54 protein-coding genes and 1 tRNA gene (2 of these 55 running past the window's edge) are annotated in these 57,671 nt (G+C 66.6%); 15 read left to right on the top strand and 40 right to left on the bottom strand.

Going from position 1 to position 57,671, the window contains the following annotated elements; genetic code table 11:
* From ON32_RS04000 to ON32_RS28680, 3 genes are all read left to right on the top strand, one after another.
* Positions 1 to 564, top strand: the 3' portion of a protein-coding gene (locus ON32_RS04000) for an alpha/beta fold hydrolase (protein WP_040788704.1). The gene continues 276 nt to the left of window position 1, outside the view; 564 of the gene's 840 nt are visible here — the last part of the coding sequence; its start codon lies off the left edge, out of view; it ends in the stop codon at positions 562 to 564.
* A 166-nt stretch (positions 565 to 730) separates the two neighbouring features.
* Positions 731 to 1,441: an LLM class flavin-dependent oxidoreductase gene (locus ON32_RS26835; RefSeq protein ID WP_051132819.1), complete on the top strand. Its 711-nt coding sequence runs from the start codon at positions 731 to 733 to the stop codon at positions 1,439 to 1,441.
* Positions 1,442 to 1,747: 306 nt separating this feature from the next.
* Complete coding sequence (locus tag ON32_RS28680) at positions 1,748 to 1,912, top strand: hypothetical protein (protein ID WP_157224066.1); 165 nt, start codon at positions 1,748 to 1,750, stop codon at positions 1,910 to 1,912.
* On the opposite strand, the gene ON32_RS03990 is transcribed toward ON32_RS28680, so the two are convergent.
* Positions 1,874 to 2,149, bottom strand: coding sequence for a helix-turn-helix domain-containing protein (locus ON32_RS03990; protein WP_157224065.1), 276 nt, complete (start codon positions 2,147 to 2,149; stop codon positions 1,874 to 1,876). The two genes, ON32_RS28680 and ON32_RS03990, sit on opposite strands and share 39 nt — an antisense overlap.
* A gap of 272 nt (positions 2,150 to 2,421) precedes the next feature.
* Here ON32_RS03990 and ON32_RS03985 point away from each other — a divergent pair, with 272 nt between their 5' ends.
* From ON32_RS03985 to ON32_RS03975, 3 genes are all read left to right on the top strand, one after another.
* Positions 2,422 to 3,222, top strand: coding sequence for a peptidoglycan recognition protein family protein (locus tag ON32_RS03985; RefSeq protein ID WP_083874015.1), 801 nt, complete (start codon positions 2,422 to 2,424; stop codon positions 3,220 to 3,222).
* Between the two features lie 377 nt (positions 3,223 to 3,599).
* Positions 3,600 to 4,133, top strand: coding sequence for a VOC family protein (locus ON32_RS03980; protein ID WP_040788702.1), 534 nt, complete (start codon positions 3,600 to 3,602; stop codon positions 4,131 to 4,133).
* On the top strand, positions 4,126 to 4,932 hold the full coding sequence (locus ON32_RS03975; protein WP_085995112.1) for a MerR family transcriptional regulator: 807 nt from the start codon (positions 4,126 to 4,128) through the stop codon (positions 4,930 to 4,932). The genes ON32_RS03980 and ON32_RS03975 overlap by 8 nt, the downstream gene beginning before the upstream one ends.
* A 45-nt stretch (positions 4,933 to 4,977) precedes the next feature.
* Here the strand turns inward: ON32_RS03975 and ON32_RS03970 are convergent.
* The 13 genes from ON32_RS03970 to ON32_RS03910 all read right to left on the bottom strand — a co-directional run bounded on the left by ON32_RS03970 (position 4,978) and on the right by ON32_RS03910 (position 19,528).
* Positions 4,978 to 5,051, bottom strand: a tRNA-Leu gene (locus ON32_RS03970).
* A 56-nt stretch (positions 5,052 to 5,107) separates the two neighbouring features.
* Positions 5,108 to 5,662, bottom strand: coding sequence for a hypothetical protein (locus tag ON32_RS03965; protein WP_157224064.1), 555 nt, complete (start codon positions 5,660 to 5,662; stop codon positions 5,108 to 5,110).
* Between the two features lie 5 nt (positions 5,663 to 5,667).
* Complete coding sequence (locus ON32_RS03960) at positions 5,668 to 7,143, bottom strand: amino acid permease (RefSeq protein ID WP_040788699.1); 1,476 nt, start codon at positions 7,141 to 7,143, stop codon at positions 5,668 to 5,670.
* Positions 7,144 to 7,165: 22 nt separating this feature from the next.
* A complete protein-coding gene (locus ON32_RS03955; RefSeq protein WP_040788698.1) occupies positions 7,166 to 8,632 on the bottom strand; it encodes a peptide MFS transporter in 1,467 nt (488 codons plus the stop codon).
* A gap of 138 nt (positions 8,633 to 8,770) precedes the next feature.
* Complete coding sequence (locus ON32_RS03950; protein WP_040788697.1) at positions 8,771 to 9,727, bottom strand: Ppx/GppA phosphatase family protein; 957 nt, start codon at positions 9,725 to 9,727, stop codon at positions 8,771 to 8,773.
* Complete coding sequence (locus tag ON32_RS03945) at positions 9,724 to 10,245, bottom strand: DUF501 domain-containing protein (RefSeq protein WP_040788696.1); 522 nt, start codon at positions 10,243 to 10,245, stop codon at positions 9,724 to 9,726. The genes ON32_RS03950 and ON32_RS03945 overlap by 4 nt, the downstream gene beginning before the upstream one ends.
* Complete coding sequence (locus tag ON32_RS03940; protein ID WP_040788695.1) at positions 10,242 to 10,826, bottom strand: FtsB family cell division protein; 585 nt, start codon at positions 10,824 to 10,826, stop codon at positions 10,242 to 10,244. Before ON32_RS03940 ends, ON32_RS03945 begins: the two co-directional genes overlap by 4 nt.
* Before the next feature lie 31 nt (positions 10,827 to 10,857).
* Positions 10,858 to 12,144, bottom strand: a complete 1,287-nt coding sequence (eno, locus tag ON32_RS03935; protein ID WP_040788694.1) for a phosphopyruvate hydratase — start codon at positions 12,142 to 12,144, stop codon at positions 10,858 to 10,860.
* 189 nt (positions 12,145 to 12,333) lie between these two features.
* Positions 12,334 to 13,023: a lytic transglycosylase domain-containing protein gene (locus ON32_RS03930; protein WP_245550794.1), complete on the bottom strand. Its 690-nt coding sequence runs from the start codon at positions 13,021 to 13,023 to the stop codon at positions 12,334 to 12,336.
* A gap of 243 nt (positions 13,024 to 13,266) precedes the next feature.
* A complete protein-coding gene (locus ON32_RS03925; RefSeq protein WP_040788862.1) occupies positions 13,267 to 13,548 on the bottom strand; it encodes a WXG100 family type VII secretion target in 282 nt (93 codons plus the stop codon).
* Between the two features lie 45 nt (positions 13,549 to 13,593).
* Positions 13,594 to 13,926, bottom strand: a complete 333-nt coding sequence (locus ON32_RS03920) for a WXG100 family type VII secretion target (RefSeq protein ID WP_040788693.1) — start codon at positions 13,924 to 13,926, stop codon at positions 13,594 to 13,596.
* A gap of 125 nt (positions 13,927 to 14,051) precedes the next feature.
* Positions 14,052 to 15,497: a type VII secretion-associated protein gene (locus tag ON32_RS03915; RefSeq protein WP_040788692.1), complete on the bottom strand. Its 1,446-nt coding sequence runs from the start codon at positions 15,495 to 15,497 to the stop codon at positions 14,052 to 14,054.
* Positions 15,494 to 19,528 carry a type VII secretion protein EccC gene (locus ON32_RS03910; RefSeq protein ID WP_040788861.1) on the bottom strand — a complete coding sequence of 1,345 codons (4,035 nt, stop codon included), beginning with the start codon at positions 19,526 to 19,528 and terminating at the stop codon, positions 15,494 to 15,496. Before ON32_RS03910 ends, ON32_RS03915 begins: the two co-directional genes overlap by 4 nt.
* Before the next feature lie 169 nt (positions 19,529 to 19,697).
* Here ON32_RS03910 and eccD (ON32_RS03905) point away from each other — a divergent pair, with 169 nt between their 5' ends.
* Together eccD (ON32_RS03905) and mycP (ON32_RS03900) are read left to right on the top strand one after the other, a co-directional pair.
* A complete protein-coding gene (eccD, locus tag ON32_RS03905) occupies positions 19,698 to 21,164 on the top strand; it encodes a type VII secretion integral membrane protein EccD (RefSeq protein ID WP_040788691.1) in 1,467 nt (488 codons plus the stop codon).
* A 29-nt stretch (positions 21,165 to 21,193) separates the two neighbouring features.
* On the top strand, positions 21,194 to 22,573 hold the full coding sequence (gene mycP, locus ON32_RS03900; RefSeq protein WP_083874013.1) for a type VII secretion-associated serine protease mycosin: 1,380 nt from the start codon (positions 21,194 to 21,196) through the stop codon (positions 22,571 to 22,573).
* A 59-nt stretch (positions 22,574 to 22,632) separates the two neighbouring features.
* Here mycP (ON32_RS03900) and ON32_RS03895 read toward each other — a convergent pair whose 3' ends face one another.
* The 3 genes from ON32_RS03895 to eccB (ON32_RS03885) all read right to left on the bottom strand — a co-directional run bounded on the left by ON32_RS03895 (position 22,633) and on the right by eccB (ON32_RS03885) (position 26,291).
* Positions 22,633 to 24,324, bottom strand: a complete 1,692-nt coding sequence (locus ON32_RS03895) for a hypothetical protein (RefSeq protein ID WP_040788690.1) — start codon at positions 24,322 to 24,324, stop codon at positions 22,633 to 22,635.
* A complete protein-coding gene (locus ON32_RS03890) occupies positions 24,321 to 24,632 on the bottom strand; it encodes a hypothetical protein (protein WP_157224063.1) in 312 nt (103 codons plus the stop codon). The genes ON32_RS03895 and ON32_RS03890 overlap by 4 nt, the downstream gene beginning before the upstream one ends.
* 189 nt (positions 24,633 to 24,821) lie before the next feature.
* The gene (eccB, locus tag ON32_RS03885; protein WP_083873979.1) at positions 24,822 to 26,291 is read right to left on the bottom strand and encodes a type VII secretion protein EccB; all 1,470 of its coding nucleotides are present in this window, start codon (positions 26,289 to 26,291) and stop codon (positions 24,822 to 24,824) included.
* A gap of 108 nt (positions 26,292 to 26,399) precedes the next feature.
* On the opposite strand from eccB (ON32_RS03885), the gene eccE (ON32_RS03880) reads away from it, so the two are divergent.
* Positions 26,400 to 28,040, top strand: a complete 1,641-nt coding sequence (gene eccE, locus ON32_RS03880) for a type VII secretion protein EccE (protein WP_040788687.1) — start codon at positions 26,400 to 26,402, stop codon at positions 28,038 to 28,040.
* Between the two features lie 26 nt (positions 28,041 to 28,066).
* On the opposite strand, the gene ON32_RS03875 is transcribed toward eccE (ON32_RS03880), so the two are convergent.
* Together ON32_RS03875 and ON32_RS03870 are read right to left on the bottom strand one after the other, a co-directional pair.
* Entirely contained in the window at positions 28,067 to 28,627 is a 561-nt protein-coding gene (locus ON32_RS03875; protein WP_040788686.1) for an NADPH-dependent FMN reductase, read from the bottom strand.
* A 24-nt stretch (positions 28,628 to 28,651) separates the two neighbouring features.
* Positions 28,652 to 29,461, bottom strand: coding sequence for an S-methyl-5'-thioadenosine phosphorylase (locus ON32_RS03870; protein WP_040788685.1), 810 nt, complete (start codon positions 29,459 to 29,461; stop codon positions 28,652 to 28,654).
* A gap of 258 nt (positions 29,462 to 29,719) precedes the next feature.
* Here ON32_RS03870 and ON32_RS03865 point away from each other — a divergent pair, with 258 nt between their 5' ends.
* On the top strand, positions 29,720 to 29,989 hold the full coding sequence (locus tag ON32_RS03865; RefSeq protein ID WP_051132851.1) for a metal-sensitive transcriptional regulator: 270 nt from the start codon (positions 29,720 to 29,722) through the stop codon (positions 29,987 to 29,989).
* A gap of 33 nt (positions 29,990 to 30,022) precedes the next feature.
* Here ON32_RS03865 and ON32_RS03860 read toward each other — a convergent pair whose 3' ends face one another.
* The 9 genes from ON32_RS03860 to infA all read right to left on the bottom strand — a co-directional run bounded on the left by ON32_RS03860 (position 30,023) and on the right by infA (position 35,960).
* On the bottom strand, positions 30,023 to 30,850 hold the full coding sequence (locus tag ON32_RS03860; RefSeq protein ID WP_040788683.1) for an LLM class F420-dependent oxidoreductase: 828 nt from the start codon (positions 30,848 to 30,850) through the stop codon (positions 30,023 to 30,025).
* Positions 30,851 to 30,938: 88 nt separating this feature from the next.
* Complete coding sequence (truA, locus tag ON32_RS03855; protein WP_083874012.1) at positions 30,939 to 31,766, bottom strand: tRNA pseudouridine(38-40) synthase TruA; 828 nt, start codon at positions 31,764 to 31,766, stop codon at positions 30,939 to 30,941.
* 378 nt (positions 31,767 to 32,144) lie between these two features.
* Positions 32,145 to 32,690: a 50S ribosomal protein L17 gene (gene rplQ, locus ON32_RS03850; protein ID WP_040788682.1), complete on the bottom strand. Its 546-nt coding sequence runs from the start codon at positions 32,688 to 32,690 to the stop codon at positions 32,145 to 32,147.
* A 52-nt stretch (positions 32,691 to 32,742) separates the two neighbouring features.
* Positions 32,743 to 33,801, bottom strand: coding sequence for a DNA-directed RNA polymerase subunit alpha (locus tag ON32_RS03845; protein WP_040788858.1), 1,059 nt, complete (start codon positions 33,799 to 33,801; stop codon positions 32,743 to 32,745).
* 101 nt (positions 33,802 to 33,902) lie between these two features.
* Positions 33,903 to 34,508, bottom strand: coding sequence for a 30S ribosomal protein S4 (rpsD, locus tag ON32_RS03840; RefSeq protein WP_040788681.1), 606 nt, complete (start codon positions 34,506 to 34,508; stop codon positions 33,903 to 33,905).
* A gap of 21 nt (positions 34,509 to 34,529) precedes the next feature.
* The gene (rpsK, locus tag ON32_RS03835; RefSeq protein WP_014349147.1) at positions 34,530 to 34,943 is read right to left on the bottom strand and encodes a 30S ribosomal protein S11; all 414 of its coding nucleotides are present in this window, start codon (positions 34,941 to 34,943) and stop codon (positions 34,530 to 34,532) included.
* Between the two features lie 10 nt (positions 34,944 to 34,953).
* The gene (gene rpsM / locus ON32_RS03830) at positions 34,954 to 35,325 is read right to left on the bottom strand and encodes a 30S ribosomal protein S13 (RefSeq protein WP_040788680.1); all 372 of its coding nucleotides are present in this window, start codon (positions 35,323 to 35,325) and stop codon (positions 34,954 to 34,956) included.
* A 193-nt stretch (positions 35,326 to 35,518) separates the two neighbouring features.
* Complete coding sequence (gene rpmJ / locus ON32_RS03825) at positions 35,519 to 35,632, bottom strand: 50S ribosomal protein L36 (RefSeq protein WP_040686659.1); 114 nt, start codon at positions 35,630 to 35,632, stop codon at positions 35,519 to 35,521.
* 106 nt (positions 35,633 to 35,738) lie between these two features.
* On the bottom strand, positions 35,739 to 35,960 hold the full coding sequence (infA, locus tag ON32_RS03820; RefSeq protein WP_003418601.1) for a translation initiation factor IF-1: 222 nt from the start codon (positions 35,958 to 35,960) through the stop codon (positions 35,739 to 35,741).
* Between the two features lie 1,089 nt (positions 35,961 to 37,049).
* Between infA and ON32_RS03815 the strand changes: the two genes are divergently transcribed.
* Positions 37,050 to 38,726 (top strand): MinD/ParA family ATP-binding protein, encoded by a 1,677-nt coding sequence (locus tag ON32_RS03815; protein WP_051132849.1) that lies wholly within the window; start codon positions 37,050 to 37,052, stop codon positions 38,724 to 38,726.
* Between the two features lie 33 nt (positions 38,727 to 38,759).
* Here ON32_RS03815 and ON32_RS03810 read toward each other — a convergent pair whose 3' ends face one another.
* Positions 38,760 to 39,224, bottom strand: a complete 465-nt coding sequence (locus tag ON32_RS03810; protein ID WP_245550783.1) for a DUF4254 domain-containing protein — start codon at positions 39,222 to 39,224, stop codon at positions 38,760 to 38,762.
* 207 nt (positions 39,225 to 39,431) lie between these two features.
* Here ON32_RS03810 and ON32_RS03805 point away from each other — a divergent pair, with 207 nt between their 5' ends.
* Both ON32_RS03805 and ON32_RS03800 read left to right on the top strand, forming a co-directional pair.
* The gene (locus ON32_RS03805) at positions 39,432 to 40,256 is read left to right on the top strand and encodes a GntR family transcriptional regulator (protein ID WP_040788678.1); all 825 of its coding nucleotides are present in this window, start codon (positions 39,432 to 39,434) and stop codon (positions 40,254 to 40,256) included.
* Positions 40,253 to 40,897, top strand: a complete 645-nt coding sequence (locus ON32_RS03800; protein WP_083873978.1) for a GNAT family N-acetyltransferase — start codon at positions 40,253 to 40,255, stop codon at positions 40,895 to 40,897. The genes ON32_RS03805 and ON32_RS03800 overlap by 4 nt, the downstream gene beginning before the upstream one ends.
* Here ON32_RS03800 and ON32_RS03795 read toward each other — a convergent pair.
* The 3 genes from ON32_RS03795 to eccD (ON32_RS03785) are packed head-to-tail and all read right to left on the bottom strand — an operon-like array spanning position 40,879 to position 47,869.
* Complete coding sequence (locus tag ON32_RS03795) at positions 40,879 to 44,967, bottom strand: type VII secretion protein EccC (protein ID WP_040788677.1); 4,089 nt, start codon at positions 44,965 to 44,967, stop codon at positions 40,879 to 40,881. The two genes, ON32_RS03800 and ON32_RS03795, sit on opposite strands and share 19 nt — an antisense overlap.
* A gap of 3 nt (positions 44,968 to 44,970) precedes the next feature.
* Complete coding sequence (gene mycP, locus ON32_RS03790) at positions 44,971 to 46,383, bottom strand: type VII secretion-associated serine protease mycosin (RefSeq protein ID WP_040788676.1); 1,413 nt, start codon at positions 46,381 to 46,383, stop codon at positions 44,971 to 44,973.
* Between the two features lie 13 nt (positions 46,384 to 46,396).
* Positions 46,397 to 47,869: a type VII secretion integral membrane protein EccD gene (gene eccD / locus ON32_RS03785; protein ID WP_040788675.1), complete on the bottom strand. Its 1,473-nt coding sequence runs from the start codon at positions 47,867 to 47,869 to the stop codon at positions 46,397 to 46,399.
* Between the two features lie 122 nt (positions 47,870 to 47,991).
* Here eccD (ON32_RS03785) and eccA point away from each other — a divergent pair, with 122 nt between their 5' ends.
* Complete coding sequence (gene eccA / locus ON32_RS03780) at positions 47,992 to 49,809, top strand: type VII secretion AAA-ATPase EccA (protein WP_040788674.1); 1,818 nt, start codon at positions 47,992 to 47,994, stop codon at positions 49,807 to 49,809.
* Positions 49,810 to 49,860: 51 nt separating this feature from the next.
* Here the strand turns inward: eccA and eccB (ON32_RS03775) are convergent, their stop codons facing one another.
* Positions 49,861 to 51,300: a type VII secretion protein EccB gene (eccB, locus tag ON32_RS03775; RefSeq protein WP_306307645.1), complete on the bottom strand. Its 1,440-nt coding sequence runs from the start codon at positions 51,298 to 51,300 to the stop codon at positions 49,861 to 49,863.
* A gap of 139 nt (positions 51,301 to 51,439) precedes the next feature.
* On the opposite strand from eccB (ON32_RS03775), the gene eccE (ON32_RS03770) reads away from it, so the two are divergent.
* Positions 51,440 to 53,167 (top strand): type VII secretion protein EccE, encoded by a 1,728-nt coding sequence (gene eccE, locus ON32_RS03770; RefSeq protein ID WP_083873976.1) that lies wholly within the window; start codon positions 51,440 to 51,442, stop codon positions 53,165 to 53,167.
* 63 nt (positions 53,168 to 53,230) lie between these two features.
* On the opposite strand, the gene ON32_RS03765 is transcribed toward eccE (ON32_RS03770), so the two are convergent.
* From ON32_RS03765 to ON32_RS03735, 7 genes are all read right to left on the bottom strand, one after another.
* Positions 53,231 to 53,530, bottom strand: a complete 300-nt coding sequence (locus ON32_RS03765; protein WP_040788672.1) for a hypothetical protein — start codon at positions 53,528 to 53,530, stop codon at positions 53,231 to 53,233.
* A 38-nt stretch (positions 53,531 to 53,568) separates the two neighbouring features.
* Positions 53,569 to 53,868, bottom strand: a complete 300-nt coding sequence (locus tag ON32_RS03760; RefSeq protein WP_040788671.1) for a WXG100 family type VII secretion target — start codon at positions 53,866 to 53,868, stop codon at positions 53,569 to 53,571.
* 126 nt (positions 53,869 to 53,994) lie between these two features.
* Positions 53,995 to 54,783 carry an ESX secretion-associated protein EspG gene (locus ON32_RS03755; RefSeq protein WP_040788670.1) on the bottom strand — a complete coding sequence of 263 codons (789 nt, stop codon included), beginning with the start codon at positions 54,781 to 54,783 and terminating at the stop codon, positions 53,995 to 53,997.
* A 25-nt stretch (positions 54,784 to 54,808) separates the two neighbouring features.
* Positions 54,809 to 55,789, bottom strand: a complete 981-nt coding sequence (locus ON32_RS03750) for a PPE domain-containing protein (protein ID WP_083873965.1) — start codon at positions 55,787 to 55,789, stop codon at positions 54,809 to 54,811.
* A 15-nt stretch (positions 55,790 to 55,804) separates the two neighbouring features.
* Positions 55,805 to 56,101: a PE domain-containing protein gene (locus ON32_RS03745; RefSeq protein WP_040788669.1), complete on the bottom strand. Its 297-nt coding sequence runs from the start codon at positions 56,099 to 56,101 to the stop codon at positions 55,805 to 55,807.
* 11 nt (positions 56,102 to 56,112) lie between these two features.
* Positions 56,113 to 57,447 (bottom strand): hypothetical protein, encoded by a 1,335-nt coding sequence (locus ON32_RS03740; protein ID WP_040788668.1) that lies wholly within the window; start codon positions 57,445 to 57,447, stop codon positions 56,113 to 56,115.
* A protein-coding gene (locus ON32_RS03735) for a hypothetical protein (protein WP_040788667.1) crosses the window boundary here: on the bottom strand, positions 57,444 to 57,671 show its 3' portion. It continues 87 nt past the right edge of the window; only the last 228 of its 315 coding nucleotides appear in the window; its start codon lies beyond the right edge, outside the window; the stop codon is at positions 57,444 to 57,446. Before ON32_RS03735 ends, ON32_RS03740 begins: the two co-directional genes overlap by 4 nt.

Below are 57,671 nucleotides of genomic sequence, written 5' to 3'. Positions count from 1 at the left end.
GTCTTCGGCACCAGCGCCGGGGCCGTCGTCTGTCTGGAGCTATTGGCCCGACACCCCGACCGGGTACGCAGAATGGTCGTCCACGAACCACCGTGCCTGGCGGCACTTCCCGACGCCGCCGAGCATCTCGCCATGATCGAGGAGGTCCACGAGCTGTTCCGCACGGCGGGAATCGGTCCCGCCATGGCCCGCTTCCTGACCGGGATGGGAGAGAAGACGACCCCGCCACCGAACACACCCGACCTCCCACCGCGCATCGTCGAACTCCGCGCCCGATTGGCCGCGAACACCCCCGCGATGCTGGAACACGAATTGCGGGAAATCACCTCGTATCAACCGGACTACGCGGCACTGGCCACGGTGGCCGATCGACTGATACCGGCGGTGGGCCGCGTCGGAGACGACACACTGCCGCACCGCTCCACCGTGGAGATCGCCACTCGGCTCGGCCGTACGGTCACCGAGTTCCCGGGCGGACACAACGGAATCCGCACCGACGCGGCGGAGTTCGCCCACCGACTCGTCGAAGTGCTCGCACCGGAAGTCGAGAGCGATTCCGTGTGATACGTTGTCGGACAACCCATTGCGCTCTTCGAAGTGCACCGCAGATGAGAGCACAGTCCGATACATCGGACCGGGCGGGGCGGTACGCCGTACACATAATCCCTCCCGAAGGAGAATCACCGACGACCGTGGGTATCGGCCTACCTGTTCCGATCCCGCCATACCGGTGGAATGGGCCCGACGAGCCGAGCGCGGCCCCTTCGACACCATCGCCATCCTCGATCGCTTGGTCTACGACAATCCCGAACCCATGATCGCGCCGGCCGCCATCGCGGCCGTGACCACGCGAATCCGCCTGCAAACCGAGGTCGTACCGGCTCCGCTGCGGGACACCGCCCTATTGGCAAAACAATCCGCAACGCTCGACCGGATCTCCAATGGTCGCTTCACCCTCGGTGTCGGCGTCGGCGGCCGCGTCGACGACTATCACGCAGCCGGCATCGATATCCGTACCCGGGGCAAACGGCTCGACACCCAGCTCGACCGCATGCGCTTGCTCTGGGCCGGTGAACCGTTCTCCGACGAGGCCGGACCGATCGGGCCCCGACCGGCTCGCCGAGGTCGTCGACGCGACGGCTCGCGGCTGAACCGAACCGGCACACCGTTACCACAGTCTGGGCCGAGGCTGCGGGTTACCGACGGCCGGGCGCACTCGATACGGTTGCGTCCCAGGAGGAATACGGTTTGTCACCGAGAATCTCGGCCGCGCAACGGTATTCACCGCGCTCCGAGCGGATCGGACTCCCGCTCGGCCGCCGAGGCATTCGGCGGCCCGGTAACGCTTGGGCCCCTGCGGATTTACCGGCGCCCCGTTCCGCCGCTTCGGAGCCCTCGACTCTCGTTCGTTCTCGGGCCTAGGCGGAAAGCCGCAGGATAACTACACTCGGCATCAGGCTCCGGTGATGGGTTCGGGAGCAGGGGTCGGGTAGCTGGAAGGTGTCGACATGGGTATCGAGCTTGTTCCAGAAGGGGAAGGTCCGCACCACTGTCTCGGGTGTGGCGGACGGTCCGACGCTACCGAGCCGGCGTCTCTCGAAAGACGGATCGGATAGCCCGGACGGCGAATCGAATCGGTATTACCGCACCAACCCTCGTTCGAGGGTGTCGAGTTGGAACAGTCGGGCTCGGCGGGGGAGGCAGGATCACACCTCGCGAGCGTGGATCGGTAGAACTGGAGACGCCCATGGGCAACGAAGCTCCGGACCGTCCCGCCGTCGAGATGGCGGACTATCTGACCGAGGATCGCACCACCACGACGGTGTCCTCGTTCATCCTCGAGGCACGTCGACGCGGCCTGGACCCCTCGCCGTTACTGGATGCCGACTTCTTTCTCCGCGGCGCCGACTAGCTCACTCGGTCGAATACCGAAGACCTTGCAGATCTTGTACATCTGCGCCATCGTCATGGCCCGCTCCCCGCGCTCGAGCCGGGTGATGGTCTTCTTGTTGTAGCCGGTCTTCTCGGCCAGCACCTCCTGGCTCCACCCGCGCCGGGCCCGCATGGCACGCACCTCCGCACCGAGGGCCACGTCCAGCCTCGCTTCCTCGGCCGTCACTTCTTCCGACTCGGCGGGCGTCGCATCCATGACGACCATTCTGGGTACCGATCCTGTTCTGAATCAAGTGTCCGACAACTTCGGTGCGGCATTCGAACAATACCGAAGTAAGGACCAAAAGAGGACTAATCCAGACCAATAAAGGTTGAAAAGGGACCAAAATAGGTCTACCTTGGAGTTGTGGCAGCGCACCGCAGCAGTCCACATCCCGGAAGCACCGCCACAACTCTGCCGACCGGGCACACCCGGACACCGTGGGTGCGCTGCCACCCCGGCAGCGGCGCGAGAACCAGGAGTGGCCGATGAGCTGGAGCGGAGACCCCATTTGGCTGGCCGATGTGCTTCGCGCAGCCGGCCTGTCCGTACTGGAACACGACGGCTGGCGACAGCGCGGTCACGGCGACTTTCGCGATATCCGGGGAGTGCTGTGCCACCACACCGGCGGTGGTGGTCCGAACGACTGGATCATCGTCCAGAACGGACGCCCGGATCTTCCCGGACCGCTGGCCCAACTGGTCCTCGAAAAGGACGGCACCTACCGGGTGATCGCCGTCGGCGTCTGCTGGCACGCCGGCCGCGGTAGCTGGCCCGGCTGGCCCACCGACAACGCCAACTACCACACCATCGGCATCGAAGCCGTTTCCCGCGGCACTCCCCCATGGGACTGGACCCCGGCCCAACTCGACGCCTACAAACGCGGCTGTGCGGCCATCCTGCGCCGTATCGGCCGCGGCGCGGGCGACTGCGTCGGGCACCGCGAGTACTCCAGCGAAGGAAAGATCGACCCGGCGGGCATAGATATGAATGCCTTCCGCCGGGAGGTACAGGCACTGATCGATAGAGGTGACGACATGGCATTCCTGGACGAGAAACTCACCAACTACCACGGCGAACAGGTGACCGTGCGAACCCTGCTGCACTATCTCGACAAACATGCCGGACTGACCCTCGACCAGCTCTCCGGCGCGGGCACCGCCCGCGGCGCCGATTTTCCCGGCTGGGAATTCCTCGGTGGTCGCACCACAGCCGAAGCCCTCGGCGCCATTGGCGCGGCCCTGAAAATCCCCGGCTTCCGCGACCCCACCACCGACCAACGCGCCTGAAGACGGTGTGCGACGTCCCACCGCACGGACCGGGGTGCGGCCGCACCCGGCTCAGGTGAAAGCGAAACGACCGATCACCAACGCGAGCAGCAGATGGGCGGCCGCATCATTCGGCGCCCGCCGCGCGACCTCGTCCTACCCCGCACCGATTTCCACCCCGGAACGCGCCAAGGCCAATTCCACCGAATCCGTCCCCCCACTCATTGCTTCGACCTGGTCCCGACCACCATGTGCCGCAACCCGGCCCCACCGAGCCGCGGCACCGACGCCACACCGGCTCCCACGGCAATCAATCTCGTAGGGCCACCACAAAACATCGATCCGATGGGCGAATTCGACTTGACCCTCACGTTACGTAAGACCGGAAAGTGGGGTCCATGAGCGATTTCTTCAATGCGTTCGAGATGAGCCCGGTACCCGCCCCCACTCCGAATGCGGTTGCACCGGAATTGTTCCGGGGCATCTACGGCATGCCGGCGTTCGTGACGATCCCCACGAACGATTTGGCGACATCGACAGACTTCTGGGTTCGTGGCCTGAGGTTCTTCGAGCTGTTCGCCATTCCCGGCCAGGTTGTCCACCTGCGCCGGTGGGCGTTCCAGGACGTACTCCTGGTCCCGGCGGATGACATCCCGGAGCAGGCTCCGGCGGTAAGGGTCAATTTCGCATGTGTGCTCGGCCAGATCAATCCTCTTGTCGAGGCCTGTCGCGCATTGCGCCCCGATTCCGTCGACGGTCCGCGCGACACCCCCTGGAACTCTCGTGAGGTGGAGGTGATCACCCCCGAGAACGCTCGGGTCGTGTTCACCGCGGCAAAACCGCTCGATCCGAACAGCCAAGAGGCGCGCAACCTCGCGGCCGTCGGAATCACCCCACCGGACAGCAGTAGCGACAATGGGGACCATGCCTGATATTTCCGGCACCGACGGTCTGACCGTCGGCCAGGTAGCGACGCGGTTGGGCGTAACGGTCCGCGCCCTGCACCACTGGGACGAAATCGGTCTGGCGCGGCCGTCCCTGCGCACGGCCGCCGGATACCGGCTCTACACCGCCGGTGACCTGGAACGCCTGAACCGCGTCATCATCTACCGAGAGAGCGGTCTCGGCCTGGACCGGATCAAGGCCGTCCTGGACGATTCGAGTACCGACGCGCTCACCGCGCTTCGTGCACAGCGTGCGCAGGTCACCGAACGGATCGCCCGCCTCCAACAGCTCGGCGCCGGACTGGATCGCATGATCGATGCCCACGAGCGCGGTCTGCTGCTGACCGTCGAGCAGCAGACCGCGCTCTTCGGCCCCCGATGGAACCCGGACTGGTCCACCCAGGCCCGGCAGCGTTGGGGGGACACCACACAGTGGCAGCAGTACGCCGAACGCTCGGCCACTCGCGGCCCGAAGGAATGGCAGGCCGTCGCCGACACCATTACCGACCTCGACCGTGCCTTCGCCGCCGCAATGGACGCCGGCGTCACACCTGGCAGCCCGGAGGCGAACCACCTCGTCGAGCGGCATCGGGAAGTGTTCGGTTGGGCGTACTTTCCGCTCACCCGGCAGATGCAGGTCTGCCTCGGCCGCATGTACGAGGACGACCCGGGCTTCGCCGCCCATTACGACGGCATCCGCGCCGGTCTGGCCACCTGGCTGCGGAAAAGTATCGATGCCGCCGCACGCGCCCACGGCATCGATCCCTATACCGCCGCCTGGCACTAGAGCACGGCCCGGAACCGGACGCGCGCCATACCGACACAAACGCAGTGCCCCCAGTGGGACTCGAACCCACACTGGACGGATTTTAAGTCCGCTGCCTCTGCCAATTGGGCTATAGGGGCGTGCGGATCACACACTACCGACTCGTACGTTTGTACCGAAATACTCGCGGGAAGAGTCACACTGTGGGATCTGTGCGCACCGCCTCACACGCCTCGACCAAGACATCGGCGGCGAGCAACCCGGACTCCTCCGCGCTCTCCCGGATGTCCTCGGGCAATCCTCGGTCGGTGGTCACGGCGCACAAGGCCAGTTGTAATGCCTCACCCAGTAGGCCCAGGTGGTATACGACGAGCGATTCATCCAGTTCCTCGTCCTCGTGCTCCCATCCGACGGGTTGAGCGGTGTGCACCCGATGGCAGCGAAGGGTGTCCTCGCCGAGAACCTTCATGAACTCGACCGCCGCTGCCATACACCGGTTGTGGGCGACCCGATACTCGTTGCGGTCGGCACCCTTCTCGATCAATACCGCGGTAACGCTGGCCGCGGTGAACATACCGTCGCAAATCCTGGCGGGGATCACCTCGACCGGACCGGGCCGGGCGGTGGCGAGCGCGGTGGTCACCGCATCGATCCACCGCACCACCAGTTCGGTACCGGTGATCGTGACCGATGCCGACCGCTCCGGTTGCCGTGCTCGCTGCCGCCGGAACCACCGCCAAGGTTTGCCCATCGCGTTCACCCCTGTTCGGACGATGTCTTACCGACCAGCGAATGCCGGCGGCTGTATCCGAAGTAGATCACCAAACCGACCGCCATCCAGACAACGAAACGCAGCCACGTCTCAACCGAAAGATTCACCATCAACCACAGGCAGGCCAGCACCGCCAGGATCGGCAGTACCGGCACGAACGGGACCCGGAAACCACGCTTCAGATCCGGGCGGGTGCGACGCAGGATCAGCACTCCGATGGCGACCAGAACGAAGGCGAACAAGGTGCCGATGTTCACCATCTCCGCCAGCGTCCCGAACTCGACGAGACCGCCCAGGATCGCGCACACCACACCGATCAGCACGGTGACCCGCACCGGGGTGCCGCGCTGTCCGGTGTGGGCGAGCACCCGTGGCATCAACCCGTCCCGGGACATGGCGAACAGCACACGGGCCTGCCCGAGCAGCAGCACCATGACCACGGTGGTGAGACCGGCCAGCGCGCCGATGGAGATGGTGTTCTTGGCCCAGGTCACGCCGTGCAGGGCGAAGGCGGTGGCGAGGGTGGAGTTCTCCCCGGCGAGGTCGCTGTAGGGCACCATCGCGACGAGCACCAGCGAGACCACCACATACAGCACGGTGACGATGACCAGCGAGCCGATGATGCCGCGCGGCATATCGCGCTGCGGGTTCTTGGTTTCCTCCGCAGCGGTGGCCACCACGTCGAAGCCGATGAAGGAGAAGAACAGCAGGCTGGCGGCCGCGAGCAGACCGTACCAGCCGAAAGTGCTGTTACCGGCGCCGGTGACGAAGGAGAACAGCGACTGCCGCAGCCCCTCCCCGGTCTCACCCGCCTGCGATTCGGGGATGAACGGGGTCAGGTTCTCGGCGTCGAAGTAGCGCAGGCCCGCGACGATCACCAGCAAGATCACCGCGAGCTTGATGGCGACCACCACCGCCGACACCCGCGACGACAACTTGGTTCCGGTGGCCAGCACCACGGTGAGCACGCTGATCAGCAGCACCGAGCCCCAGTCGAAGGTGACCGACCCTAGGTGCCAGACCGGGGGCGAACCGATCAGCTCGCCCAGGTACTGCGACCAGCCCTTGGCCACCACCGAGGCGGCGAGCGCGAATTCCAGGATGAGGTCCCAGCCGATGATCCAGGCCGCCAGCTCGCCGAAGGTGGCGTAGGAGAAGGTGTAGGCGCTGCCCGCCACCGGGACGGTGGAGGCGAACTCGGCGTAGCACAGGGCGGTCAGCCCACAGGCGACGGCCGCGAAGACGAACGCCAGCGATACCGCCGGACCCGCGACATTACCGGCCGTGCGCGCCGTGAGGGTGAAGATACCGGCGCCTATGACAACCGCGACCCCGAAAACGGTGAGATCCCAGGCGGTGAGGTCTTTGCGCAGTTTCGCTTCCGGGTCGTCGGTGTCCCGGATCGACTGCTCGATCGACTTGGTTCGGAACAGCGAACCGCGGTGGTTCTGGATCGCCACGGCGTTCTCCTTTCGACGGGCCTCAACGCACGCCCGCCATCTGTCGGGTTATCCATGGTGACAGGACGACGACCACCAGGCCCATGGAAATGGCAACCGCACCGGTGATGCCGAAATAGGCGAACTCGTGGTCGGCGCCGTAATAGCGGGCCACCATTCCCGATAGGGAGGTGCCCAAGGCCACCGAGAGGAAATACAGAGCCATCATCTGGGCGCGGAACAGCTCCGGAGCCAGCTGGGTGGTGACCGCGAGTCCGATGGGCGACAGCAGCAATTCCGACATCGAGAACACGGCCATGATCACCAGCACCCACAGGGCGGGCACAGCGCGGCCCTCGGTTCCGGCCAGGGGCACGAACAGCCAGAAGGCGACCCCCATCCCCAGCACCCCGAGCGCGAACTTGTGCGGGGTACTCGGCGCCCGATCGCCGAGCCTGGCCCACAGCAGGGCGAACAGCGGGGAAAGCGCCACGACCCACACCGGCTCCACCGAGCCGATCCAGCTCGCCGGCGCCGTCCACCCGAACAGGGACCAGTTGATCCGCTCGTCGGAGTACACCGCGAGCACGGTGAAAATCTGCTGGAACAGTGTCCAGAACATCACATTGGCAACGAACAACGGCAGAAACGCCCGGATCCGGCTGCGTTCGAGGGGCGTCACCCGATGATGGGTGAGCAGCACGACGAAATAGACCCCGGCGGCGCCGACAATGAGCCCGGTGGTGACGGTGGGCAGATTGTCCAGGGTGACCAGTCCGGTGCCCGATGCCAGGGCGACGACCACCACGAAACCCACCACCACCGCGAGCAGCCGGCCGGCCGACGCCCGCGACAGTGGGTTCGGCACCTGTCGGCCGGCGGTACCCAGATTGCGACGGAACACCGCGTACTGCCCCAGCCCCAGGGCCATCCCGACGGCCGCCGCGGAGAACCCGGCATGGAATCCCCAGTTCCGCTGCAACAGCCCGGTCAGCAGCGGACCGATCAGGGCGCCGAGATTGATGCCCAGGTAGAACAGCGTGAAACCACTGTCGACCCGCGGATCGCCGTGCCGGTAGAGCGTGCCGAGCAGGGACGAGGCATTCGCCTTCAACGCGCCGCTGCCGAGGGCCACCAGCACCAGCCCCACCCCGACACCGGCCAATCCCGGCAGAACGGCCAAGGCGATATGCCCGGCCATCACCACCACACCGCCGTAGAAGACGGTGCGCTCCATCCCGAGCAGCCGGTCGGCCACCCAGCCCCCGAGGACGGTGCACAGGTAGACCAGACCGCCGTAGGCGCCGACCAGGCCCAACGCGGTGTCCTGCGCCAGTTCCAGACCGCCCCGGGTGGTCGAGTAGTACAGGTAGTAGCCGAGGATGGTGAGCATCCCGTAGAAGGAGAAACGCTCCCACAGTTCGACACCGAACAGATTCGCCAAGCCGAGAGGATGGCCGAAGAAGGTCCGCCGTGAAGGGGGCGAAGCGGTCGTCACTGCGTCGGGCATGATCCGACCTTCGCACGTCCTAGGGGAGTGATGTAGCACGCACACCGAAAATCGGCCGAAATGCGCGATCGTGCACACCGGCCGTGATGACCGAGCGAGCGGAACCGGCGCCCGGTCGGGGACATCACTGCCGCACGCTCAGCGGGGCTCGGCGATGGACAATGCGATCCCGTCCAGGATGTCGTGCTCGCTCACCACCAACTCCCGGATCCCGGCCCGACGGGCCAGCTCGTCGGCCAGTACCTCGGTGATGACCGCGCCGCCGCCGATCACATCCACCCGCCCGGGATGGATGGTGCGGATCGCCGCGCGCTGATCATGATTCAGGCCGACGATCCGGTCACATACCCGATGCACCTCGTCCAAGGGGAAACGACTCAAATGGGTTTTGCTCGAGTCGTACTCGGGCAGACCGAGCGCGACCGCGGCCAACGTGGTCATGGTGCCCGCGACGCCGACCCAGGTATGGGCCCGATCGACCGGGACATGGGTGAATGCCTCCGCCAGCCGCTCGGTCGCGAAAGTCCGGGCGGCGGCGATCTGCTCGGCATCCGGCGGATTACCGGGCAGGCACCGCTCGGTGATCCGGACACATCCGATATCGGCCGAGAACGCCGCCGTCACCCCGGACGCGTCCCCGACGACGAGTTCGGTGGAGCCGCCGCCGAGATCCACCACCAGAAACGGCCCCGATTCGGCGGGTAACTCCCCCACCGCACCCGCGAACGACAGCCGCGCCTCCTCGTCGCCGGTGATGACCTCCGCTTCCGCACCCGGCACCACCGTGCCCAACTCGGCGCGGGCCATGGCGAAGAAATCGTCCCGGTTCGCGGCGTCACGAGTGGCCGAGGTCGCCACCATACGCACCCGTTTCACTTCATGGGAGCGCATGAGCGCGGCATAGTCGGCCAATGCCACTCGGGTGCGTTCGAGCGCCTCCGGGGCCAGCCGACCGGTCGCGTCGACCCCCTGCCCCAACCGGACGATACGCATCTCCCGATGCACATCGCGCAGTCGGCCGTCCGCGCCGATATCGGCGATGAGCAGACGGATCGAATTCGTTCCGCAGTCGACCGCGGCCACCCGATCGTTCACGATTCCCCTTCCACACGCTCGAACACCGGCCAGTCCGCGGGAATGGCGGAACCGCGCAGGCCGTGTTCGGCGGCCAATGCCACCGCCTCGTCACCGAGCGGATTCACCCCCGGTCCCTTGGCCAGCGCGTGCGCCATCAGCACATGCAGGCATTTCACCCGGTCCGGCATCCCACCACCGGAGAAGTCGGTACCGAGCGGTTCGATGGCGTCTCGTTCGGCCAGATAGCTCTCGTGCGCGGCACGGTAGGCGGCGGCCAGATCCGTGTCCCGGGCCAGTCGGGCGGTCATCTCCTTCATCACACCCGCCGACTCCATCCGACTGGCCTCGGCGGTCAGTCGGGGATCGGTGAGGTAGTAGAGCGTCGGGAACGGGGTGCCATCCGGGAGTCGCGGGGCGGTCTTCACCACGGCCGGTACGCCGTCGGGGGTGCGGTAGGCAATGGCGAGCACCCCGCGCGGGGTGCGGCCCAATTGTTCGGCGACGATCTGCAGATCCCGGTCGTCGGGTTCGGTCACCTGGGTCCTTCCGAATGCGGGGCGGGGTCGTCGGCCTGCGGTTCGGTATCGGGCGGCGGCTCGGCGATACTGCGCCACAGGTCCGTGTACCAGGGGTCCGGTACACGAGGGCGGGTGGACGGGTCCGGCGGAGCCGGAGCCTCGATACCCGGGACCTGCACGATATAGGGCGTCTCGCCGGGCATCACCAGCCGCAGCCGGTCCCGGGCCTCGGACCGGATATAGGCGGGGTCCCGCTGCTGATCGCGGCGGGCCCGCAGGCTGTTCAGGTCATCCTCCAGCTCGCGCCGCTCCTGCGCCAACTGGGCGGCTTCGGCGCGCTGGGTGAGGTAGGTACGCATCGGCACGGCCAAGGTCATGGCCAGTGCGCACACCACCATCGCCAGGATCACCGCCCTACCGGTGGACAGTCCCAGAACAGTGCGTTCCGAGGTCTGTTTCTTCTCGGTACGGCGGCGGACCCGGGTCGCCGCGTCCGCCCGGCCGTGTACATCCGCGGCCGGGCGGGACCGTGCGGCGCGCGACGTACGGCGGTCCCCGCGGCCGGCGGGGCTGTTACCACGCGTACGTCGCTCGGTCATCTCGATCCTCGAGAGCTCGATCCGTGAGAGCTCAGCCCTCGAAGGCGAACCGCGGGAATGCGACATCGCCCGCGTACCGGGCCGAATCGCCGAGCGCGTCCTCGATACGCAGCAGCTGGTTGTACTTGGCGACGCGCTCGCTGCGGGCCGGGGCGCCGGTCTTGATCTGGCCGCTGCCGACCGCCACCGCCAGATCGGCGATGGTGGTGTCCTCGGTTTCCCCGGACCGGTGGCTCATCATGGTCTTGTAGCCGTTACGGTGGGCCAACTCGACCGCATCCAGGGTCTCGGTGAGAGTGCCGATCTGATTCACCTTCACCAGCAGCGCGTTGGCGGCGCCCTTGGCGATGCCTTCCTCCAGCCGTTCCGGGTTGGTGACGAACAGGTCGTCGCCGACCAGCTGGATCTTCTGGCCGATCTGGTCGGTGAGCGCCACCCAGCCGTCCCAGTCGTCCTCCGACAGCGGGTCTTCGATGGAAACCAGCGGGTAGGCGGCGAGCAGTTCGGTGTAGAACTGCGTCATCTCGGCGGCGGTGCGTACGGTGCCCTCGAACTTGTAGCCGCTCTCCGGGGTGTAGAACTCGGTGGCGGCGACATCGAGAGCGAGCGCGACGTCACGGCCCAACTTCAGGCCGGTTTTCTCGATCGCCTCGCCGATCAGGTCCAGCGCCTCTCGGGTACCGGCCACGTCGGGGGCGAAACCGCCCTCGTCACCGAGCCCGGTGGACAGGCCCTTGCTCTTGAGCACCGCCTTCAGCGAGTGGTACACCTCCGCGCCCCAACGCAGCGACTCCTTGAAGGTGGGGGCGCCGATCGGGGCGACCATGAACTCCTGCACATCCACCCCGGTATCGGCGTGCGCGCCACCGTTGAGGATGTTCATCATGGGGACGGGCAGCACATGCGCGTTCGGGCCGCCCAGGTAGCGGAACAGTTCCAGCCCGGACGATTCGGCGGCGGCCCGGGCCACGGCCAACGACACACCGAGCAGCGCGTTCGCACCCAGTCGGGACTTGTCCGGGGTGCCGTCCAGATCCAGCAGCGCCTGGTCGACAGTGCGCTGTTCGACGGCGTCCAGACCGATCACGGCCGGCGCGATCTCGTCGAGCACACCCTCGACGGCCTTCTGCACGCCCTTGCCCAGATAGCGGTCGCCGCCGTCCCGCAGTTCGACGGCCTCGTGCTCACCGGTGGACGCGCCCGACGGCACCGCGGCGCGGGTCAGGGTGCCGTCATCGAGGGCGACCTCGACCTCGACGGTGGGGTTTCCACGCGAATCCAGGATCTCGCGAGCTCCGACCTGTTCGATGATGGCCACGAAAACAACACTCCTTCGGCTGTTGGCACGGTAGTGATCAGGGGCGAGCCGTGCGGTTGCGAGCCTATCGTCCGCTCCGGCGGACGAGTAACCGGCACTCCGGGCACATACTGTTCGGCCGGGCGGGAATGCCTCGGCGCACCGCTCGGGCACAGTCACGCGCAGAGAGTTCCGGCGCCGAAGCGCGAGTCAGACGCGCCGTCCCACGCTGTACGCCGCGGCGCGGTCGCGCACCAGTTTCATGTAGCTTTCCGACCGGTTGTAGGTGTACAGCGCCTTGCTCCACCCTTCGGCCGTCGTCAGTCGCCCACCGGACTCACACAGGTATTTGGCCGCGGTCAAGGCGGCGTCATCGATACTGTGTGGATCGGCGATACCGTCTCCATTGGCGTCCACCCCCTGGCGTTGCCAGGTTTCCGGAATGAACTGCATCGGGCCCACCGCCCGGTCGTACACCGAATCCCCATCGAGACGACCACCGTCGGTATCGTCGACCCGCGCGACTCCCGGCGAGCCGTCCAGGGGCACACCGATGATCGGCGGATCCACTCGGCCGTCATCCCCCACCTTGGACCCGCGATACCGTCCGTGTTTGCTCTCCACGCTGCCGATACCGGCGAGCGTCGTCCAGGCGATACCACAATCCGGCCGCGCTCGGCCCATTACCGCCGCAGCATATCCGTACGCCTCCAGTGCGGGCACCGGGATCTCCAGGGCGTCGGCCTGCTCCCGTGCCCATTCCCGCAATTGCAATGCGGAGCGACCCGGGGCATCGAGATCGATCACCGGTAGCAGGGTGCCGGGTCCGGGCGGAATACCTTCCGGGATCGGTACCAGGTCACGATCGAACCCACAGCCTGCCAGGACGGCGGTGAACAGCGCTGCGGTGAGAGCAGCGACCTTCTTCCAGAACACACTTCCATCATCCAGGTGGGCGGCTCGGCCACCGCGGACGAGCACGAGGCTCGTTTCCGGATTCCGATGCGCGAAAGGACTTCCCTCGTGGCCCTCCGCTATCTGCCGCCGGATCATGGCTTTTTCCCACCGAACGAATATGTCCCGAAACTCACGTGTATTCGGGACATATCGCCGGCAGGCATGGCACGAACTCGATCGATCCGATCAGAGCCAGCGGGCCGCGTTCTGCTTATCGGTGGAGGTCATGTTGATCGCACCGTCCTCGACGACCTTGGCGATGCGCTCCATGATGTCCATCAGGTTCTCATGGGCCTTGTTCCACCGATTCTGCTTGGCGTCGTAGGCGATCTTGGCCTCGTCGGATTCCCAGGCAGCCGCCAACTGGTTGACGTAGTTCAGCAGTTCCGTGTGGGATTCGGAAATCCGCCCCTTGGAGGTACGGATATCGCCGGCCATCGCCAGCAGCTGGCCTTCCGAGTACTTCATCGACATAGAATTCTCCTGAGCTGTGAACGAAAATGGGTTCTACGACTAGATATTCAGGCTGGAGCCCAGTTCGGAGGAGGCGCCCAGAGCGTCGATGGCATCCTGGTTCGCCTGCTCGGCCTGCGTATAACCCTTGCCGTTCTCTCGAATGAGGACCGCGATCTCACCCAGCACATCGTGCAGTGCGCGAGTCTGGCGGTCGTAGTCGTCCATGATTCGACGGAAGGCGAGAGCAGCGGTGCCTTCCCAGTTCCCCTGCGAGCCCGCGACAATGTTGCGGACGTTGCCAAGCTCGGTCTGCAGTGCGTCGTTCACTGTCTCGACATGCTTGGCAGCGGTCTCCATTGCCGCTACATCGGTTGTGACGTTGCCCGCCATCGATCCTCCTTATGAGTTCGGTTCCGGACCCCTGCCTCCGCAAATGGCCCGAACTTGCCTTACATGATGATTGGACGCAGCAGCTGCCGAATCGGTTCCATGTGTTCCGAGAATGCCTCGCCCGCTCATGGGATGACTTCCAGCGAAGTTACGAGGTCTACACAGATACGCGTAATCGAGTCCTGCCCCCCTGTCCGGTACTGACACCCGATACTGACCTGGATGCTGTGCTCGACAATAACATGCCAGTCGACGAGCGACCCGTCTTCCGGATGCTCGATATACGACACCCCGGGCCGTCCCGCGAAGACCACATCACGACGAAGATCGGTGATCGAACCGGCAGGGCGCTGGGCGATCTGGGCTTCGAGAGCAGCGGCTATCCGGTCGTAGCCGACATCCGGTCCCACGGACTGCTGGATGATGGTCACGCGGGCACGAGGGCCGGTGTCGGGCACCAGGTCCACGCGGTGCGCGATGTCGGCGGACGGATCGGCGACATGCCAGCCGGCGGGCACGGTCAACCGCACATGGCCGAAGACCTCTTGCCGTGCTGGTCCCGACGTGGACGGCCGTGGTGTCGACATTACGGATTCGGACGTCGAAGTGGCAGCGGGTGCGGCCGCGCGCGTATCGGCACCGTCCCCGCCGCGTACCAGGACGAGACCGATCACGAGCGCCAGGACGAGCACCACCGCGGCGGCGGTGCCCAGATAGAGCGGCAAACGGTTATGGGGCACCGGTGTGGAAGCAGCGCGCTCCCGCATCGGCCCCAACCACTCACCGGCAGGACCGGCGGCCGGAAGCGCCGCCCGATAGGACTGCTCCTGTCGAATATCACGTGCCAGATCGGTGCCCGCCACGACGTGCAGCTCGGTCGAGGCACCGCACACCTCGGCGACGATACCGCCGATACGCTCCACGAAAGCCTGGTCACCTCGACCGGTGATCAGCACGCATTCGCAGGAACGGCCGTCGAGCAACCGCTCGAGCAGGGCTCGGAAAACCGCCGGCGCCGCTACGTCCGAGACGATTTCGGCCGCAGCGAGATTCGGCTCGTGCTCACAGGATTCGACACGGAGTCCGTCGTGGGTCGGGATCACGGTGGACGCCGTGGTTGCCAGAACACCGAACTCCACCACCACGGTGCGCCGGTCTCGGTCCCGCCGCGCGGTGACCACCGCTCGAATGGCCGCCTCGGTGAACACCACCTGCGTGGCGTACCGTTTGGCGGCGGATCCGACCACCGCCAAACGACGGGCATCCCATTCCGTCGGATATATGACGGTGAGCCGCTCACACGGACCGCCAATTCGTAGTTCCGCGAGCGCGTGTCCGATAACCGCCTCCATCGCCTGCTGTGGGGTCGGCACACCCGGCCCGTAGGCGATCCGGTCGGCGGTGAGCAGCTGCGGTACCGATACCGCGATCGACGGAGGCGCCAAAGGCTCACCGACCACCAGACTGCCGTCGCTGCCAGGGGTGACCGAGGGCGGCATATCGGCGTGCGTATACGCACTCCAGGCCCACAATCGCGTATCGGTCAGCGCCAGGTCGACAGCTGTTGTCACAGCGGTGGCATCCAAGCGGTCTGAATGAGCTCGGTGCCCTTGCGGCTCACCAGGGTTCCGCGTCCCTGCGGCAGGGCGCTCGGCCGGACATTGCCGAGCAGAACGCCTTCCTCACGATTACCGCTCATGATCAGACCCGGGGTGGCGACATCGCGCATCCGGGAGATGACCGGCTCGTACATCGCGCGCGAAGCACCACCGGAGCGACGCGAGATGATCAGGTGGAACCCGACATCTTTGGCCTGGGCCAGCAGATCGACGACCGGCGCGATCGGATTGCCGGAGGAACCACCCGCCACCAGGTCGTAGTCGTCGACAACCAGATACAGATCCGGCCCGGACCACCACGAACGGTCCCGAAGCTGCTGCGGCGTGATATCCGGTCCCGGTAGTCGGGACTGCAGCAGGGCGACGATATCGCGCACATTGACCGTCAGCCCCTGGGCATTGGTGGCGTAGGCGGCCAACCGCTCACTGTCGACCGCGCCGAGCAGGGTGCGGCGGAAGTCGACCAACACGATCGCGGCATGACTGCGCTCATTGGATTCGATGATGCCGTTGACGATGCTACGCAGCAGCGTGGTCTTACCGCATTCGGTGTCACCGAAGATGAGGAAGTGCGGATTCTCGTCGAAGTCGAGATATACCGGCGCCAGCTCCGCCTCGTCGATACCGATCGGGATCCGCGTGTTCCGCCGGCTGCGGTCCACCCCGGCAGGCCAACCGATATGACGGAGCAGATCGTCACGAACGAGCCGGTCCGGCAGCATTCGCACCGGAGGCGCGGGCCGGCCGGGGGTCGCCGCCGTGATCCGGTTCACGGCATCGGCCACGCCCACGCTCAGATCCTGCGGGTTGGAACTCCCGTCCACCCGCGGCAGGGCGGTGAGCATATGCAGGCTCTCCGGTGTCATACCACGACCGGGCCGACCCATCGGGACCAGTGCCGCGACCTTGCGGCCGAACTCGGAGTCGGCCGGATCACCGAGCCGCAGTTCCAACCTGGTGCCGATCTGATCCTTCAGCGCAGGCCGCGCGTCCATCCACCGCGACAGCGAGATGACCACGTGGACGCCGTAGGACAGACCCTGCACCGCCAGCTGCATGATCGGCTGTTCCAGCGGCTCGAAGTCCTGGCGAATGGAACTGAAACCATCAATGACCAGGAACACGTCGCCGAACGGATCCTCGTGCGCACCGGCCGCAGCAGGACTGCTCGCCGGATCGGAGGCACGCAGCCGCCGGAAATCGGCCATCGATTCGATGCCGAGTCGGTGGAATCGCGCTTCCCGCTGCCGGACGATAGTGGTGATCTCGGAGATCGTGCGACGGACCTTGTTCTCGTCGAGCCGGCCCGCGACCGAACCGACATGCGGCAGGCCCTCCAGACCGGCCAGGGTACCGCCACCGAAATCGAGGCAGTAGAACTGAACCTGTTCGGCGGTGTGGGTCAATGACATTGCCATGATCAGCGACCGCAACAGGGTCGACTTACCGGACTGCGGACCGCCTACGACCGCCACATTGCCGAGCGAACCGGACAGGTCCACCACCAGCGGATCACGCCGCTGATCATAGGGGCGGTCGACAATACCGATCGGTGCGCGCAACGACGCCATCGGCGAGTATTCGCCGGTCAGCAGCGAACGTGGGATCAGCTCGTCCAGCGTCGGGGCCTCGTCGAGCGGTGGCAACCAGATCGCGTGCGCGGGTCGGCCGTGACCGCGGATGCGCGACACCAACATACCGAGGTTGGAGATCTGCTCACCGTCCTCGACCAGCGGTTCCGGCTGGTCGACGGGGTCGGGCGGCAGTGGAATCCGGTCCGCGGGGCGGTAGTCGACATGTTTGGCCGAGAACGGACGGGCCGTGACATCTATCTCGCCGGCCTGGGTCGCCACGGTGATATCGCGTTGCGAACCGCCGCCGACATACGGTCCCGAGACATACGCCGCCTGGAACCGCTGAATCTCACCCGAATTCGATTTCAGATACCCGCCACCGGGGCTGTTCGGCAGGTTATAGGCATCCGGAATGCCGAGCACCTGACGGGATTCGTTGGCGGAGAAGGTTTTCAGACCGATCCGGTAGGACAGGTGGCTCTCCAGACCCTTCAGCTTGCCCTCCTCCAAACGCTGCGAGGCGAGCAACAGGTGCACGTGCAGTGAACGACCGAGCCGGCCGATCATGACGAACAGCTCCGCGAAATCCGGATGCTGGGTGAGCAGCTCGGAGAACTCGTCGAGCACCACGAACAGCGCGGGCAGCGGATCCAGGTCGGCGCCCGCCGCGCGGGCCTTCTCGTACTCGGAGACATTGGCGAAGTTACCGGCCTGACGCAGTACTTCCTGCCGTCGGTTCATCTCGCCGGCCAGCGCGTCGCGCATACGGTCGACGAGGTCGGCCTCTTCCTCCAGGTTGGTGATGATGGCCGCCACATGTGGAACACCTTCGAGCCCGAGGAAGGTGGCACCACCCTTGAAGTCGACCAGAACCAGGTTCAACTGATCGGGAGAGTGGGTGGCCAGCAGGCTGAGCACCAGGGTGCGCAGGAATTCCGACTTACCGGAACCGGTGGCACCGATACACAGACCGTGCGGACCCATACCCGATTCGGCGGCCTCCTTGATATCGAGGAAGACCGGCAAACCGTCCGCCCCGACACCGAACGGCACCCGCAATCGTTCCCGACCGTAGCGCGGACGCCAGGCGTGCTCGGGATTGAAGGAGCCGATATCGCCGAGACCCATCAGCTGACTCCAGCTGGAGATGGTCTCGGTCTCCTCGACCTCGACATCGCTGCTGCGCTGGGTCGCCGCGCGATATGGGGCGAGCCGGCGCGCGACCTGTTGGGCCTGTTCGGGGCTGATCCGGTCGATCACGGCGAACCGCTCCTGGTTACCCGTGGCACCACGGCCGATGCACTCGCCGTTCTCGACGATCATCTTGATACCGCGGGAAACCGCCAGGCGCGGCGCATAACCGCACAGGTCGATTATGGTGACACCCTCGAACCCGGATTCGCGGAGCTGATCCTCCTCCGCCTCCAACAGACCGCCGTCCACCACCACGATGATGTGTACGAGGTTGGGGTTGGCGGGCTGGTTGCGCGAGTAACGCACGCGGTTGGCCAGCAGCGGGTGCAGGCTCGTCAGGGCCTCGCGAATCGACCCGTAGAACATACGCCGACTGCCCACCCCGTCCTCGGCGTCCGGGTGTTGGCTGTGCGGCAGCCATTTGGTCCATTCCCAGTCGCGAACCGTGTCCGGACCGCAGACCACTGCGATGAGCACCTGGTCCGGCCCCTGGAACATGGCCAGCTGCACCAGCATCGCCCGCACCATGTCGCGGGCCTGGGCCCGGTCACCGTCGAGGGCGATGGTGGCGAAACCCTTCACCGCGATGGCCGTGGGCAGATCCGGGACCGTGGAGTGCGCGCGCACGAACCGCCGCAACGACACCGCGGCAATGGGCTCCAACTCCTCCACCGGCCCGGTTTCCGGCGCCACCAGTCGGGTGGCCAGACGCTGTCCGCCGGTGCCGATCCGAGCGTGGCAGAAGTCCTTGTCGCCGGCGCGCCGCTCCCACATGCGGCTCGTGCCGGCCAGCATCCAGACGAGGCCCGGCTCCGGATGACTCCACTCCACCGCGGCGCGCTGCTGCCGGGCGGTTTCGGCGACATCCTTGCGGACCTGGTCGAGATAACGCAGATAGTCCTTGCGGTCTTCGTTGGCCTCGGCGGCCTTCTGGCCCTTACCGCCTCCCTGCCCGGCGAACATCCCCACCATGGAGAACAGCATCATGACCGGGAACATCATCGACATGGGGTTCGACGCGATGCCACTGCCCTGCGTGAACATCAGCACCATCATCCCCACCATGCCGATGACCATCACCACCGGCATGAGCTTGAGCAGCAGGTTACCCGGGGTTACCCGGGGGATTTCGGGCGGCGGCTGAAGCGTGACCTCTCCCCCGGGAGTGCGCGGAACCTCCCGGCGCGCGCGCCGCTGAAACCGGACCGTGCTCATCGAACGAGAATCCCCCTCATTGGAATGCAATGTCCGGCTCAGTGTAGAGGCAGGCGCCGACATGTCGTACAGTTCGACCTGCATTCTGCTGTCCGGATCGGTGTCGCGCAAGCGCCCCATATCCCGCTCGAATGCGCGAAATATGAGGTAGGAACCAGTAGGGGGAGTCTTGACTCACGCGCGGCCGGCCTACATGGAGGAGGAATCCTCACGCGGGATAGTCCGTGCACCGGACCTCGCCAGGGTCACCATCCTCGCGAAACACACCCAGGTCGATATGGCCATTCCGGTGGATGTGCCGGTGGCACTCGTCATTCCGAGCGTGGTCGACATGGTGGCCCAACACAGCCGGACCAATGATTTCGACAACGAGGGTGAACGCTACGAGCCCGCCGACTGGGTGCTCGCCCGAATCGGCCATCCCCCCTTCTCCAATTCGCTGAGCCTCGGCGAACACGGCGTCCGCGACGGCGAACTGCTCATGTTGGAAAGCGCCGACGACACCGCGCCCACCCCGCTGTTCGACGACATCATGTACAACGTCGCCATCGCCGATGCCGACCATTTTCGAGGATGGACACCGCAGACCGCGCGAATCACCGGTTCGGTGCTGGCCGTGCTCACCATGCTGGTGGGTTGCCTCGGCCTGCTGACCGCCCCCGACGCGCTGCCCGGTTGGATCACCGGTTCGATCGCGTTCGGGGTCACCGTATTGCTGGTGGTGGCCGCCATGGTCCTCGGCCGGGTCTACGGGGACAAGGGAACTTCGCTGGTACTCGGCGGATGTGCGCTGCCCACGGCGTTCACCGCGGGCATGCTCTTCGTCCCCGACCACTACGGCTGGGCGCATATGCTGCTCGGATCCATGCTGCTCGGCGCCACCGCGGTCCTCGTCTGGCGGGTCACCGGGGTCGGGCTCGGTCTGTTCATCGGTGCGGCCGCGCTGGCGGTATACGCGGTGCCGGCCGCACTCGTCGGTCTGCTCACCGATCAACCGGTACGCGCCATCGGCGCGGCGGCCGCCGCCCTCGGGCTGGGTGGGCTCTCCTTGGCGCCCCGTGTCTCCATGCTGCTGTCCAAGCTGCCGCTACCGCCGGTACCGGCGCCGGGCACCCCGATCGACCCCACCGAGGACGATCCCGACGATCACCGCGCACTGCCCACCATGGAAGTCCTGCGCGCCAAGGCCGAACGCGCGCGGATGTACCTGAGCGGTCTGGTCGCGGCCACCACCCTGGTCACCATCGTCGGTTCCCTGGCCGCCACCGATCCGACCCACGAGGGCTTCTACTGGCAGGGCATAGCCCTCGCCCTGGTCTGCGCGGTGGTACTGATGTTCCGCAGCCGCACCTATGCCGGCGCCGACCAGGCGATCGTGCTGATCACGGGGGGTGCGGCGATCGTGCTGATCATGCTGATCGGCGCCGCATTCGTCACCGACCTGCCCCTGGTGGTGTTCGGCGTGGCCATGCTGGTGCTGGTTGCCGCGCTGATCCTGGGGATCATCGTTCCCGGCCAGTCGGCGACACCGCCCATGCGTCGCGCGACGGAACTCGTGGAGTACGGGTTCGTGGCGGCGGTGCTGCCACTGGTGTTCTGGGTTACCTCGATCTACTCTCTCGTTCGCGAGCTGTGAGTCGGCGGATACGCGCCGCGGCCGCGGCGATGATATTGGGGGTGAGCGCGTCGTTCGGTGGCCTGCATCAAGGTCTCGCCTACGCGGACCGGCCGCCACCGGTCGACCCCGGCCAGTTGCCCGCCGGCGACCCGGCGGCACCGCCGGAGCCCACCGAGATGAAGGCCAATACCCCATGTGCGTCCACTACCGCGGGTGGCGATGGACCTGCCGAGCCCGAGGCACAGCAGTCGCTCGGGCTGGCGCGTGCCTGGGAGTTCTCCCGGGGCGCAGGACAACTCATCGCGGTGATCGATACCGGTGTGGCCCGGCACCCTCGACTGCCAGGTTTGATCCCCGGCGGAGATTACGTCGGTAAGAGCGACGGCACCGAGGACTGCGATGCGCACGGAACCGTGGTGGCCGGTCTCATCGCGGCAAGTCAGGTTCCCGGCCAGGGCTTTGCCGGAGTCGCCCCGGATGCCCGGATCATGTCCATCCGGCAGAACAGCAGCAAATACCAGATCGCGGGTCGTTCCCGGGAACAACGCCCGGAGGATCCGCCCGAGGGATACGGGCCCATCGACACCCTCGCGTCCGCGATCCGGCGGGCAGCCGATCGCGGCGCATCGGTGATCAATATCTCGCTGGTGACCTGCACACCGGGCTCCCACAATCCCGCCGACGCGAAGGTCGCCGCCGCCCTGCGTTACGCCACGCTCGAGCGCAATGTCGTGGTGGTGGCCGCCGCGGGCAACAAAGAGAGCAAGTGCGCCGCCGGTAATCCCGACGTCGATCCGCTGAATCCCTCGGCGGATCTATGGCAGAACCTGTCCACCAATGTGACACCGGCGCGATACGACGATTACGTCCTTACCGTCGGATCGATCAAACCGACCGGGGCGCCTTCGGATTTCACCGTGCCCGGTCCGTGGGTGGATGTCGCCGCCCCCGGTGAGGGAATCGTTTCCCTCGATTCGAACGGTCCCGGGGTGATCAACGGTGTGGTGCGGAACCAGAATCAGGCCGGTCAATTGCAGGGCACCAGTTTCGCCGCGCCCTATGTCTCCGGCGTGGTGGCCTTGGTTCGGGCCCGTTATCCACACTTGTCGGCGCTCGAGGTGATGAAGCGAATCCAGGCCACCGCCCACGCGCCCGCCGAGGGGTGGAATCCCTATATCGGTTACGGCGCGGTGGATCCGGTCGCCGCGCTCAGCAACGAGGTTCCCGACACCCCGCTACCGGCCAAGCAGCCGCATCCGGCCAGGAACCTGCAACTGCCGGTGCCCGCCCCACCTCCACCACCGGACAATACGGCCAGAAATGTCGCGCTGATCGGTAGCGGAATCGTCGGCGGGGCATTGCTACTGGGCTATCTTTCGTCGTTCCCGATTCGCCGCAGGTTCGGGGTGCGCGAGGACGAGTCCTGACCCGGTATCGGCGCGCCTGACGGCGGGCACCGCTGTTCGGCGCGCCGATATCACCGGTCCTATTTCTTCCGTCCCTGGGGCAATGGGAGGTTCGGGGAGAACACGGCCATCGCTGCGGTGTCGGTCTCCTGGTCCAACGGCGGTGATGGGGGCGCCAGGGTCGGTTCGGGTCCGTACCAAGGCTCTTCGTGGTGTGGAACAGCTGCGGGTGGATCGAGGGTGTCGATATCGGTGGTTCCTCGATCGGCGGGGGTATCCCGACCATCGGGTTTCGTGTTCTCGGTGGCGCCGGGCACGCCGTCCGTAGATGTCCCACCGCCCGGGGTGGCGCATCCTTCCTCCGGAAGGGCTTCCTCCGGCGGTCGGGGTTCGTCGGCGGAATCACCGGTTCCCTCGGATGGGGGCGGCGCGATCGCGGGGTCGACGACCTGCGATTCGGGTGATACGGCGGATTGGCCGTCGACGGCATCGATAACAGTTGCGACGGCATTACCGGCGGCGGTGACGATCTCGTCGAGATTGTCGACGAGAGACCCGGTGGCCGTGATGAGATCGGGGATGCTGCCGGTGATGGCTCCGATCGCGGTGACCACGGCGGCGATATCGTCGGGGGCCCACCGACCGGGTATACCGGTGCCTTCCGAGGCCTCGACCGCCTCCGAGGACGACGAACCCGGGTCGTCCGGTATTGATCGGTTCGTGGAATCGACCGGGCGAACCGCGGTCTCCGAAATCGGCGGGGTGGCGGGAACACAGCAACCGATCGCTGTCGGCGGGGCGACGGCCGGGAGGCCGGAAACGGTTTCTCGGGGGTGGCCGACAGGTGGGACCGATGCCGTGGTGTCCGCCATGCCGGGTGGGGTTCGCGGTGCGGTGGCATCCGGCTCCGGGATGGCGGTAGCGGCACGGAGGACCGGCGGCATCGGATATCCGGGCCGACCACCGGTGTGGGTGAGGTCGGTATCGGCGGCCGGCCGCCCACCGGGAGAGATGAATGCCGGGATCGGGAGCCGATCCAACGCCTCGATGATCTCGTCGTAGATACCGATGACAGTGGTGTCGGTGGTCTCGCACAGATCGGCGAATGTGGCTGCCGCGGTATCGATTTCGGGAACGAAGACGGTGTCGAGCCACAACGCGCAGACGGTGGACGTATCCACGTCACACGCGAAGGTATTGCCGGACAAGGCGGTGCGCAGTTCGGCGACCAGAGACTCCTCGGCTTCGGCTCGGTGACGTGCGCAATCGATGATCCGGTCGATCTGCTGCGGTGTTCTCCCGGCCGCGGTGCCGGGATCGTAGTCGCGACGAACGGTGTCGGCCTTGACGCGCACCGCGTCCACGAGCCGGGTCGCCCCCGCCGATACCGTGGTGTGAATGGAACGCAGGGTATCGAGCCCGGTCTCGACGCGGTGGGCGGTATAGGCGAGGAAGCCGTGCGCGTTCGCGGCCGCGGCGGAACCGTTCCAATACGTCGGAAGATTCCCGGCCCGATCGGCCAGAACCCGCGCCTCGTGCTCGAGACACCGCTCGAGTTCGCCCCCCAAGGCGGTGGCGAACGCCCGTAGCGGTCCCGGATCCATACCGCGCTCCCGGTGGTAACCGGCAGTCAGCGCCGCATGATCCCCGCTCACCGGCACGGTGCCCGTCCAGTCGCGGTAGCGAGGTAGGAACACCTCGAAATACCTCAGCCCCACGGCGCCGTCGTCCAGGATCGCGTCGATATCGACGGCGGCATCGACCGGCTTCACCGCAACGCTTCCGCGACGGCGCCGAGTTCGGTGGCGATGGCCCGGTCGGCGCCCACGCAATCGTCGATACCGGTCCGCAGCGCGCTACCGCAGTCGTATACGCAGTTGGCCCACCCGAACAGGTAGCGACGAACCCCGTCCAAACCCTCCCGGAGGCGCTCACCATACACCGGGTGGTACCGACCGGCCTTTCCCACATCGAAAGCCGCGGCACTGTCGGCGATCCGCATCGCGGCGTCGTTCACGGTCCGTCCCGAACCCCACAGATCCCGAGCGGCATCCTGCACCGTGGCAATATCCAGCAACATCAGCGGTCCTCCCCCTCGTGACGGCGACGGGTGGTATCCCATCGCCACGGATCGCCGGCTCGATCGAAGCCGTATCGATCCTGGACTGGTTCTGTCACAAGTATTGGACGCACGCCGTCTCGAACGGTTCCACGAATCCGTGAAATTCCGCGGTGTTCTCACCGCGGCCGCGCGATATCGCGGCCGCGGTCAGTTGGTCGAGGCCACCGGTTGCGGCGCCGGCGACGGATCCGGGGCCACACCGTCGTGGGCCACCATGGCCTCTGCGCGCCCCAGGCTGGGGCCGGGTGCGAGCAACCCCACGATCGGCCACGGCGCCGGTTCGGCCTTCTCCGGCATACCGAGCGCCTTCGCCGCGTCGAGATCCTTGATGCCGTAGCGGACACCGGTGTCGGCGATGAAGAAGAGGCTGTCCTTGCGGCGGCTGTCCGGCTCGATACCGGTGGTCTGCACGTATGCGCCGGTGCCGGGGGCCATATAGGCCGAATCCGCCAGGGGGCCCGAACCGTCGGCCTGGGCGAGCGGGACCAGTTTCGCGCTGTCCGACAACGGCAGGTTCACGCCGGTGATCACCGACAGTTCGGCCCGGTTCCCGGTGTTCTCGCTCGCCGCCGGAATCGGTTTCCAGGACAGGCAGCTCACCGGCCGGTCCCGGGGGTCCAGGATGGTCGGCGCGGTTTCCGGATAGGTCTGCACCCGCAGGGCGGAGGAGACCTTCGCATTGGTGCGGTCGCTCTGGCCGATGGTGTAGTCGGGGGAGGTCTGCGGGTTGGCGTTGCGGATGATCTCCGCGGTGAGTGGGGATATGGCCTGTAAGCCATCGCGCAATACCACGTAGTTCTCCACACCACCGGTGGTGATCTGCACGACCTCGCCGATGCGGTGGCCGGCGATCGGGTAGTCGGGCACACTGCCCGCCTCCTCGATGGGCGGCGGCACGATCTGCGGTACCTCGGGGATGGCGTTGAGCAGGCCCTCGCTCACCGGCCGCGGTGTGGCGCCGGTGATTTCGAGCGCGTCGGTGACCGCGCGATCGTTCATGTCGACCCGCGCGCGTTTGTTGTCGTAGATCAGGTAGGTGGCGCTCGAGCCCTGCACGAGCAGCGCCTTCCCCTTCTCCAACGCCGACGCCTTGTCACCCAGCTCCGGCTCGCCCGCCAGCACCGAGGTGGTGAGGTCCCGACTGCCGTCGGTCTTCATCATGTCGCAGACGCTCCAGGGCCGCCCCGCACCGGAATCGTCGGTGGGCAGCGCGCCGGGAGCACCGGGTATACCGATCAGCGGACCGCGCGGTCTCGTCCCTAGTTCGGATTCCTTGATGATGGCCGCCTTCGGGGCATCCCCCACCGCGAGCCGGGCCGAGGCGAGGTTCAGCGCCGGATACACCACATCATCGATCACCGCGTAGACGGCGCCGGACTCCTTGCCGATGAGGATCTTGTTGGTGCCGATCTTGTCCTGCGGGCGCAGCAGCGCGAGTACGCCGCAACCGGCGAGGACCACGAAGGCCAGTACCAGACCGGCTGCGTAGGCACGAGATTGCGAGCGCATGGGATCGTGCAGCATGCGCACATCCCGCCGTACCAGAGCATGCTCCATTCGACGCACCAGAAAGCGGTAACCGCTGACCTGCCACCGGGTAGTGGGCTTAGAAGGCATCTTTTATCCCCCGAACAATGCTCGCGTTCGTCGAACACAGTACAGTTTCGACAGATCCAGTTCAGCTCGGCCACCCGATCGGCCGACACCGGTACATGGGGGATAGGGATGGCCGATCCAGCCGTGGCGGGGCCCGGCAAACTCTTCGGGCGTATCTCGATGCGCAATCTGCTGGTGGCACAGCTCATCGGACTCGTGGCGGGTGTGGTGGTCCTGATGATGGGCCTCGGACCGTGGGTCGCACTCGTCGCCGTTGTCGTGGTGATGGCGATTCCGCTGATCCCCGTCGGGCGACGCGTCCTGCTGGATTGGCTCGACACCTGGTGGGCGTATCTGACCCGCACCGAATACACGATCGGCAGCACCGTCGACTTCCGCGGCCCGGACGGCCGATCGTTGGGTTTGTTCCAGGACGGCAGCCGGATCGTCTCGGTGATCGAGGTGCTCGCACCGAAAGGCGGGCTGACCAGACTCGACCGCTCCACCGTGCGCGCCTCGCATCTGCTGCCGCTGCCGGATCTGGCGCGTTGCCTCACCCAGCACGACATCCTGCTCAGCGGGATCGACATCATCAGCCACGGCCACCGCAGTCGCTCCGGCACTCCCGCGGGAGCGATCTACGAATCGCTGCTCGGCCCGCTGCCGGCCACCGCGCACCGCACGGTGTGGTTGGCCATCGCGTTCGACGCGGTCGCCTGCCCCGGGGCGGCAGAACGTCGCGGTGGTGGCGACGAGGGCGCCAAACGCGCGGTGACCATTGCCACCCAGCGCATCATGCGCACCCTGGAAGACGCCGACTGCACCGCCCGTATCCTGACCGCCCCGGAGATCCGGCGAGCGGTGCTCCAGGTCACCCAGAACAACAACCCCCGCGACCTCACCCACAGTTGGCGTTACGCCGAACTCGGCAACTGTGTGAACATCGGCGACGCGCTCGATCCGAAATATCTCGACTCGGAGGCGCTGTCGCAGCTGTGGGTGCCCGCCTCGTTGGGGACCACGGTGGCCGTCCGGTTGCGGCCGGGCCATTCGGCGGACACGGTGAATATCGGTGCGGCATGGCGTCTCACCACCCGGGAATTGCCCGAGGATCGGAAACTTCCGGGCATGGTGTCGATGAACGGCCGCCACCGCGACGCTCTGCTCGCGCATCTGCCGCTCGCCCTACCCGGACTCGAGGAAGTCGTCCCGATGGCGGAACACCCGGTCGAGGCCATCGGGGCGCTCCGGCTGCCATCGGCGGGCTGCGGCCAGCTGATCGGTTCCGACGAGCAGGGCAACGGTGTCGCGGTGCGGATCATCGGCGCCGGTATCGCGTCGGTGTATGTGGCCGGTGAACTCTATTTCGCGCAACAGCTGGTATTTCGGGCTCTGGCGATCGGGGAACGCGTCCTGGTCCGCACCGATCGTCCGCACGCCTGGGCGCAGCTGGTGGAAACCATCGGCAACTGGGAACGTTTGAGCATCGCCGTGGAAACCCACCAGTCCGACGCCGGATACACCGCGACCGTGGTGGACGGCGTCATCGGGCCCGCCCCCCACGCCGGTATCACCACCATTTTCGTGGCCGCCGATCCGCGTGGCTGGCCCGCCACCCCACCGGACCTGTCACTTCAGCAGCCGGGCGCCATCGGCAACCACATCATCCTGCGGACCGGCGCCACGCGCGTGGATCTGAACCTGGTGTCGATCCCACGCGAGGCCACCTATATCGGTCATCCGCGCGGCCGCGTGCCCGCTCATCAGTAGGCGGCGTCGGTTCGACCGCGCGGGGTTCAGCCCGGATAGGGGTCGGTCGCGCGGGCGTCCCGCAATACCCGCCCCCACCAGACGAGCTGTCCCAACATACGCTGCACGCCGTCGATGGCCGCGCCGTCGCCGGTATTTCCCTTCGCGTCGAACTGTTTCTTGGCCCGATGAAAACTCACCGACTCGCGGACCGAGACCATATGGATCTCCGCCACCACCTGACGCAGCTGTTCGACGGCCCGCAGCCCACCCGACATTCCGCCATAGGAGACGAACCCGATCGGTTTGGCCCGCCATTCGTGCTTGGCACTGTCCAACGCGGTTTTCAAGGAAGCCGGATAGCCGTGGTTGTACTCGGAGGTCACCGCCACGAAGGCATCGGCCACGGCGAGCCGTTCCCGAAACCGCACCACCTCGGGGGTTTCGGTGAGATCGACGGGCAACGGAATATCGGCGAGATCCAGCACGCCGATATCGAACTCGGCCCGGGCCCGGGCGGTACGCAGAAACCAGTCGGCGACCACCGGGGCGAACCGCCCCGGCCGGGTACTGGCCACAATGACCTCGAGTCGCAGCGGTGTGTCCACCGCACGAGCCTAACCCCGATCGACTCAAGGCAACTCGAACGGCAGCGACACCCCCGCGTGTACCCGACAGTTATCACAGGTCTCGATATCACCGACGGCTGCGAGCGCCCGCCGGATCAGCGCCTTGAACGGCACGATATTGCGTTCGAATTCGGCGAACACGTCCACGGCGCGCACCCCCTCCCCTTCCTCGACGCCGGCGTCCAGATCGGTCACCAGGGCCACCGCGGCGTAACACATTTCCAGTTCCCGAGCGAGCACCGCCTCCGGGTGACCGGTCATGTTCACCAGATCCCAACCCTGCCCGGCGAACCATCGGCTCTCGGCCCTGCTGGAGAAGCGCGGCCCCTGCACCACCACCATGGTGGCCGCCGAGTGCACCGGCATCTCCTCGGTCGCGGATTTCACCGTGACGCCGCGCAATTCGGCGCAGTAGGGGTCGGCGAAGGAAACGTGGATACCGCCACGGTCGAAGAAGGTCTGTGGACGTCCGGATGTCCGGTCCACCAACTGGTCCGGCACCACCACGGTGCCCGGCCCCCAGTCCGGGCGCAGGCTGCCCACCGCGCACGGGGCGAGGATCCGGCGGACCCCGAGCGAGCGCAGCGCCCACATATTCGCCTGGTACGGCACGGTGTGCGGCGAGTATTCGTGCCGAGTGCCGTGCCGCGGCAGGAAGGCAACCGCGCGCCCCGCCACGGTCCCGATCGAGATGGGCGCGCTCGGGTCGCCATAGGGGGTGTCGACTCGAATCGTCTCCGCCGCGTCGTCGAAGAAGTCGTAGAAACCGCTGCCGCCGATAACGGCCAGCGCGGGCCGGGCCTGCGTACTCATGGTGCGATTCTGCCGCGCCGGTCCGCGGGATGCACAGCAGGGTGGATTTCGGGGCCCGCCGCCCGACGATGTTTCGACTGGAGCGTTCGGCGGCCTACCGACCTGACAATACCGACGGGTAGCTGTACCCTCGGGGGGTATTGATTCAGCACTCGGACCGGCACAGAGGAGACCACGGTGACACACGACGCCGAGAACCACGAACCGGCCACATCCGATACCTCCGAGTCGACCCCCCGGCCCGCCGGTCACGGCTACATCACCGCCAAGGACGACTACCTCAAACGACTGCGCCGCATCGAGGGTCAGGCCCGCGGCCTGCAGCGCATGGTCGAGGAGGAGAAGTACTGCATCGATATCCTGACCCAGGTCTCCGCCATGACCAAGGCACTACAGGCGGTGGCCATGGGCCTGCTCGAAGACCATATCGGCCACTGTGTGGTGAACGCGGCGATCGCCGGCGGCCCGGAGGCCGAGGCCAAGCTCAAAGAGGCCACCGACGCCATTGCGCGGCTGGTTCGTTCCTGAGGGCGCCCCGGGTACGTCCCGGGGCGTTCGCCGTCAGTCCTGCCGGGTCAGCAAAGGCGCCAGAGCGCGCAAGGTGGCCAGATAATCCTCATCCAAGGGCTGCAGAGCGAGATGATCCGCGCCCGCCTCGATATGGGCGCGCACCTGCTCGGCGATCTGCTCGGCCGTACCGTGCACGGCAAGGGCGTCCAGTAGCCGGTCGCTACCCGGTTTGGCGATATCGTCGTCGGTGTAACCGAGCCGGCGCAGATTGCTCGTGTAGTTGCGCAGGCCGAGATACATTTCGACAACCTTGCGGCCGGTCGCCCGCGCCCGCTCGGGGTCGGTGTCCAGAACCAGCTTCTGTTCGGGCACCAGCAGAGCGTCGCCGACGATCTTCCGGGCCTGAGCGGTGTGTTCCGGGGTGGTCAGATAGGGCAGGGCGCCGGCCGTGCGATCGGCGGCCAGTTTCAACACTTTCGGCCCGAGCGCCGCCAGAGCGCGACTCGCCACCGGCACCCCGGCCTCGTCCAATTCGTCGAGATATTCGACCAGCGTTTCGTACGGGGAGCGATAGGGTGCGTTGGACTCGGGGTGGCCGATACCGATACCCAGCAGGAACCGGCCGGGGAAGCGTCCTTCGACACGGTGGAAGGACTCGGCCACCTCTCGGGCGGGAGCCGTCCAGACATTGACAATGCTGGTGCCGACCTTCAGATTCTCGGTGGCGGCCAACAGATCTTCCACCACCGGCAGATCCGACGGCGGGGAACCGCCGAGCCACAGCGCGCCGTACCCGAGTCGCTCCAGCTCGCCGGCCGCTTCGGGAGTGAACGACTTGTAGTACCGCCATACACCGTAGCGTCCGAAATCAATCGTCATATCTGCCCCAACCTTCGTCGTCGGTGATCTGTTCCCGCGGGGCCGACCCTATTGCCGTTATCGCGCGCGGCCACGCTTGGCACGCGGGCTATTCCGAATCGCCGCCCGAACCGCCACAGCAGCCATCCACCACCGCATCCGCCGAACGGGTTTCCCTGGTTTGCGCGTTCCGCGCGGCCAGCTCGGATTCGGCCGGATAGTCCACGGCGATCAGACTGAGACCGTGTGCCGGCGCGACCGTGACCGAACTCGATCGCTGCCGCTGGGTGAGTAGCTCCGCCACCCATTCCGGGGAGCGCCGGCCCTGCCCCACGGCGAGTACCGCACCCACCAGACTGCGCACCATCGACCAGCAGAACGCGTCCGCGCTCACATAGGCGTCCAGTCGATATCCGGTGCGCACCCAGTCGTAGCGCTGTAGTTCCCGAATGGTGGTGGCACCCTCACGACGGCGACAGAAGGCGGCGAAGTCGTGTAGCCCCAACAACTTCCGGGAGGCGGCGCGCATGGCATCCAGATCGACCTCCCGGCAACCGACGACACTACGGGCCGACAGCGGGTCGGAGCCGTAGGGGGCGGTGGTGAGGCGATAGACGTAGTGGCGACGAATCGCCGAGAAACGGGCGTCGAATTCCGCGGGCACCGGGCGGATACCGGTAATGCGCACATCCTTGGGCAGGAACTTCGCCATACGGCGGATCAGCGCGTCCGAATCGATCTCGGCGGTGGTATCGAAATGCGCGACCTGGCCTTCGGCGTGCACGCCCGCGTCGGTGCGCCCCGCGACGGTCAACTGCACCGGTTGCCGCAACACCTTGCCCAGCGACTCCTCCAGCACGCCCTGAACGGTGCGGTGGCCGGGCTGCCGGGCCCAGCCCTGGAAATCGGTGCCGTCATAGCCGATATCCAACCGCATCCGCCGGGTGGGCCCCTGCTCCGCCGACGAACCGGCCGTGCCCACCTCGGCCGTTGTCGCGGATGTATCCGCGGGATCCGACGGTCGGGCCCCCGCCGATTCGTACACGCTCACCAGACAACTCCTCCCGAAACCGGACGAGCCCGCCCACCCTGAGCGGGCGGCGGGCTCGTTGTCTTCGATCGAGCCACCAGCGGCGGCGCCGGCAGGGCCGCCCGGGTCCTTCCGCCATACGAATCCGTCGACGTGAATTCGCTGCGAACGGTCCGGAACCGGAGCGAGCCCACCATGAGGTCGACCGTCCTGGAGGGTCCGACCCGTCGACCGCCGGAAGCACCGGCGGATCCACGGGTCGGCTCCTGCTCGATGAGGCGACGACTACGCCTTGTCGTCGGCCTTTTCTTCGGTGGCCTTTTCTTCGGTGGCCTGGTCCGCGGTGGCCTCGGCGTCCTCCGCGGCCGGAGCCTCGGCGACCTCGGCCTTCTCCTCGGTGGCTTCGGCGGCGGGGGCCTCGGCCTTCTTCGAGGCGGCGACCCGACGGGCGCGATCGGCCTCGTTGGTCACGGTCTTCTCCCGGACCAGCTCGATGATCGCCATCGGGGCGTTGTCGCCCTTACGCGGCAGGGTCTTGATGATCCGGGTGTAGCCACCTTCGCGGCCTTCGAACGAGGGCCCGATCTCGGCGAAGAGACTGTGCACGACGTCCTTGTTCCGGATCACCTTGAGCACCTCGCGGCGGTCGGCCAGGGTGCCGGCCTTGGCCTTGGTGACCAGCTTCTCGGCGTAGGGGCGCAGCGCCTTGGCCTTGGCCTCGGTGGTCGTGATCCGACCGTGCTCGAAGAGCGCCGTGGCCAGATTGGCGAAGATCGCCTTCTGGTGCGACGCCGACCCGCCGAAGCGGGCACCCTTCTTGGGCTTGGGCATTGTTGAATCTCCTTATGAGAGGCCGTCTCCGGGGCGCCCGCCCCGGATCGGCCTAGAGCTGTTCGGTTTCGGCGTAGTCCTGCTCGCCACCGTCGTTGTCGCTGAAAGTGCCGCTGTCCGACCAGGTCCCGGTGCTCGCGTCGTAGCCGACCACGCTGGACGGATCGAACGACGCCGGGCTGTCCTTGAGCGAGAGGCCGAGGGCGTGCAGCTTGACCTTGACCTCGTCGATGGACTTCTGGCCGAAGTTACGGATGTCCAGCAGATCCGATTCGGTCCGGGCCACCAGCTCGCCGACGGTGTGCACACCCTCGCGCTTGAGGCAGTTGTAGGACCGCACGGTCAGATCCAGATCCTCGATCGGCAGACCGAAGGAGGCGATGTGATCCGCCTCGGCCGGCGAGGGGCCGATCTCGATGCCCTCGGCCTCGACGTTCAGTTCACGGGCCAGGCCGAACAGCTCGACCAGGGTCTTGCCCGCCGAAGCGAGCGCGTCCCGCGCGCTGATGGAGTTCTTGGTCTCCACGTCCAGGATGAGCCGATCGAAGTCGGTGCGCTGCTCGACGCGGGTGGCCTCCACCTTGTAGGTCACCTTGAGCACCGGAGAGTAGATCGAATCCACCGGGATCCGGCCGATTTCCGCGCCGGCGGCCTTGTTCTGCACCGCCGGAACATAACCGCGACCGCGCTCGACGACGAGCTCGATCTCGAGCTTGCCCTTGTCGTTCAGGGTGGCGATGTGCATATCGGGGTTGTGCACCACCACACCGGCCGGCGGCACGATATCGCCGGCGGTGACGACGCCGGGACCCTGCTTGCGCAGGTACATGGTGACCGGCTCGTCCTCCTCCGAGGACACGACCAGACCCTTGAGGTTCAGGATGATGTCGGTGACATCCTCCTTCACGCCGGGCACGGTGGTGAACTCGTGCAGGACACCGTCGATGCGGATGCTGGTCACCGCCGCCCCCGGAATCGAGGACAGCAGGGTGCGCCGCAGTGAATTGCCGAGGGTGTAGCCGAAACCGGGCTCGAGGGGCTCGATGGTGAACTTCGAGCGGTTCTCGGCGATGACCTCTTCGGTCAGCGTCGGACGCTGGGAAATCAGCATGTGGATCATCCTCCTTTATGGGCGCCCGCTATTTGACGCCTCGTCTAGGGGTTGTGCGTGACCATCCGAGCCGGATGGTCACGCACCAGCGGCACAGCCGATTACTTCGAGTAGTACTCGACGATCAGCTGTTCCTGCAGCGGCACATCGATCTGAGCGCGCTCGGGCTCCTGGTGGACCAGGATCCGCAGCCGCCCCGGAATGACCTGGAGCCAGCCGGGCACCTGACGGTCGCCCAGGGTCTCGCGGGCCACCTGGAACGGCAGCGTGTTCAGCGACTTCTCCTTGACATCGATGATGTCGTACTGGCTCACGCGGTAGGACGGAACGTCCACCTTCTTGTTGTTCACCAGGAAGTGGCCGTGGCTCACCAGCTGGCGGGCCTGCCGACGGGTGCGCGCCAGACCGGCGCGGTACACCACGTTGTCCAGCCGGGTCTCGAGCAGACGCAGCAGGTTGTCGCCGGTCTTGCCCTTCTGCCGGTGGGCCTCGGCGTAGTAACGGCTGAACTGCTTCTCCATCACGCCGTAGGTGAAGCGCGCCTTCTGCTTCTCCTGCAGCTGGAGCAGGTACTCGCTCTCCTTGATCCGCGCGCGGCCGTGCTGACCGGGCGGGTAGGGGCGACGCTCGAATGCCTGGTCACCGCCGACCAGGTCGACGCGCAGGCGACGCGATTTGCGGGTGATGGGACCGGTGTAACGGGCCATTGTGCTCTACCTTCCTTCCCGCTAGACGCGACGCCGCTTGGGCGGACGGCAGCCGTTGTGCGGCTGCGGAGTGACATCGGAGATCGTGCCGACCTCCAGGCCCGCGGCCTGGAGCGAACGGATCGCGGTTTCGCGGCCCGAACCGGGGCCCTTGACGAACACGTCGACCTTCTTCACGCCGTTCTCCTGCGCCTTGCGGGCCGCGTTCTCGGCGGCCAGCTGCGCGGCGAACGGGGTCGACTTGCGCGAGCCCTTGAAACCGACATGGCCGGAGGACGCCCAGGAGATGACGTTGCCGGACGGGTCGGTGATGGACACGATCGTGTTGTTGAACGTGCTCTTGATGTGCGCGTGGCCGTGGGGGACGTTCTTCTTCTCCCGGCGGCGCGACTTCTGGGTCTTCTTGGGGCCGGAGGCCCTGGACTTGGGAGGCATCGGTTATCCCCTACTTCTTCTTGCCGGCGACGGTGCGCTTGGGGCCCTTGCGGGTGCGCGCGTTGGTCTTGGTGCGCTGGCCGCGCACGGGCAGGCCACGACGGTGGCGCAGACCCTGGTAGCAGCCGATCTCGATCTTGCGGCGGATATCGGCCTGCACCTCGCGGCGCAGGTCACCCTCGACCTTGAACTCCGAGGCCTCGATGTAATCGCGCAGCTTGGTCAGATCGTCGTCGGACAGATCCTTCGAGCGCAGGTCCGGGCTCACGCCGGTGGCGTCCAGGATCTCCTTCGCGCGGGTACGGCCGATGCCGTAGATGTAGGTCAGCGCGATCTCCATGCGCTTCTCGCGCGGGAGATCGACGCCCATCAGACGTGCCATGTGGCAGTTCCTTCACTGTTGCGGAGGTCTACTCCCTGTCCGTCCCCTCGTCTTGCGGGGCCCCGGCCTCCGTTCCGGGGGGTGGGCTCACACACCTTCGGGCTGACCCGAAATCCTCAGTGTGCGGCCGGCGCAGGGAGGCTTACTCGTATTTGTCGCCAATCCGAACCGCGTTCGGTGCTCGGCAGTGGTGTCAGCCCTGACGCTGCTTGTGGCGCAGGTTCTCGCAGATCACCATGACCCGCCCGTGACGGCGGATCACCTTGCACTTCTCGCAGATCTTCTTGACGCTCGGCTGAACCTTCACGTCCGTCCAATCCTTGGTCGGTGTTCGTACCGAGGTACGAACACAGTTGTCCCCGGTCGGGTACGACCGGGGAAGTTCCTTTATATGGGCGAGCCTGCCGACCCGATCACTTGTAGCGGTACACGATGCGTCCGCGGGACAGGTCGTAGGGCGAAAGCTCGACGACCACGCGGTCCTCCGGCAGGATGCGGATGTAGTGCTGCCGCATCTTGCCGCTGATGTGCGCGAGAACCTTGTGCCCGTTCTCGAGCTCGATACGGAACATCGCATTCGGCAACGGCTCGACAACCCGACCCTCGACCTCGATGGCCCCGTCTTTCTTCGCCATGTCCTCCGCGATCCCGGTTACACTGCAACCTGGTTTGACTGCCCTGTACTGTTCGAGTGGACCGACCCGCGACGATCCGCGGTCGGAACCGCCGATCGGAACGCGGCGTCGAAACCGCCGATCGCACGCAAACAGGCGGCGCATGGATGCACCGCCTGACCAGCTTACCGGCAGGTACCGAATCGGGCAAAAACGGGTCGCCCGGGTAACCCGAAGTTTCGTTGTCCCCTACGGCTCCCGCCGCATGGGACGGCAAAGTATTCGCGGTATTCGCGTAAACTGACGGCTGTCCGAGGGTTGATCACAACAGGAGGGGACGCGTTGAGCCGCAGTAACGACGGCCTCCCCATGCTGCCACCGTGGTTGTCCGAGGGCAACGCCGAGACCAGCGGCGACAATTCCTACATCGGCTACGAGGCACCGGTCCGGAATCTCCCCCAGGACGACTACATTCCCGAATCACCCCCACCCCGCCGGGGCTTCTTCAATCGCGGCTCGGACGACGATTCCGAGGGCGGCGGTCGGCGGGACAAACGCCGTCTGTTGCGCCGCCGCAACAAGGGCGAGCAGCCGTCCCTGGAGGATCGGGTCGGCGAACTGCTACCCAAGCGCCCCACCAACCCCAACCGTCCGGCCGCGGCCACGTGGGACGAGTGGAGCCCACGGCCGGAACCGCCCCAGGAAGGTCCGCAGGGCCCCGAGGCGAACCAACCGCCGAACACCCCCACACCGCCGAACACCTGGGAGGCGACACCACCACAGGCGGAGCGGTCGGGGTCCGCACCCGAATCCGTTCAGCAGCACCAGGGCGGCCCGAATCCGCAGGCCGGCACCGACGCGGGTCCCGCCATGGGCTCGTGGAGCGCACCCCAATCGGATCTGCCCGAACTGCCGACCCGGCGTCCGGGTCCGCCGTCCGAGGGGTTCCGGCCGATCGGCGAGCATTCCCTCGCCGATCCGAACCAGTACGGCTCCCCATCCGATTCCGCGCCGAGCACCGCGCCCGCCCCGGGGCCGGCCCAGACGGATATTCCGCCCACCCCGCCCCAGCAGGGCGACAACCGTCCTTACCTGCCACCGCCACCGCCGATGCCGAGCGCGCGACCCGGCGAGACGACGGAGACTCAGCCCTCACACGCACCGGCGCCCGAGCCCACCCAACCATCGGCTCCCGAATCCGCCGGGCAGGCCCCGGTTGAGCCCCCGGTGGTGCAGCAACCCCTACAGCGCCTACCGGACCTGCCGCCCGCCCCGAACGCCGGTCCCATCGCCGGCGCGCCACAAAGCGGTAGCGGACCGTCGCCCGCGCCCGGCCCTGAGGTCCCACCCGGCCCGGTCGCACCGGGGCCCACCGCCCAGGCTCCCCACCCCGCGCAGCCTCCCGTCCCGGCACCCGGCCCCGCTCCGCAGGCCCCGGGACCCACGCAGGCCCCTGGTCCGGCACAGGCCCCCGGCCCGTCCACATACGCCCCCGGACCGAATCCCTACGCCTCCGCCGGCCCCTACCAGCAGCCTCCTGCCCCCGCTCCCTACCAGCAGGGGCCGGCACCCCACACCTCCGGCTCCTACCCTCAGGTCCCCGGACCGGACCCGCGGATGCCGGGCCCCGCCCCTCGGACTCCCGATCCGTACCGGCAATGGCCCGCGCCCCAGCCGGGACCGGCGCCCCGAACCGACGGCGGAGGGCCTGTCCAGGGTTATCAACAGCCCCCGAATCAGCAGTGGAACCAGCCCGCGCCCCCACCCCACGGGGGTCAGTGGCAGGGACCCCCGCAGGGGCAACCGGAATACCGGCCGAACCAGCCCGGTCCCGGTGGCCCGGCGATGCCCGGTGGTCTGGGCTCGTCGCTGGACGACGTGCCGTTGCGACGCGCCAAACGCGCCCCCGGCTCCGGCTGGCGCAAGGCCGTACACCACGTCTCGCGGGGAGCGATCAACCCGGGTATGTCCGCCGAGGAGCGACGGCTGCAGGAGTTGGTGGCCCGCATCCGGCAACCGGTGCGCGGCGACTACCGGATCGCGGTGCTATCCCTGAAGGGTGGTGTCGGTAAGACGACCACCACCATGGGGCTCGGTTCGACCTTCTCCTCCATCCGCGGCGACCGCGTGATCGCCGTGGACGCCAACCCCGACTTCGGCACGCTCTCACAGCGGGTGCCGCTACAGACCCGCTCCACGGTGCGCGATCTGCTGCTGGATCCCTCGATCGAGCGTTACTCGGATGTGCGCCGCCATACCTCACAGTCCTCCAGCCGCCTGGAAGTGCTGGCCAGTGAGCGCGATCCGGCCGCGTCGGAGGCGTTCAGCGAGGCCGAATACCGTGCGGTCGCCCGGATTCTGCAGCGGTTCTACAACATCATCCTCACCGACTGCGGTACCGGCCTGATGCATTCGGCCATGACCGGCGTACTCGATCTGGCGCATTCGCTGGTGCTGATCTCCTCCCCGGCCATCGACGGTGCCCGCAGCGCGGCGGCGACCCTGGACTGGCTGTCGCTGCACGGACACGATCATCTGGTACGCAATGCGGTGGTGGTGATCAACTGCCCGCGGGACGGATCACCCAACGTCGGCATTCAACAGCTACGGGAGTACTTCCTCACCCGCTGCCGTGCGGTGCACATCATCCCGTTCGACAACCATTTGTCCGAGGGCGCGGAGATCGATCTGCATCGGCTGCACAAGAGCACCAAACGCGCCTATGTCGAACTGGCCGCCACCGTGGCCGATGATTTCGCGACCGATCACCGGCGTTTCCAGCAGTAGCGGTTACGGGGTCCCGGACGGCGAGCCGGGATCTCACCACTCGGGGAGGCGACGGCGTCCCGCCATGATCTCTCGGACCAGATCGTCGTAGGCGTCGGTCAGTTCGGCCAGGTGATGCCAGGCGCTGTGCAACAGTTCGTCGTCGGAGACCAGGGTCATCAATGCGTGATGGGCCCGGACCGATGCCTCGGCCAATCGGTCGATCACCGCGCCGATGGTCTCGGTGTGCAGGGTGGCACCCATCCGGGTCTGCGGCACATTGCGCATCACCCAGTCATCGATGGCCATGACCAATTCCATTCGGCGCCGCTCGATTTCGAGAAGCTGCTCGGGATCGGTGACCATCGAGCCGCCGCGGCCCACCAGCCGCCGTTCGTGCAGTACCGCCAGATCACGGGTGAACCAGAGCAATTGGCCCCCGACCACCCGGTGACCGCGTGCCGCCCGGACCAATAGATCCGAGCTGGGCAGAGGTCCAGGAAGGGAAGTCCGAGTCACCGAATCGGCACCATGGTTGGTGCCGGGAAGAGCCATTACGACTGTTGTATCCGAACCTGCCACGGTTGCCTCGCCGTCATCGCCGCACAACACCGGATCAGTACGTTCATTACAATAAACCCCGGAAGTTGCCTGTCAAGCGATGTCGGGTCGCGTCGGGCGCAAAAGAGTGGACTTCGTTACCTGCACGACCAACCGAGGAGCGCGATGGCGGACGGTCCGAGGTATCAGCGGATCGCGGACCGCCTTCGTGCGGAAATCCGCGCGGGCCGATGGAAGCCCGGGGATCGACTTCCCAGTCACGCCGAACTGGCCGAGCAGATGCGGGTCTCCCTCACCACTGCACGCAATGCGGTCCAGGTCCTGGTCACCGAGAATCTCGTCTACACCGCGACCTCCCGCGGCACCCGGGTACGCAGCCAGGAAGTGTTGGAATCCGTGGTCACCGACCACATCCGACCCAACCGGCCCCGATCGTCGCACGATATCTTCGAAGAGATCGCACGTACCGCGGGCCGAGAACCCAGCAAGGAATTCAGTGCCCGAATGGAACCGGCCGACCCCCAGGTCGCCCGCTGGCTCGAGGTTCCGCCGGATTCCTGGGTGGTGGCCCGAACCGTCGTCCAATACCTCGATGACGAGCCGTGGTCGTGGGAGGTGAGTTTCTACCCGCGAGACCTGGCCGAGGCCACCGGTATCGACTCCCCGCACGATATCGTCGAGGGCACCACCCGCAGGCTCGCCGATCGTGGACACGGCGAAACGGCACACCGCGATACGATCGTCGCTCGTCCCGCCGACGCAGAGGAGGCCGCGGTGCTCGGCGTCGCCACGGGAACCATGTTGTTGGATCATCTGCGGATAGGCGCCAATCACGAGCGGGTCACCCGGGTGACCCGGCACCGCTCGATCGCCGCCCGCAATCGACTCGCCTACGAACTCGGTGACGACGAGGGGACCGCCGTGATCCACCGCGCGCTGGGCGCATCCGACCGACCGGATATCGACCAGAACAGGTCCGGTGTGCCATGACGGTCCGCATCCGCCCGGCCACTCGCAACGACCTCCACCCGATCTGCCGCCTGCGCATCCAGCGCACGGCCTGGCTCATCGCACGCGGTTCCGACCAGTGGACGGTGACCGGTCGCGGACTTCCGATCGATATGTTCGCCCAACTCGTCGGTCATGCCATCGATGCGGGCGAAACCTGGATCGCGGAACTGGACGACAATGCCCCGGCGGGCACCATCACCGTGAACGACCGCGCCGACCCGGGGCTGTGGACACCCGATGAGATGGCGGATGCGCTGATCGTCCACTACATGATCGTCGACCTGCGTTTCGCCGGGCGAGGTGTCGGCCGCGAACTCCTCCGGCATGCGACGACACTGACCCGCCGGCGCGGCCGCGACTGGGTCCGGCTGGACGCCTGGACCACCAATTACGCCCTACACTCCTACTATCTCCGGTCCGGATTCCGGATGGTCCGCATCGCCGGACCGGACTGTACCGGACCGTCCCGGGCGCTGTTCGAACGCCATGTCGACAGCCGGTTGCCGGCGAGGAGCGCGCCGTGCTCCGCACCCATTCCCCGGAACCGTGATCTGCACAACTTTTCGGTGGGTGACGACCACCGAGCAATGGGACCGAAAGGTCAAAGCGGCGGCAGATAGGCCACTTGGACCATCTCGGGTTCACTGAGACTCCGCGAGATGAGGTTGCCCCGACCGGGAGGCAGTTTCGTCGCGCGGATATCGCCCAGGAATTTACCCTCGTCCTTGGGCGCGCTCATGAGCAGCGCGTCGACCGAAAGGTCCTTCATCCTGCCGAGCACCTTGTCGTACATCGCGCGGGACGCACCGCCGGCGCGGCGGGCGATTATCAGGTGCATTCCGATATCGCGTGCCTGGGGAAGGAACTCGAGCAGCGGATCCAACGGGTTCTGACTCGATGCCACCATGTCGTAGTCGTCGACGACGACATAGATTTCCGGCCCGCTCCACCAGCTGCGCTCGCGCAACTGCTTCGGTGTGATGTCCGCACCGGGAAGGCGTCGGGTCAGGTAGGCGGCGACTTCCTTGATCATGGGACCGGAAGTCTGCGAAGAAGTCGAGTATCCGGCCAACTGATCGCCCTCGAGCACGCCGAGCATGGTGCGTCGATAGTCGATGAGGATGACCCGCGCCTGATCGGCGTTCGAATTCTCCGCTATGCCCATCACGATATTGCGCAGCAATGTCGTCTTACCGCATTCGACGTCGGCGAACGCCATAAGATGCGGCTGGGCGTCGAAATCCAGTACGAGAGGCTGTAGTTCCGACTCGCCGAGGCCGATGGCGACCCGGGTCGGGCCCAGCTCGATCCGGTACCGACGCACGGCTTCCAGCACCTGTTCCCGTGGAATCTCCAACGGAAGCATGCGCACCTCGGGGGCGCGCACACCGGCGTACAGCGTATTGAGTTGTCGTTTGGCCTCGCTGATGCCCTCGGCCAAGGTCGAGGCATCGGAGCTCGAGTCCAATCGGGGCAATGCGATGAGCATGTGCAGACTGTCGGGGGTCAGTCCTCGACCCGGACGATTCATCGGCACGAGTACCGCAGTGCGCCGATTCATCTCGGAATCGGACGGGTCGCCGAGCCGCAACTCCAGTCTGGTACCGATGAGATCCTTTACGGCGGGCCGGATCTCGGCCCAGCGATTGGCCGAGATCATGAGGTGGATACCGTAGGACAGCCCCTGAGCGGCCAACGAGTTGAGGGTCGGCTCGAAGGCATCGAACTCGGCGCGGATGGTCGGCCATCCGTCCACCACCAGGAACACATCACCGAAGGGGTCTTCCCAGACCGGGTCGGCACGCCGTTCCGACTCCGGCAGTCGGCTCAGCTGCTCCTTACGTTTGCGGAACTCGGCGATCGACTCGATACCCAAGGCGCGGAACCGCTCTTCGCGGTGGTGCAGCAACGCGTTTATCTCGGCGATGGTGCGACGGATCCGGTCCACCTCCAGGCGACCCGCCACCGAACCGACATGTGGCAGATCCGCGAGACCGGCCAGGGTGCCACCACCGAAGTCCAGGCAGTAGAACTGGACCTGTTCGGGTGTGTGGGTGGCGGCGGCCGCCATGATGACGGTACGGAGAGCGGTCGACTTACCGGATTGCGGACCACCGACCACGGCCAGATGGCCCTGCGCGCCCGACAGATCGATGATCAGCACATCACGTCGCTGCTCGTACGGTTTGTCGATGACACCGATGGGCATCCACAACTGGCCATTGCGGTTCACCGGGGACTTCCAGTCCGGATCCGGCAGCAACATATCCACCGACGGCGATTCGTCCAACGGCGGCAACCACACTTCGTGGGCCGGCCGACCGTGTCCGGTGAGCCGCGAGACAACCACCTGCAACAGCGTCGGGGGCACCCCGCCGGCGGACAGACCGGCCACATCCGACTCGGCGTCCACCACATCACCGGCGCCGGGGGGCGGCGGAAGCTCCGGCAAACCGGGACGCACCGGTTCGGTACGGCCGAGCGGCTCCTCGGGGGCTTCGATCTCCACTTCCGCCGCGGTGAAAACCACCGGCGACCGACCACCCACCGGTCGCCCGCCGACTTCCCGCGGCCCCTCGGGGGAGACATATGGCCCGGACACGTATGCGGCATTGAACCGCAGCGGATCGTCGGCATCGCTTTTGAGATACGCCGAACCGGGCACACTCGGCAGGTGGTACGCGTCGGTGATACCGAGCACGGCACGGGACTCGTTGGCCGAGAAGGTGCGCAGACCGATCCGATAGGACAGGTGGCTGTCCAGGCCGCGCATCTTGTTCTCCTCCAACCGCTGCGAGGCGAGCAGCAGGTGCACGCGCAGCGAGCGACCGAGTCGACCGATCATCACGAACAGATCGGCGAAATCCGGCTTCTGGGAAAGGAGTTCGGAGAACTCGTCGACCACGATGAACAGCGCGGGCAGCGGGTCCAGTTGGGCGCCCGCGGCTCGCGCCTTCTCGTATTCGGTGACATTGGCGAAATTGCCCGCCGCGCGCAGTAATTCCTGTCGGCGGTTCATCTCACCCGACAGCGCGTCCTTCATGCGGTCGACCATCGAGAGTTCTTCCTCGAGGTTGGTGATGACCGCGGCGACGTGCGGAAGCGAATCCAGACCGAGGAAGGTCGCGCCACCCTTGAAGTCGACGAGCACCAGATTCAGCAGGTCGGGTGAATGCGAGGCCACCAGGGAAAGGACCAGTGTGCGCAGGAACTCCGACTTACCGGAGCCGGTCGCACCGATGCACAACCCGTGCGGACCCATGCCGTTCTCGGCGGCCTCCTTGATATCGAGCTCGACCGGGGTGCCGTCCGGGGTGACGCCGATCGGCACCCGCAACCGTTCACGATCGCTGCGGGGACGCCAGACCACCGCCGGGTCGATCCGGGCCGCATCGGGTATCTTCAGCAGCGCCATCAGGTCGGCGACGGAACGGGTTTCGTCGCCGAGGCTGACTATCTGCGCCGCGGTCGCGATCCGGTACCGCGCCAGTTTCCGGGCCAACGCGGTCGCCTCCGCTGTGGTGACGGTATCGGCGGTGGCGAATTTCTCGATACCGGCGGCCGATTTCGCCGCGACCGATCCGTCCTCGACCACCAATTGCAGCCCACGGCGCACGGCGAGACCGGCCTGTGGCGCGGACAGGTCCAAAACGGTGACCGAGTCGAGTCCCGCATCGCTGACGATACGTTCGGAACCGCTGACATACCCGTCGTCGATGATGACCAACAGATGGGTCCGCCCCGACGTCGGCGGCGCGTTGCGCATGAAGCGGCCGCGTTCGACCAGTTCACCGGCCATGGCGGTTTCGAGTTCGGCCAGTGACTGATACATCATGCGCCGGGAACCGAGCGCGTCGCGGTCCATCGGATGCTGGAGGTGGGGCAGCCATTTGGCCCATCCCCAGGTCTCACTGTCCGGGTCGGCGCAGATGATGGCCACCGCGGCGTGGTCCGGTCCGTGCAGCGTGACGAACTCCATCAGCATCGAGCGCACCAGTGTGCGGGCCTCGACGGGATCGCCTTCGATATTGATCGCGGGAAACGCCCGCAACGAGACCGCGGTCGGCAGATTGTGCACGACCGAATGGGTGCGGACGAACCGACGCAAGGCCACCGTCGACACCGGTTCCAGGTCCTCCAGCGGGCCGGTTTCGGGCCGAGCCAATTTGGTGGCCAGCCGGTGACTACCGACTCCCACCCGCACATGCCCGAAATCCGGGTCCTTCGGCCGGCGTTCCCACATCCGGCGGGTGCCGACGATCGAGAGCAGATCCGCGGGTTCGGGGTGGCTCCACGTCAGCGCGTCCAACTGGGCCCGACCGGTTTTGCGCACATCCTTGCGCACCTGATCGAGGTAGCGGAAGTAGTCCTTGCGTTCCTCGTTGAGCTCGGCGGCCCGCTTCGTGCCGCCACCCCCACCCCGGTATCCCGCCACCATGCCGACCATCGACATGAGCATCATCAGCGGGAACATCATCATGAACGGATTGGCCAGCAGGCTGCGCCCCATCATGACCATCATGGCGAGCATGCCGACCACGGCCACGACCATGACCACCGGCATCAACTTCATCAGCAGTCCGCTCGGCACCGCCCGCGGTATCTCGGGCGGCGCGGTGAGCGCCACCTCGCCCCCGGGTGGCCGGGGTGGCGCGATGCGCGGACGCCGGACGAATCCTTCGGTAGTCATGTCTTACAGTCCTTCCCCGGCTCGGGGCGTCTCCACCGGATCGACTCCACCCTGTTGCTTGCGGAACGGGATGGACAGCGCGTATCCGATACCGAGCAAAGCGAGTAGAGCGATCGTCCCGATGGTGGCCACTCGGCGTGGCATGGGATCGACATAGGGCGCGGGCGCGGGTGTGGGCAGTGCCCGCGGCATATCGGCTCCCACTGCCACCGGCTGTGCCGGGAGTTGCGCGGTGAGCGCGGCGAGCGGATCGATCAGACCCGCGCCGATCCGATCGTCCCGGCCGGCGCCGGGCTGCATGGCCGTGCGCGTGATCCGGTCGATCACCTGCCCGGCCGAAAGTTCCGGAAAACGCGCGCGTACCAATGCGGCGAGCCCGGATACGTAGGCACTGGAGAAACTCGTCCCATCGATGGGGCCGATACCTTCGCCGGTCTGCACGGAATCGACGACACCGGTACGGCCCGGCCTACTGTCCAACGAGACGATGCCGCGGCCCGGCGCGGCGACTCCGACCCATGGACCGTGAATGGAGAAATCCGACGGTTTACCATCGGCCTCCACCGAGGCCACCGACAGCACATAGGGACCGAACCAGGCGGGGGTCACCTGGGTCCGGACCGCGCCCCAACCCACCCCCTCGTTCTGCGCGGCGCAGGTGCCGCCCGACTGGATATTGCCCGCCGCGGCGACCACCACGACATTCCGGTCGTAGGCGTATTTCACCGCGGCGCCGAGCGCCGCGTCGGTGAAATCGACCCCGGCGGGCGCACAGGCGACTTCGGAAATATTGATCACGGTCGCTCCCATGTCGACCGCTCGGACCACGGCCGCGGCCAGGGTGAGCACGGTGCCGTAGCCGACCGAGGTGATCTTGCCCGGCGTGTCGCCGCGGGCTCGATCCTTTGCTTCGAAGGCCAGACTGAACTGCCGAATGGCGAGGATCTCCGCGTCCGGGGCGACACCGACGAATCCGTCGTCCGGGCTCGGTCGGGCGGCGATGATACCGGCGACCAGGGTGCCGTGGCCGTCGCAGTCGACGGTGCCGTCCGAGTTCGATACCAAATCCCCACCCGGCTGCAATGCGGGCAGACGTGGATGCCGGTTCACCCCCGTGTCTATCACCGCCACCTTCTGACCGGCCCCCCGGCTGAACTGCCAGGCCGAGGGAAGGTCGAGCAATCGTTGTGGCAGCGGTGGATCCCGCGGTGGCGAGCCGGCGAGCGTCGGCTCGGCGCAGACTGCCCGCTGCTCGGTGGCATCCGGCGGTGCGCCCTTGGCCGCAATGTCCTGCGCCGCGCCGAGAGCCCCGGGATCGATACCGGGTGGAGCGATGGCGAGAGCGGGCGCGGGCAGTCCGATCGTGCCTAGACCGAGCACCAATATCGCACCGGCCAGTCGCAACGAAATGCTCATGACTGCGCCTCGATCACAGATTCCTTGCGGCCGAGTAGAGGTCCATGATCCACAGGACCAGCGGGATAACGGTGACGATCAACAGGTATTCGATGATCTCTCCGGTTCTCCGCATAACCGGCGACATCTCGAGGTGGGGTGCGATCACCCCGAAGACCAGCATGGCCACGCAGATCCCGAGCAATACGGCGGCGATCGGCACGTGGTAGGACGGCTGCCCCACGGCCACCGCGACCAGCACCGCCACCAGCGTGGTGGCACCGCCGCCGATGAGCACGGCCGCTTGGACCAGATCGGCAAAAGAGCGTCCACGCAGACACAGGATCAGACCGACGACCACCGCGAGCGCAATCCCCTGCCATCGGGCCGCTCCCAGAGGGTCGGCCGCGAGCACGGCTCCGATCGCGGCCGAGATCACACAACCGAGCAGCAGCCCGGACTGGTAGTGATTCGCGGCCTTGGCCCGCTGTTCGAGGCCGGCCGCCGAGGGCAGCGCGGTCGCGCCGATGGCGCCGATATCCTCGATCGTCGGCCTGGGCTCGTGATCGGCGGGATCGATCGCACCACCGGCGGTGGGCACCGGCGGAATCGGCAGCCGCGCGGCCGCTACCGCGATCCGCGGCGCCATGGTGATCACGACCAGTGCCGCGACAAGAACGCCCGCCGCAAGCTTCGGTGTGTCGATATCCCACACCATGCGCACGAACGCCGCGCACCCACCCAACAGCACGGTGACGACAACCGTGGCACACACCAGGGCACCGACCCCGGTCAGGCTGTAGGCGACCACCGCGATGACCAGGGCCGTGGCGCAGGCCAACATCATGTGCGGGCTGCCCGGCTTCCCGGGCACGAACAATGCCGCCGCGGAGGCACACAGCAGTATCGTGTACAGCGACAACATCACCGCGGTGAGCGTGGCGGCGTATTTGCGGACCGCGATCACGGCCGCTGTCAGAGCCGCGATACCGCTGCCAAACGTGATGAACCCCAGCAGGCTGCTCGCACCACCCTGCTTCGCCGCGGCGAGCAACCCGATCGCCGCGAGCACCGCGCCGAGTGCCGTGAGCAAACCCATCCAGCGCGCGGCTGCCGGTGACCAACTGCGGAACGCGTCCGCGGTCAGCCGCGACACCGCATCGATCACATCGTCGAAAAGCGCCGGGGATTCCTTCGAGGCCACCGAGCGCAACACGAGCAGCTCGCCGTCGAACACCTCGGCCTCGGACAACGTCTGGTTCGGCGGGATCGGGTCGTGGCCGATCCGGGCCAAGGTCCAGTGTGTGGTCCGCGGCGGCGCGGCGTCCTCCCGTTCGGTGAGATCCGGTGTCCGCGATTCGATGAGATCGACAACATCCGAGATGAAGCCGGCGATCGGAACAGCGGATGGCAAGCCGAGATCGACCTGGGTGTTACCGCCGATTACCGAGACTCGACACAGCTCCGGACCAACCGCGCCCGTGGCGCTGGTCGACGACTCGCTCACGAGCTGACTGACTCCCTAATTGTTCCCGCTGTCGAACGTAGTGCGCTCTTAATCTATACCTACACCGGCCGGTATGCTGGGCGGGAATTCGCTATTTCCGCAGTCTCTGGGGGCTTACCCGCATGACCGGCAACCGCCAAGCACAACGCGCCTTCGATGCCGGCGTATTGTCACTGGGCCTCTCCATCGATGGGCAGGAATCCGTTCGGGATCTCGACTACGCCAAGTTGGCGTTCACCCGGGCCACCGAGTGGGATCCGGGGATGTGCGATGCCTGGTTGGGGCGGGCCGCAGCGGGTGAGGTCACCCGCGAGGTCGTTTTCAATCTGTACAAGACGAGCTCGACGAGCCTGTTCCGGGAACAGCGTCGCCTGGGCCTGAAGCCCCGCGAGCTGAGCGGACGTTTCGTCGTCGACCAGTACATCGACTATCCCCTGGCGAGTTACACCGAGATCTGGTTGGCCTATGCCGCCGTCCTGATCTCCGAGGGCGACTACGACGAGGCGGAGCGGGTTCTGAACGAACTCACCGATCACCGCAAAAACCAGCCGGCCAGCCCCGAACGCGAGATCGACAACCGTATCTGCGCCTATGTCCGCGCGACAATGCACTATCGAACCCAACGCTGGCCCGATGTGATGACGGTACTGGCAGGTTCCGCGGAATGGGACGATCCGTTCATGGCGGCGGCGGCGCACGTGATGGTCGGTACGGCCTGCGCACAGCTCGGGCTGTTCGGGGAGGCCATTCGGCGGATGGAGCAGGCCGAGCAGGGACCGATCCCGGCCGCCGCGCTCACCGCTCGCTTCTGTCGCGGCCTGTGTCTGCGCGAAACCGGTAACGAGGCCGAGGCCCAGGCCATTTTCGAGAAGGTGTACTCGGAAGCGCCGGATTTCGAGGCCAACACCCAGGCCATGCGGGACCGCAAGTACCGCCTCACCATCACCACCCAGGAACAGATAGACGCCCGCACCGATCGGTGGGACCCGGCCTCGGCGCCTTCCGCCGAGCAGCTGGATCGCGCGGAACGCGACGACAAGGCCAAACGGATTCTGGCCGAGGCGCGGGCCGAACTCGACGCGCAGATCGGATTGGCCGCGGTCAAAACCCAGGTGGCCAAATTGCAGGCCACCGCCCAGTTGGCGAAGATCCGCGCCGAGAAGGGAATGGCCAGTATGCCCCGGGGGCAGCACCTGGCCTTCACCGGACCGCCCGGTACCGGCAAGACCACGATCGCGCGAGTGGTCGCCAAGATCTACTGCGGTCTCGGTCTGTTGAAAACCGACTCCGTGGTGGAGGCCAAACGCGCCGACTTCGTCGGTCAGCACCTGGGCAGCACCGCGATCAAAACCTCCAAACTGATCGATAGCGCCCTCGACGGTGTGCTGTTCATCGATGAGGCCTACACCCTGATCCAAACCGGTCTCCAGGGTGGCGATGCCTTCGGCCGTGAAGCGGTGGATACGCTGCTCGCCCGGATGGAGGACGATCGCGACCGGCTGGTGGTCATCATCGCCGGATACGACGGCGAGATCGATCGCCTCCTCGCCTCCAACGACGGTTTGGCGTCCCGGTTCGCCAAACGGGTCAAGTTCGAGTCCTACACCCCGACCGAATTGGGCGAGATCGGGCAGTTCATCGCACGGAAACGAGATTCGGAGATCTCCGAGGAAGCGCTCACCCTGCTCGTCGAGGCATGCACCGAGCTCTATACGAAACAAACCACCGATCAGAACGGCCTGCCGCGCCGCGCCATCGACCTGGCGGGTAACGGCCGCTTCATCCGCAATGTCGTCGAGGCGGCCGAGGAAGAACGGGAGTTCCGCCTGGCCAACGACGCGAATCTGGACCTGACCGATATCGACGAAACGATGCTCATGCGCATCGAGGCCGCCGATATGCGCAATGCGCTGACCAATGTCCTGGCGACATTGCGATGAGCCGATATCGCGTCGAACCCGACGAGTGAACGCTCCACCCGCCGGATCCGACTAGGAACCGGTGGGGAGCGTGTCGTGACTCACCAGGGCGTTCGCGGTGGACAGGGTCGGGCCGGGCACGAGTTGGCCGACGATCGGCCACGGAGCCAACCGTGGCTTCTCTTCCAGCCCCAGGATCTCTGCGGTCTCGGTGTCGGGGACCGCGTATCGAATACCGTTGTCACCCACATAGAAAAGGCTGCCGCGGCGTTCGCTCTCCGGATCCATGGCGGTCGTCTGAATGTATTCGCCGGTGCTCGGCGGAATGTAGGCGGCGTCGAGGCGGTCGCCGACCCCGTCCGAGGTGGCGAGTTCGACCGGAGCGGCCGTTTCCGGCAATGGCAGTTCACGTCCCGCCAGGAGCGTCACGGTCGCGGTCTGTCCCTCGGTGTCCTTGGACCAGGAGATACAGCCGACCGGAGCCTCCTCGGCGGTCACAATGATCGGTGTTTCCTGGGGGAAGTGATCGACCGCGAGGGAACCGAGCACCGGAACGCCGATCAATCGATCCGGCGGCACCGTGGTGATCTCACTCATCCCCTGGGAATTCGCATTGCGGATCACCTGGGCGGCGAACGGCGACACCCGCTGCACACCATCGGACAACACCACATACAGTTCGTCGGAACTCACCCCGCGCACGCGGACCACACCGCCGACCGGAATATCGGCCAACCGACCGGGGCCCGGCTCACCGACACGGTCGATAGGCGGCGGAGCCAGGGTCGGAACCTGGGTGGTGGCGTTCAACAGGCCGGCGCTGACCGGCCGCGGTAGCCGCTGCCCCAAGGACAGTGAGCGCGTCACCACCGAATCGTTCGGGTCGATCTCCGCGCGTTTACCGTCGTACAGCAGGAAGGTTTTGCCTTCGCGGGTCACCAGGAGAGCCTCCGACGACCCCAGCGGGCGTGCGGTGGCATCCGCCTCGGTCTCCAGACCGCCCGCGATCACCGTCGACGAGGCACCGGCCGAACCGACCGCGCTGCCCGCGGGCGACAGCGCCACCGTGTCGCACAGAGTCCAGGTCGAACGATCGCCCGCGGAGGAGCCGGGCAGGGCGGCGGGTGCGCCCGGGATACCGATCAACGGGCCGTGTGGCAGATCACCGAGCTTGGACTGTTTCACCGAGGTCGGTGTCTCGTTGCTCTGGGTTGCCAGTCGGGCCGACGCCAGGTTCAACACCGGATACCACGTGTCCCCGACGAGGGCGTACAGCGCGCCGCTCTCCTTGGCCATCACGATCTTCGAGTCGTCGACGGCGCCCTGCGGCCGCAAAAAGGACATGATCGCCGCGCCGGCGACGACCAGGATGCCGAGTACCGCACCGATGATCAGGGAGCGGGATTGGGACCGCATCGGATCGTGCAGCATTCGCACATCCCGGCGCACCAGCGCGTGCTCATATCGGCGCAGCAGAAACCGGTACCCATTGACCTGGGCACGTGTTGTCAACTGGGCCGGCACGTGACCTCCGAACGAGACGCGGATGAAGCGAGGGGCGGCGGCACACGCCGCTCGTTGTCACGAGGGGTGGCCCTCACCCACGCGACTACAGTAGCGAAGCCGGGGAAGTTCAGTCCATGATGAGGCCATGGCGACAACAACAGCCGATCCGCGCGCGTCGACGCCGGCCCCGCCGCTCAGTTCACCGCAGGACCGGTTGACCCGGATACTTCCGCTGCGCCATGTGGTTCCCGTGTTGTTGTCGGCGAATGCTGTCGCCCTGGTCGCCATTGCGGCAGGAGCGCCGATCTACGCCGCCGCGATCGGTGGTGCGCTCATCGTGCCGATCGCTCTGGTCAGGTTCCGCGGCACCTACCTGGCCGCCTTCATCGAGGACGAACTCGCTTTCCGCTGGTATGCGTTCCGTCATCGTTCGGCCACCGTGCGCCATGCCCCGTTCGACGTGCCCGTACCGGACGGCGGCAGCTACGGCATGCGGTGGGACGGCGCGCGATTGATCACCATGCTGCGCATCGATGCCCAGCCGCGTGGCGTCACCCTGCTCAGCCCGAGCGGACTGAACACCGGTGAAATGGTGCCGTTGACCGAGATCGCGCGCTGCCTGGCCCAATTCGATATCGAATTGGCCTCGATCGATGTGATCACCACGGGTGCGCGCACCTCGGACGCGGGGCCGGTCGCCCGCATCTACGAGCAGATCCTCGGCCCGCTGCCCGCGGTCGCGCATCGGACCGTCTGGGTGGTGCTTCGACTGGATCCATTGGCCAACGCGACCGCGGTGAATCGCCGTGGCGGTGGTTCGACCGGGGCATTGCGATCGGCCATCGTCGCCACCCAGCGCGTGGCCAACCGGCTTGCCGCCCGCGAACTCACGGTGTCGGTGCTGTCCGCCGCCGAGATCACCGCCGCCGTGCACCAGCTCACCCACGGCGCCGACCTCGCACACCTCGAGGAAGCCGAACAAAGCGTCGAGTACAACGGAATCCATTTCGCGACCTACCGCATGATTCCGGAGAGTCTGGGGCCGCGTGGGCTGGCCGAGATCTGGGCCACGCCGAGTCTGGCCACAACGGTCACCCTGCGGTTACGCCGTGCGACCGGTATCCAGGTCAGGACACAGAGCAATGCGCCGACCATATCGGTTTCGGCCGTGGTGCGATTCGACGCCCGGGACCGTCCGGCCCGAACCACCGCTCCGGGACTGGTGTCGCTGTCCGGCAAACAACGCCGCGGACTACTGGATCACCTCCCCGTCGACAGCCAGGGGCCCGAGCTGCCGATCGACGGCTATCTGGGCACCCCGGAATCGTTGGGCGAGCTGTTCATCCCGATCATCGGTTGCGGACAGGTGGTCGGTGCCGACTCCTCCGGCCAGGGCGTGGCGATGCCGCTGGTGGGACCGCATGTGCGTCGGATCGAGATCATCGGCGCGCTACTCATCGCGAAACAGGTCATCCTGCGAGCCATCGCGCTCGGCGCCACCGTTGTCGTGCACACCAATCGACACGAGGCCTGGCGGCCGATGGTGGATCAGGTCGGCATGCCGCGCGCATTGTCGCTGGCGTCCTGGTCGGCCGGTTCCCAGCAGGCGAGCTCGTATCGGGGCGCCACGGTGATCGTTTACGACGGAATCCCACCGTCGATGCATCATTCCGATGTCACGGTCATGGTGCTGCTCTCCACACCTCCCCCACGAGGTGAGGACACCTTCACCCCGGATATCGTGCTGGCCGAGGATCCGCGGACCGCAAACCTGGTCACCGTGCGCACGCCCGACAGCACCACGATCGTGCATATGGTCGCGACTCCGGACGAGATGCGTTACCTGTACGCGGAGCCCGCGCTCGCCCGGTAGCCGTCGCACGGGAAGAGCCCCGGCCTGCGAAGGACCGGGGCGATGGTCGATGCCGTCGATGCCTCAGAAGGCGTTGTACACCTTCATATCGGCAGCCGCGGCATTACCGAACGCCGTATCGATGGCATCCCGCAGCCTTTCCAACTTCTCGTGGGTGTCGCCGAGAGCGCCACCCATTCCGTCCGCGCCGATCAGCTCGTCCATCCTGGTCTTGAACGCCTCACCCGCGGCATTGTCCTCCCAGGCGACCCTGATCAGCTTGTCCCGAGCCGCGACCAACGCGTCCTTGTAACCGTCCAGATCCTTGTAGTAGCCATCCATCTCGCTGATCAGCTGTTGACGAGTGGCAGAGGTGTACAGCATTGGGTTCTCCCTTACAAACTATTCCGAAAGTTCGTTCGTCAGATCAGGTTGGTCAGCGTCTCGACGTTCGTCGGGTCGATCTGTTCGTAGGTCTTGTTCCCTTCGAACACGACCTCTTTCACCGCGTCGATCTTCTGGTTGATCTCCGTGGCCTCGTCCTGCCACGCCTGCGAAGCCTTCTGGCCGGCGATTGCGGCATCACCCTGCCAACCGGCGCGGGCGGCGTCGAAGGACTCCTGCACCTTGCCGACCGTCGACCGGATGCCTTCGATGGCTTCCATGAATTCGTTGATTACCTCGGATGCTTCCTTGGCGGTATAAGTCTGCTTTTCGGTCATCGTTCACTTTCTCCGTGTTCTCGCGTTGATGTTCTGCGGCTCTGTTGTCGCGGCGACTCTGCCGGTGCGGTTGTCACGGCGACTCTGCCGTCGCGTCGATCGATTCGTTTCCGGCGATGGTGTCGACTAGGGCATCCACCTTCCTCCGGGCAACGATTCGGTCAGCGCGGTGATCGCCTGCGCGATTCGGTGTTCGCTTCCCGGTGTGAAGGTGGACCAGACCCGGTGGTCCGGGGAGACACCGGGAGCGGCGACGATACGACCACGCGAAGTGTCGTAGACGGCCACCGCTCCGAGCGATCTGGTCGACGTTCCGTCGGCATGGGCGTAGGCGACGATTTCGGCATGGGCGAAACAGGTCGACATGGCCAGACCGAATTCGATCGCGTCCTGCTGGTCGACACCGAGCGCGTAGAGCGCTTGGGCGAAATCGGCGGAACTCTTCGCCTTGTCCAGGCGTTCCCGCAGATCCTCGGCGAGAGCACTGAAATTCGCGACCGGGGCGGGGGCACACGTTCCGAGAGCGTTCACAATCGGCCGGGCCAGGGCGACGCCACCGCCATCCGCCCATACCGTGCCGATCTCGTAGTCATCGCCCGTTCGAACGGCCAGCGCGTGGTCGACTCCACTGCGCGCCAGACAGACCCGGATCTGTCCCTCCTCGGTGTAGATGCGCGCCACCAGTTCCCGGTCCGGCTGCGCCAGTATGCGCAGGGCGGTGGCCAACTCGGTATCCACTTCGTCGTAACCATCGATCAGCCCCGCCGAGCGCAGATCGGTGACCGCCGCTTCCTGCGCGGCCTGCCATGCCTGCGCCGAATCCTGCCGTGGGCCCACACCCAACACCAAGGGCAGGGCCTGCACCCCCAACAGTCCCGACACGGCGAGCAGGCCGTCATTGGTCATGGTCGGCATCTCTGTCTCCTGCCCACCAGCGGCCTCATGGCCGTGCCTCGGTCTGTTCGGGAGCGGGAGCGGACGGAGCGGCCGCACGCTCGGCGGCGCCCAGCACCGGCGGAGCGGCATCGAAACCCGCCTCCAGGTTCAGTTCCTCACCCGGCCGTGCCGCGGCGGCCCCGGCACGGCCGGGACGTTCGACATCGTTCATCGCGCCGGCCGGTGCCATACCACCCGGTAGAACTCGACTCGCGCCACCTTCGGCCGGCACGGCGACCGATTGCCCCGGTACAACGGTCGTGGCCGGTACCGACCGCGCCACGACCTGCGCCCGATAGGCGACCTGGGCACGCGGCATCGCGACACCGCCGCTCGGTACGTAACCGCCGCGCGACAAGGCTGCAACGGTCGGGGCGGAAGTCGATCCTGTTGCGGCGCCCTGCTCCGCTTCCAGCGCGGCGGCCGATGCGATAACCGGTGGCCGCGGTTGGGGCCACGGATCGGCCAGCGGGGTTGTCGCCGACTCGTAGCTCTGCATCACCCGTGCGGCATTCGTCCGGGCGATGTCCTGTTCACCGGCGATCTCGGCGGCAGCCGCGACGAGGGGGGCGCCGAGTGCGGCACCGGCCTGTTCGACATCACGTTTGGCCTCTTCCAAGGCGGTGATCTCGGCCAGGTGCGGCATCGCCAATCTGGCCACCTCGTAGGCCACCGCCTGGTTGCCCGCACGGGTCGCGTTCTCCGCGGCGGAGGCCGCGGCGTCGACGAGCCAGTCGCGCAAAGTGGCGATCCGCGCGAGAACGGGCTCGGTTTCCGGTGAACGCCATGATTCGCGGATCTCGGCCATTATTCGGTCGTACTCGATCACCGCGGCCCCGAAACTGGCCGCCAGCCGAGTCCACGCCGCACCGGCATCGGCCATCGGCGCCGCACCGGGCCCGGTCGTCAGGGCACGGGACAACTCCTCGGTGGGCCTGGCCGGCCAGACCACGCCAGTGAACCCGATTACCGGTGGCTCGACCATATGCGCCCCCCGCCGCTAGATCACTGCTCTCAAGCCGTCCGCATTGTCCTCGTCCATCCGAGTGAGCACATCGGTATGGGAACGCAATGCGGCGGCCAACTTTCGGATTTCCAGAACGCCCGCGGTAGCGGCATCGCCGTAGGAGGAGGCGACATCGCGCAGTGATTCCGCGGCGCGCACCGAAACCTCGTCCTGCGCGGCGGGTTCGACGGCGAGCGCGGGCAGTTGCTGCTGCAGATCGCTCTCCAACCGGGCCGCGAGGGCATCCAATGCGGTCGCGGATTTACGGGCCAGGGACGGTTCGAATTCCATGGTGTTTCCTGTCAGAGGGTGAGCGATTTATCCGGTGGTTCGGAATCCGGCGGCTCCGATACATGGTCGGTCGCGCCTACCACCGGCAGCGAGACGCCTTCGATATCACCCACAACCTCGTTGCCGTGTTGCTCGGTGACCAACAGACCGCGCAATCCTTCGGCCGATTGCTCGCCCGAACGGGCCGCCATACCCGCCGCGCCCGCGACGCCGCCCATCGGCATCATCCCCGGAGTGGAAGTGACGGCGCGCACCGGTGAAGACGAAGTCGCGGCCGAGGATTCGGCGGCGAGCGCACTGGCACCGGCGGGGCCGAGTGGACCGGCCGTACGGGCGCTGCCCCACGAAGCCAGCTGCCGCGGCTGCCCCGCCACGCCGCCGACTCCGACCGCTCCACCGCCGATACCACCGACAACGCCCTTGGGCGCCTCGAAACGAGCTTTGTCCAGTTCCTTGTCCTGGTCGCTGATCGACTTCGCCGGGTTCAAGGCGGTATGTGCGGCCTGGAGCGCCTGCGCACCCGTGGTTGCCATCTGGGTCAGCGGCCCGACGAGCTGCATCAACTGCTGAATGGTCTGTGTGGGGTCGACGTGTTTCGGGGCGCCGGTGACCGGCACCTTGGCCCCGGTTTTGGTCATGGCCGCGCTGTGCACGGCCAATTCACCTCGGGTCTTGGCGACGATCGCCGTGGCTTCGGCCAATGTCTCGGTGGTCAGCGAGAGCACGAAGACCTGTCCCGGCGGGGTGGGGAGCCAGGGCGCCGCCGCCGCGAGCGAGGTCATGAACCGAGCAATGGTTGCCGACATCATCGTGGCGCCCTGAAAAACGGTGCCCGCCGCCGCGGTGACACCGACCGAGGTCTCCGCGCTCTGGGCGGAGACGGCCGCGCCGTCCGTCGCGGCCTGACCGGCCTTCTCCGCCGCGGCCGAAGCACCCGCGCCCTGCCACAGTGACATCGCGATCTGCAGCGCGGAGGCGCCGAGCGATATCGCGGTCTGCACCACGCTGGACACCTGCGAGAACACCTGCGCGGGATCGACCGGAGGCGACGCCTCGACCGGGGCGGACGCGGGATTCTCCCCTGGCACGGACGCATCCATGGGCGCGTCGGCGGGAAGGCGGCCGGTGCCGAAGCTACTGGCGAGATCGGTGAGCGGTTTGGCGAGTAGAGACAGATCGAGTACCGGTAGTGGTGGAAACTCGGGCAGCGGAGGGAGAGCCGATATCTCGGGCAGCGTGGGCAGTCCCATATCTTTCAGGACATCGTTCACCGGTCGATCGAGCATCGACCCGGCCGCGCTCTGGCGAAGGATATCCAGTACCGACTGATCCAGCGGTGAACTCATAGCCGGCCGAGCCTGTTGAATTCAGTGGCCGAGGCGTTTTCGGTGGCGTCGTACAGGGCCGCGCTCTCGTATGCGGTCACCGCCGTCATCCCGTGCACATAGGCCAATTCGGCCACCGAGGAGAGATTGTTGGCCTGGGCCACCGCGAAGGCGGCCAAAAAATCCTGACCGATCAACCCGAACACCGGCACCGCGGCGGCGATCGTCGCCGCCTGGTTCGTCGC

Source organism: Nocardia paucivorans NBRC 100373, assembly GCF_000308675.1.
GTDB classification, from domain to species: domain Bacteria; phylum Actinomycetota; class Actinomycetes; order Mycobacteriales; family Mycobacteriaceae; genus Nocardia; species Nocardia paucivorans.
This window is presented reverse-complemented; position numbering and strand designations above follow the sequence as displayed.

Bases quoted from the DNA above. Each gene is read 5' to 3' on its own strand.
- rpsK (WP_014349147.1), bottom strand. From the start codon at position 34,943: ATGCCTCCCAAGTCCAGGGCCTCCGGCCCCAAGAAGACCCAGAAGTCG.
- ON32_RS03870 (WP_040788685.1), bottom strand. From the start codon at position 29,461: ATGAGTACGCAGGCCCGGCCCGCGCTGGCCGTTATCGGCGGCAGCGGT.
- ON32_RS03755 (WP_040788670.1), bottom strand. From the start codon at position 54,783: ATGCCGACCATGACCAATGACGGCCTGCTCGCCGTGTCGGGACTGTTG.
- ON32_RS03805 (WP_040788678.1), top strand. From the start codon at position 39,432: ATGGCGGACGGTCCGAGGTATCAGCGGATCGCGGACCGCCTTCGTGCG.
- ON32_RS03965 (WP_157224064.1), bottom strand. From the start codon at position 5,662: ATGGGCAAACCTTGGCGGTGGTTCCGGCGGCAGCGAGCACGGCAACCG.
- eccE (WP_040788687.1), top strand. From the start codon at position 26,400: ATGGCCGATCCAGCCGTGGCGGGGCCCGGCAAACTCTTCGGGCGTATC.
- ON32_RS28680 (WP_157224066.1), top strand. From the start codon at position 1,748: ATGGGCAACGAAGCTCCGGACCGTCCCGCCGTCGAGATGGCGGACTAT.
- ON32_RS03745 (WP_040788669.1), bottom strand. From the start codon at position 56,101: ATGGAATTCGAACCGTCCCTGGCCCGTAAATCCGCGACCGCATTGGAT.
- infA (WP_003418601.1), bottom strand. From the start codon at position 35,960: ATGGCGAAGAAAGACGGGGCCATCGAGGTCGAGGGTCGGGTTGTCGAG.
- eccA (WP_040788674.1), top strand. From the start codon at position 47,992: ATGACCGGCAACCGCCAAGCACAACGCGCCTTCGATGCCGGCGTATTG.
- ON32_RS03860 (WP_040788683.1), bottom strand. From the start codon at position 30,850: ATGACGATTGATTTCGGACGCTACGGTGTATGGCGGTACTACAAGTCG.
- eccB (WP_083873979.1), bottom strand. From the start codon at position 26,291: ATGCCTTCTAAGCCCACTACCCGGTGGCAGGTCAGCGGTTACCGCTTT.
- ON32_RS03975 (WP_085995112.1), top strand. From the start codon at position 4,126: ATGCCTGATATTTCCGGCACCGACGGTCTGACCGTCGGCCAGGTAGCG.
- ON32_RS03890 (WP_157224063.1), bottom strand. From the start codon at position 24,632: ATGTTGCTGGATATTGCCACGGTGCAGGATGCCGCTCGGGATCTGTGG.
- rpsD (WP_040788681.1), bottom strand. From the start codon at position 34,508: ATGGCCCGTTACACCGGTCCCATCACCCGCAAATCGCGTCGCCTGCGC.
- ON32_RS03800 (WP_083873978.1), top strand. From the start codon at position 40,253: ATGACGGTCCGCATCCGCCCGGCCACTCGCAACGACCTCCACCCGATC.
- ON32_RS03920 (WP_040788693.1), bottom strand. From the start codon at position 13,926: ATGGCGGGCAACGTCACAACCGATGTAGCGGCAATGGAGACCGCTGCC.
- ON32_RS03815 (WP_051132849.1), top strand. From the start codon at position 37,050: ATGCCGAGCGCGCGACCCGGCGAGACGACGGAGACTCAGCCCTCACAC.
- ON32_RS03990 (WP_157224065.1), bottom strand. From the start codon at position 2,149: ATGGATGCGACGCCCGCCGAGTCGGAAGAAGTGACGGCCGAGGAAGCG.
- mycP (WP_040788676.1), bottom strand. From the start codon at position 46,383: ATGAGCATTTCGTTGCGACTGGCCGGTGCGATATTGGTGCTCGGTCTA.
- ON32_RS03980 (WP_040788702.1), top strand. From the start codon at position 3,600: ATGAGCGATTTCTTCAATGCGTTCGAGATGAGCCCGGTACCCGCCCCC.
- truA (WP_083874012.1), bottom strand. From the start codon at position 31,766: ATGCGGTTGGATATCGGCTATGACGGCACCGATTTCCAGGGCTGGGCC.
- ON32_RS03740 (WP_040788668.1), bottom strand. From the start codon at position 57,447: ATGAGTTCACCGCTGGATCAGTCGGTACTGGATATCCTTCGCCAGAGC.
- ON32_RS03940 (WP_040788695.1), bottom strand. From the start codon at position 10,826: ATGACCGAGCGACGTACGCGTGGTAACAGCCCCGCCGGCCGCGGGGAC.
- ON32_RS03765 (WP_040788672.1), bottom strand. From the start codon at position 53,530: ATGCTGTACACCTCTGCCACTCGTCAACAGCTGATCAGCGAGATGGAT.
- eccE (WP_083873976.1), top strand. From the start codon at position 51,440: ATGGCGACAACAACAGCCGATCCGCGCGCGTCGACGCCGGCCCCGCCG.
- ON32_RS03750 (WP_083873965.1), bottom strand. From the start codon at position 55,789: ATGGTCGAGCCACCGGTAATCGGGTTCACTGGCGTGGTCTGGCCGGCC.
- ON32_RS03795 (WP_040788677.1), bottom strand. From the start codon at position 44,967: ATGACTACCGAAGGATTCGTCCGGCGTCCGCGCATCGCGCCACCCCGG.
- rplQ (WP_040788682.1), bottom strand. From the start codon at position 32,690: ATGCCCAAGCCCAAGAAGGGTGCCCGCTTCGGCGGGTCGGCGTCGCAC.
- ON32_RS03955 (WP_040788698.1), bottom strand. From the start codon at position 8,632: ATGCCCGACGCAGTGACGACCGCTTCGCCCCCTTCACGGCGGACCTTC.
- rpsM (WP_040788680.1), bottom strand. From the start codon at position 35,325: ATGGCACGTCTGATGGGCGTCGATCTCCCGCGCGAGAAGCGCATGGAG.
- ON32_RS03985 (WP_083874015.1), top strand. From the start codon at position 2,422: ATGAGCTGGAGCGGAGACCCCATTTGGCTGGCCGATGTGCTTCGCGCA.
- ON32_RS03845 (WP_040788858.1), bottom strand. From the start codon at position 33,801: ATGCTGATTTCCCAGCGTCCGACGCTGACCGAAGAGGTCATCGCCGAG.
- mycP (WP_083874013.1), top strand. From the start codon at position 21,194: ATGATATTGGGGGTGAGCGCGTCGTTCGGTGGCCTGCATCAAGGTCTC.
- ON32_RS03910 (WP_040788861.1), bottom strand. From the start codon at position 19,528: ATGAGCACGGTCCGGTTTCAGCGGCGCGCGCGCCGGGAGGTTCCGCGC.
- ON32_RS03925 (WP_040788862.1), bottom strand. From the start codon at position 13,548: ATGAAGTACTCGGAAGGCCAGCTGCTGGCGATGGCCGGCGATATCCGT.
- ON32_RS03760 (WP_040788671.1), bottom strand. From the start codon at position 53,868: ATGACCGAAAAGCAGACTTATACCGCCAAGGAAGCATCCGAGGTAATC.